Consider the following 55,202-nt stretch of genomic DNA (forward strand, 5'->3'; position numbering starts at 1 on the left):
TCGAGCGGGTGGGCGGCGCCGGTCTGGGCCCCGTCAGGGGGGACGGGTGGCGGATGTCGGGCTGGCCCACGTCAGGGTCCAGCGGGTGGCGCGCGCCGGCCCGGGCCCCGTCAGGGGCGCGGGGAACTGCGCGACCAGCCCACCCCGACCGAAGGTCCACCACCGGCCGCGGCCCGTACGGCGAGCGGAACCGACCACCGTCCCGGAGCCGACAACCGACCCCGGACGGACCACCGGCATGGAGCCGACCACCGGCATGGTGGACGCCGACCACCCACCCGGAGGAGGCAAGGCCCCCGGGGGCCGGCCCGAGTCGAGGGACTACGCCCCCCACCCCGCCTGCCGCCCCCCGACCCGCTCCGCGGCAACCCGCTCCTGCCACCCGGACCGCCGATACGCGCCGACCGGGTCGGGATCCAGACCGAGCTCCGCCCGGACCTCGGCAAGCAGCGGCCGCACGTCGGTGTTGTACGCGTCCATGATCACCGCGTTGGCCTCCAGCACGTCCCCCGACCGCTGGGCCTCACCGAGCGCGGACCTGTCGACGAGCAGGGCCTTCGCCGTGGCCTCCTGGACGTTCATCACCGAGCGGATGATCGCCGGGATCTTGGCCTCGATGTTGTGGCACTGGTCGAGCATGAAGGCGACCTCGGGCACGAAACCGCCGCCCCGGATCACCTCGTACATGATCCGGAAGAGCTGGAAGGGATCGGCGGCGCCCACCATCAGGTCGTCGTCCGCGTAGAAGCGCGAGTTGAAGTCGAAACCGCCGAGCTTCCCCTCCCGCAGCAGCGTGGCGACGATGAACTCGATGTTGGTGCCCGGCGCGTGGTGCCCGGTGTCGACGACGACCTGCGCCTTGGGGCCGAGCTTGAGGCAGTGCGCGTACGCGGTGCCCCAGTCCGGGACGTCGGTGCTGTAGAAGGCCGGCTCGAAGAACTTGTACTCCAGCAGCATCCGCTGGTCGTCGCCGAGCCGCTCGTAGACCTTCGCCAGGCCCTCGGCGAGCCGGTCCTGGCGCTCGCGGAGATCGTCCTGCCCCGGATAGTTCGTGCCGTCCGCGAACCACAGCTTCAGGTCCTTGGAGCCCGTCGCGTCCATGATGTCGACGCACTCCAGCAGATGGTCGACCGCCTTGCGTCGCACCGCGGCGTCGGGATGGCAGATGCTGCCGAGCTTGTAGTCGTCGTCCTGGAAGGTGTTGGAGTTGATCGCGCCCAGCCGCACGCCGCGGTCCTCGGCGTGCTTCGCGAGGGCGGCGTAGTCGTCGACCCGGTCCCAGGGGATGTGCAACGCGACGGTCGGGGCGGCACCGGTGAACTCGTGCACCTTCGCGGCGTCGTCCAGCTTCTCGCGCGGGTCGCGCGGCACTCCTGGCTGCGCGAACACCTTGAAGCGGGTTCCCGAGTTCCCGTACGCCCATGACGGCGTCTCTACTGCCTGGGTCTTGAGGGCGGCCTTCACGGCGGCGAGCTCGGTCACTTCAGGGCTCCTGTGACTTCGGGTGCGACTTCGGTTCTGAACGGCGTTGTCTGAAACGATTCAGAACGCCGAAGCTATGAGCACCCCGAAGGGCTGTCAACCCCTCCGGCCGAGACTGCTTTCCGTGACTTGGTCGTGACCTCTGGGTATCGAGAATTTCGGCCCGGACCCATTGACGTGACCTGGGTGACCTGCCTAACGTCCCGGCAACCTAGTTGAAACCTTTCACGACGTCGTGAGGCCTCCCCGCCCGCGTCGTTGAGGAGCCCACATGACCCACCGGTCCGACTCGGGTCCGGCCCCCGTGCTGGCGCTCAGGGACATATCGAAGTCCTTCGGCGCCGTACGCGCCCTGCGGGACGTGTCCCTGGAACTCTTCCCCGGCGAGGTGCACGCTCTCGCCGGCGAGAACGGCGCGGGCAAGTCGACCCTCATCAAGACGCTCGCCGGCGTGCACCGACCGGACGCCGGTCAGGTGCTGCTGGACGGGGAACCCACCGTCTTCCACGGTCCCGCCGACGCCCGCGACGCGGGCATCGCCGTGATCTACCAGGAACCCACGCTCTTCCCCGACCTGTCGATCGCCGAGAACATCTTCATGGGCCGTCAGCCGCGGCGCGCCCTCGGCCGTATCGACCACAAGGCGACCCGCGCCGCCACGCTGGCCCTGATGAAGCGCCTCGGTGTCGAACTCGACCCCGACCGCCCCGCCCGGGGCCTGTCAATCGCCGACCAGCAGATCGTCGAGATCGCCAAGGCGCTCTCCTTCGACGCCCGGGTCCTCATCATGGACGAGCCGACCGCCGCCCTCACCGGCAGCGAGGTGGCCCGCCTGTTCGGCGTCGTGCGCACCCTGCGCGAGCAGGGCTCGGCGGTCCTCTTCATCTCGCACCGGCTGGAGGAGATCTTCCGGATCTGCCGGCGCGTCACGACCCTGCGCGACGGGGCCTGGATCTCCAGTGAGCCGCTGGACGGCATGACCGAGGACGACCTCGTACGCCGTATGGTCGGCCGGGACCTCGACGAGCTCTACCCCAAGCAGGACGTCGAGGCGGGTGAAGTCGCCCTGAGCGTACGGCGGCTGACCCGTGAGGGCGTCTTCACCGACGTCTCCTTCGACGTCCGGCGCGGCGAGATCGTCGGTCTCGCGGGACTCGTCGGCGCCGGACGCACCGAGGTCGCCCGCGCCGTCTTCGGCGTCGACCGCTGGGACGCCGGCGAGGTGGAGGTCGACGGCAGGGGACTGACGAACGGCGCCCCGTCCACGGCGATGGCCGCCGGGCTCGCCCTGGTCCCCGAGGACCGGCGCGAGCAGGGCCTCGTGATGGACATGTCGATCGAGCGCAACATCGGCCTCACCGGCCTGCGTTCGACCAGCAGGGCCGGACTGATGGACCGCAGCGCCGAGCGCAGCCGGTCCCTGGACTGGGCCGTCAGGCTCCAGGTCAAGTACGCGCGGATCGCGGACGCAGTCGGCACCCTGTCCGGCGGCAACCAGCAGAAGGTCGTCCTCGCCAAGTGGCTCGCCACCGGCCCCAAGGTGCTCATCGTCGACGAGCCCACCCGCGGCATCGACGTCGGCACGAAGGCCGAGGTCCACCGCCTGCTGTCACAGCTCGCCGCCGACGGGGTCGCCGTCCTGATGATCTCCTCCGACCTGCCCGAGATCCTCGGCATGGCCGACCGCGTGCTCGTGATGCACGAGGGCCGGCTCACCGCCGAGATCCCGCGCTCCGAAGCCACCGAGGAAACCGTGATGGCCGCAGCCACCGGGAGGGCCGCCGCATGACGGTGACCGCGACCGACCCCGCGCCCGCCGCCGACGTGCCCAGGTCCAGCGGCACCCGGCTGGTCGACCGCGTCTTCAAGATGCGCGAACTGGCCATCCTGGCCGTGTTCCTGGTGATGATCGCCGTCACCCAGACGGGCAACAGCGAGTTCCTTTCCGAACAGGGCATCAAGGACCTGCTCCTCAACGCGACGATCCTCGTGCTCGTCGCCACCGGCCAGTCGCTGGTCGTGATCACCCGCAACGTCGACCTGTCCGTCGGCTCCACCCTCGGCATCAGCGCCTTCGCGGCCGGCACCTACCTCCAGGGCGGCGGCGACCCCGTCGTCGCGATCGCCCTCGCGGTGCTGCTCGGGATCGGCTGCGGACTGGTGAACGGGCTGCTCGTCAGCCTCGGCCAGGTGCCCGCGCTCGTCGTCACCCTCGGCACGCTCTACATCATCCGCGGCATCGACTCCATCTGGGTCGGCTCCCGGCAGATCACCGCGGCGAGCCTGCCCGACGGGTTCATCGACTTCGGCTCCGGCGGCATCTCGGCGGTGCCCTACCTCGCGCTGATCGCGCTGGCGGTGCTGATCGCCACCGCGTACTACCTCAAGCACTTCGGCGGCGGGCGCGAGCTGTACGCGCTCGGCTCCAACCCGGAGGCGGCCCGCCTCGCCGGCATCCCCGTCCGCAAGCGGATCCTCGCCGCGTACACCTTCTGCGGCGCCCTCGCGGGACTCGCCGGCGCCCTGTACCTGGCTCGGTTCGGCAACGTGGACTCCGGCACCGGCAACGGCTACGAACTCACCGTCGTCAGCGCCGTCGTGGTCGGCGGCGTCGTCTTCACCGGCGGCTCCGGCAGCGTCTACGGAGCCGCGCTCGGCGCCCTGCTGCTCACCTCCATCAACAGCGTGCTGCCCGCCCTCGGCGTCAGCTCGGTCTGGGTGCTCGCCATCAACGGCGTCCTGCTCATCCTCGCCATCGCCGTCGACCGGGTCGTCGCGCTGCGCGTGGCCACCGCACTGAAGAAGAGGAACGCCCGCCATGGCTGACCCGTCCCTCGCGCGCGCGCCCCGCTGGTCCGCCCTGAAAAGGTGGGACTCGGCCGTCGGTGCCCTCCTCCTCGTCGTCCTGCTGTTCTCGTTCGGGTTCGTCGACGGCTTCGGCAATGCCCTCAACCTGTCGTTCCTCATCGGCAACACCCTGCCCATCGCACTGGTCGCGCTGCCGATGACCCTGCTCGTGGTGGCCGGCGAGATCGACCTCTCCGTCGCCTCCACCGCCGGCCTGTCCGGCGCCGTGATGGGCGCCCTGTGGAACCAGGGCATGACGATCGAGGCGATCATCCCGCTCTGCCTGCTGCTCGGCGTGGTCTGCGGCCTGGTCAACGGACTGCTCGTGACCCGGCTCGGACTGCCCTCCCTCGCCGTCACCATCGGCACCCTCGCCGCCTACCGGGGCATCGCACAGATCGTGCTCGGCTCCGACGCGGTGACCGACTTCCCCACCCAGTACCTGGACTTCGCCGCCGGACGCATCGGGGACACCTTCATCCCGTACGCCCTCCTGCCCTTCCTGGTGCTGCTCGCGATCGCGGTGGTCGTGCTGCACGCCACCCCGTTCGGGCGCTCGCTGTTCGCGGTCGGCGCCAACGAGGAGGCCGCGCGCTTCGCCGGCATCCGCGTCCGCCGGCACAAGCTGCTGCTGTTCGTCGCGACCGGCCTCATGGCCTCGCTCACCGGCGTCTTCTGGGCCCTGCACTACGCCAGCGCCCGCTACGACAACGCCACCGGGCTCGAACTCTCCGTCGTCGCCGCCGTCCTGCTCGGCGGCATCGACTTCGACGGCGGCAAGGGCACGCTCGGCGGCGCGATCGCGGGAGTCTTCCTGCTCGGCGCGCTGCAGAACGTGATGAGTCTCCAGGACGTCTCCGCCCAGTCGCAGATCGTCGTCACCGGTGTCCTGCTCGTCCTGTCCGTGCTCGGCCCGCGGGTCGCACGGCAGATCTCCGTCGCGAGGGCGGGGCGCAGAGCCGCCGCCACCTCGACCCCGGCCTCGTAACCCCGTACCCCGCGTACCTTCCGCAAAGGATCTCCGCCATGCGCAAGTCATCGATCCGCCGTACCTGCGCGGCCCTCGCCGCCGTCACCTCCCTGGCCCTCGCGGCCACCGCCTGCGGCGGCACCACCAAGGACGACGTCAAGGACGACGGCGGCGCCGCCGCCCCGGCCGGCAAGGCGGACCCGAACGCCGCCACCAAGAAGGGCCTGACGGTCGGCTTCCTGCCCAAGCAGGTCAACAACCCCTACTTCACCTCAGCCGACAAGGGCGGCGAGAAGGCGCTCCAGGAGCTGGGCTCCAGCTACAAGGAGGTCGGCCCGAGCAGCGCCACCGACACCTCCGGCCAGGTGTCGTACGTCAACACGCTCACCCAGCAGCAGGTCGACGCGATGGCCGTCTCCGCACAGGACCCCGGCGCCCTGTGCACGGCGCTCAAGCAGGCCATGAAGAACAAGATCAAGGTCGTCACCTACGACTCGGACACCAAGGCCGACTGCCGCAACGCCTTCGTCTCGCAGGCCAGCGCCGAGGACCTCGGCCGCACCGAGGTGCAGCTGCTCGCCGAACAGATCGGCTACAAGGGCGAGATCGCGATCCTGTCGGCCGCGCAGACCGCGACGAACCAGAACCTCTGGATCGACTTCATGAAGGACGAGCTGAAGGACCCGAAGTACAAGGACATCAAGCTGGTCAAGGTCGCCTACGGCAACGACGACGCGCAGCAGTCCTTCCAGCAGACCCAGGGCCTGCTCCAGGAGCACCCGAAGCTGGCCGGGATCATCTCCCCGACCACCGTCGGCATCAAGGCCGCCGCCCAGTACCTGTCCGGCTCGAAGTACAAGGGCAAGGTCAAGCTGACCGGCCTCGGCACCCCCAACGACATGCGCAAGTACGTCAAGAACGGCACCGTCGAGGCCTTCGAGCTGTGGGACCCGGCGAAGCTCGGCGAACTGGCCGCGCGCACCGCGGTCGCGCTGTCCTCGGGGCAGATCACCGGCAAGGAGGGCGAGACCTTCAAGGCCGGCGACATGGGCTCGTACACCATCGGCAAGGACGGCGTGATCAGCCTCGGTAAGCCCACCGTCTTCGACAAGAAGAACATCGACCAGTTCAACTTCTAGTCGGCGGAGGGTTCTCGATGCAACGGGTGTGCTTTCTGCTGAAGGTCCGTGCGGACCGCCTCGACGAGTACCGCGAGCGGCACGCCGCCGTCTGGCCCGAGATGCGCGAGGCGCTCTCGGCCACCGGCTGGCACAACTACTCGCTCTTCCTGCGGGAGGACGGCCTGCTGGTCGGCTACCTGGAGACCGAGGACTTCGCCGCTGCACAGGCCGGCATGGAGGCCACCGACGTCAACGCCCGCTGGCAGGCGGAGATGGCGCCGCTCTTCGAATCGCTGGACGGCGCCCGACCCGACGAAGCAATGAGGCCCCTGAGCGAGGTGTTCCACCTCGCCTGACCTCGCGCGGCCGCTCACGACGGGCGGCCGCGCGCCCGTCCGCACCTCGACCCGCCCCACCCGTGCCGACCCAGGAGTCCCGGACATGAGAAGACGCACCCCGACGGCGACCGCCCCGGTGGGCGCGGCGCCGCACGGGCGGCGGACCGGACACGCCGGACGAGGTCCTGGTGGCCGGGACGCGCGTCCCGGGGGACGGGACCCGATCGACCGCGCACCCGGAGCGGTCCGCCGGCACCACCCCCCGCGCGCCGCGGGTCCCCGGCTTCCGGCTCCCCGCACGACCACGGATCCCGCCCCGCCCGCGGGTAATGTGAGCCCCTGCCCGCCGCTTCTCGTCCCTCTGGAGGTCCCTGCCTGATGGCCCAGTCGGTGGGTATCAAGGACGTCGCCCGAGTCGCCGGGGTCTCGGTGGGCACGGTCTCCAACGTCATCAACCGCCCGGACACGGTCGCCTCCGAGACCCGGGCCCGCGTCCAGTCCGCCATAGAGCGGCTCGGCTACGTCCGCAGCGAGTCCGCGCGCCAGCTCCGGGCCGGGCGCAGCCGGATCATGGGCCTGCTCGTCCTCGACATGGGCAACCCGTTCTTCGTGGACGTGGCGCGCGGCGCGGAGCGCGCCGCCCGCGAGGCCGGGCTCGGCGTCATGGTCTGCAACAGCGCGCAGAGCGCCGGCGAGGAGGCGGACTACCTGTCGCTCTTCGCCGAGCAGCGGGTGCGCGGCGTCCTGCTGACGCCCGCCGACGCGACGGGCCGCAACATCGCGGCGTTCCGCAGGCACGGCATCCCGTTCGTGCTCGTCGACCGGGTGGCCGAGGGCACCACGGAGTGCTCGGTGTCGGTCGACGACGTGGCGGGCGGCGCCCTGGCCGTCCGGCATCTCGTCGACGCCGGCCACCGCTCCATCGCCTATGTGAGCGGACCGCCCGGCCTCAACCAGGTCAGGGACCGCCGGGAGGGCGCCCTGAACGCGCTCGCGGAGGCGGGACTCGCCCCCGGCCTGCTGCGCGAACTGCCCACCGAACGGCTCGACGTGGCCGCGGGGCGGGACGCCGGCGCGCGCCTCCTCGGGCTCGCCGAGCGCCCGACCGCCGTGTTCTGCGCCAACGACCTGCTCGCGCTCGGTGTCCTTCAGGCCATGTTCGCGGCCGGCGTCGGTGTCCCCGACGACCTCGCGATCGTCGGCTACGACGACATCGAGTTCGCGGCGGCCGCCGCCGTCCCGCTCACCTCCGTACGCCAGCCGGCCGTGACCATGGGCGCCCTCGCCGCGGAACTCCTCCTGGAGGAGACCGAGGCGGAGACCGCGCCCACCCCGCACGAGCACCGCCGGGTCGTCCTCCAGCCGGAACTGGTGGTGCGCAGCTCCAGCCTCGCCGGGCGCTGACCCGCCGTTCAGTCCCGGCCGTCGGCCGCGCTGAGCGGCCGGTCAGTAGCGGTTTCCCGATCCCCGGTCTCGGCCGACGGCCGAACGTGTGCTCAACTGGGACGCGGCCTGGAATCCGTACGTCTCGGGAGCCCTGTTGACCACCAGTTACCGTCAGCCCGGTGTCGTCCTCACCGACCGGCACTTCACCGTGCCGCTCGACCACGACCACCCGGCGGGAGAGAGCATCGAGCTCTTCGCCCGCGAGGTCGTCGCCAGTGAGCGGGCGGAGCAGCGGCTCCCCTGGCTCGTCTACCTCCAGGGTGGACCGGGCTTCGGCGCCAATCGCTTCGTCGGCAGGCAGGCCTGGCTCGGCCGGGCCCTCCAGGAGTACCGGGTGCTGCTCCTCGACCAGCGCGGCACCGGCCACTCCACCCCCGCGAACCGGCAGACGCTGCCGCTGCGCGGCGGACCCCGCGAGCAGGCCGACTACCTCACGCACTTCCGGGCGGACTCCATCGTCCGCGACTGCGAGGCCATCCGGCCCGCCCTCACCGGCGGCGAGCCCTGGACCGTGCTCGGCCAGAGCTTCGGCGGCTTCTGCACCGTGAACTACCTGTCCACCGCGCCCGAGGGACTGAGCGCCGCGCTCATCACCGGCGGACTGCCCTCGCTCGACGGCCACGCGGACGACGTCTACCGGGCCGCCTACCCGCGCATCGAGCGCAAGGTCGCCGCGCACTACGCCCGCTACCCGCAGGACGTCGAGCGGGCCCGGCGGATCGCCGAGCACCTGATCCGGCACGAGCCGGTCCTGCCCGGCGGCTACCGGCTCACCGTCGAGGCCTTCCAGTCCCTCGGCATCCTGCTCGGCGGGGGAGACGGCAGCCACCGCCTGCACTACCTCCTGGAGCACGCCTTCGTCCGCACCGCACAGGGTCCGGCCCTCTCGGACGCGTTCCAGGAGGAGGTCCAGAGCCTGCTCTCGTACGCGGGACACCCCCTGTACGCCCTCGTCCACGAGGCGGTCTACGCCCAGGACGACCGCCCCACCGCCTGGTCCGCGGAGCGCGTGCGCGCCGAGTTCCCGCAGTTCGACGCGGCGAAGGCGCTCACGGAGGACGGCCCGCTGCTGTTCACCGGCGAGTCCGTGCACCCCTGGATGTTCGACATCGACCCGGCGCTGCGCCCGCTGCGCGAGACCGCCGAGGAACTGGCGTCGCGCCGGGACTGGAAGCCCCTGTACGACCCGGCCCGGCTCGCGGTGAACGAGGTGCCGGTCGCCGCCGCCGTCTACCACGACGACATGTACGTCGACACCGGCCACTCCCTGCGTACGGCGCGTGCCGTGCGGGGGCTGCGCACGTGGGTGACCGACGAGTTCGAGCACGACGGGGTGCGGGCGGGCGGCCCCCGGGTGCTGGACCGGCTGCTGGCCCTGAGCCGCGACGAGGTCTGACCGGAGCCGTCCTGTCTCCGGGGTGCTCCCGGTCGCCCGCCCGGATGCGCGGCCGGGTGCCCGGGACCATCCTGGAGACATGTCCGGACGGGCCCCTGTGGTGGTGCATCCGCCGAACGGCACCGGCGGTCGCCGGGTGACGGCACGCGGCGAGATCCTCGGCCTGGCGTTCTCCGACGAGGACGTCGTCGAGTTCCTCAGCCGCGCCGGTCTGCCCGACGCCGAGGATCTGCTCGACGATCCCGCGTGGGTGAAATGGCGCGGTGCGGACGCGCACCACTACCAGGCGGCATAGCGAGAACGCCCCCCCGGGCCGGCCTCTTCGACACAGCGCCGGCCGGTCCCTCCGCCGTGCCCCGACGGAATGCCGGGAGGCGGCGCGGGGGAGCGGACGACGAACGGCGCCACGGATGGCGACGCCCGACCGCAAGCGCGGGAGCGCAGGTCAGTAGGCTTACGGGCATGCGGGAGAACGACGAGACGACCGAGGAACGGCGCTCCGGACTGCGGGCCGACTGCGGCCGGTGCTTCGGGCTGTGCTGCGTCGCCCTGCCCTTCTCCCGCTCGGCGGACTTCGCGGCCGACAAGGACGCGGGCGAACCCTGTACGAACCTGCGGACGGACTTCGGCTGCGGCATCCACACCCGGCTGCGGGAGTCGGGCTTCACCGGCTGCACGGTCTACGACTGTTTCGGCGCCGGCCAGCACGTCTCGCAGGTCACCTTCGGCGGGCGGGACTGGCGCTCGGGACCGCCCGAGCGGACCCGCCTGATGTTCGAGGTGTTCCCCGTCGTACGGCAGCTGCACGAACTGCTCCGCTACCTGGACGAGGCGCTGTCCCTGCCGGCCGCCCGCCCGGTCCACCCCGACCTGCGCCGGATGCTCGGCGAGACCGAGCGGCTCACCCGGCTCGGCCCGGACGAGCTGCGGGGCCTCGACGTGGGAGCACACCGGCAGCGGGTCGACGTGCTCCTGCTGCGGACGAGTGACCTCGTGCGCGCGGGCGCCGGCGGGGGACGGAAGAAGAACCGGCGGGGCGCCGACCTCATGGGTGCCCGCCTGCGGGGCGCCGACCTCAGGGGCGCCTGTCTGCGCGGCGCCTACCTCATCGCCGCCGACCTCACCGGTGCCGACCTGCGTACGGCGGACCTGATCGGCGCCGACCTGCGCGACGCCGATCTCTCGGACGCCGACCTGACGGGCGCGTTCTTCCTGACGCAGCCCCAGGTCGACGCGGCCCGGGGCAGCGCCGGCACGAAGCTGCCGGAGTCAGTCACCCGTCCCGGACACTGGGCAGCGCAGGGCTGAGGGCCCGGCCGCGGCGGGGGAGCGGCGCGCGAGGCGCAGCCGCAGACCGTCGGGCATCAGCGTGAGCCGCTCGGCCACCCGCAGCCGGTAGCCCGGCTCGGGAAGCAGCTCGTAGCGGCGCAGCAGCAGTCCGAGGACCAACGTCGCCTCGTGCAGGGCGAACTGGCGCCCGATACAGGCCCGCGCGCCGGTGCCGAACGGCTTGAAGGTGTGCGCGGGGCGGGCGCGTACCGCCTTCGCGTCGAAGCGGTCGGGGTCGAACCGTTCGGCGTCCGCACCCCACACCTCCGGGTCGCGGTGCAGCATCGCCGTCAGCACCAGGGCCCACGCGCCCTGCCGCATCGGGTGGACGCCGCCCAGCACCGTGTCCTGCCGGGCCTCACGCGCGAAGGCGGGCGCCGTCGGCCACAGCCGCAGTGCCTCGTCGAGCACCCGGCGGACGTAGCGGAGCCGTGCCACCTGGTCGTAGGCGGGCCGCTCGGTGTCGCCCCAGACGCGGTCCACCTCCGCGCGGGCGCGGGCGGCGACGTCGGGGTGTTCGGCGAGGTAGTGCAGCGCGAAGGAGAGGGCGCCCGAGGTCGTCTCGTGGCCCGCGATCAGGAAGGTGATCACCTGGCGGCGGACGTTCTCCGGCGACAGCCGCTCGCCGGTCGCCGGGTGGGCCGTCTCCAGCATGCGGTCCAGCAGGTCGCCGTCGCCGCTCGCGGTGCGGCGGGCCGCCACGACGGCGTCCACCGTCCGGTTCAGGTAGGCCATGTCGGCCTCGTTGCGGCGGCTCGCGCGGCGCAGGACCAGCGGGGCCAGGGGCGCGGGGACGACGTTGCGCCGCTGCGCGTGGGTCAGGGCGCCCACCATCGCGTCCACGAAGGGGTGCGGCCGGGAGCGCTCGAAGGAGCCGAAGTCGTGCCCGAAGCCGGTGCGGGAGATCGTCTCCAGGGTCAGCTTGGTCATGTCGCCCGGGACGTCCACGCCGTGCCCGGCCGCCGCCTGCCGGTCCCACCGGTCGGTCAGGCGCTCGGCCACGGCGAGCATCATCGGGTGGTAGCCCTCCATGGCCTCCCGGCTGAAGCCCGGGGCCAGCACGTCGTGCGCGAGCTGCCAGTTCGGTTCGTGGTTGTACGCCGTGAACAGTCCGTCGCCGGCCACCGGGCGGAGATTGGCGACGCCGAGGCCCACGTGCTTGGCGAACCGCGACTCGTCGGCCAGCTCGGCGGCGAGCCGGGCGCCCCCGACGAAGACGATCTCGTTGCCGAACGCCTTGCGGCGGAAGACGGGCCCGAGCCGGCGTCCGAAGCGCAGCGAGTCCTGGACGGGCGTCCGCACGTTCGCACCCACCACGTCCCCGATCAGCGGGACCCGCAGCGGGGGGTGCGGAATCCGGTGGAGCTCGGGCCAGCCCAGCTCGGCGCTGCGGAACCCCTTGGGCAGCGCGGCCCCTGTCGTCTGCGCCATCGCGCCATCTCCCTTGCGTCCACGCCGGGTTGGGCCCGGCGGCGCCCTGTTGTACGTGAGTTCAACAGCGGCCGCCAGTCTGGTCCCGTTGTTGAACCGGCGTCAAGTAAGGTGCGGGCATGGCCGGGAACCAGGGGGAGCGGACGGAGCGCACGCGCCGCCGTCTCAGTACCGAGGAGCGCCGGGAGCAGCTGCTGTCGGTCGGTGCGCGGCTGTTCTCGGAGAGCCCGTACGACGAGGTGTGGATCGAGCGGGTCGCCGAGATCGCCGGTGTCTCGCGCGGGCTGCTCTACCACTACTTCCCGACGAAGCGGGACTTCTTCGCGGCCGTCGTCGAGCGCGAGAGCGGGCGCATGCTGCGGATGACCGCGGCGGTGCCCGGCGTCCCGGTGCGCGAGCAGCTCTCCGCCGGCCTCGACACCTTCCTCGGCTACGTCGAGGAGCACGCGCACGGGTTCCGCGCCTTCCACCGTGCCGACGCCGCGGGCGACCAGTCCGTGCGGAAGGTCTACCAGCGCGCGCTGGCCGCGCAGGAGCGGCAGATCCTCCAGGCGCTCGCGGCGGACCCGGAGCGGGACGCCGCCGCCGAGGGCCCGGAGCTGCGGATCGCCGTGCGGGGGTGGCTGGCGTTCACCACGGCCGTGTGCCTGGAGTGGCTCCGGGACCCCGGGCTCTCCCGCGAGCAGGTGCGCGATCTGTGCGCGCGGGCCCTGCTGGGCGCGATCACTCCCTGATCCCGGCGCGCGACCCGCCGGACGTGGTTGGCGTGCACCCCGAACTCCGATAGGTTAGGCAAGGCTTACCTAAGGAGGTTTGGGATGGGTGTCCGTCACACCTGGGCGGCAGCGCCGTCCGCGGCCGAACGCGCCCGCTCGGTGCTTGCCACCGCATGGTCCTGCGCCGTGACCGCCGAGGGCGGCCGCGAGGAGTTCGTCGGCGCGCACACCGTCGCCGAGGACGGCCGGGTGCTCCTGCACGTGCCCGACGACAGCACGCTGGTCGCGGCCGCGATCTGCGCGCCGCGCGGCGAGCCGTCCGCGGTGCTGGAGTTCGCCGACGTCGCGCCCGTCCCGGTGCGCGACCGCATCCGCGCGAGGCTCTGGCTGGCCGGCTGGTTCGCCCTGGACGAGGGGCATCTGGCGTTCCAGCCCTCGCGCGCCGTCCTGCGGGAGGCCTCCGGGTCGGTCGTGGTGGACCTCGACGACCTGGCCGCCGCCCGGCCCGACCCCCTCGCGACGGCGGAGGCCAAGCTGCTCACCCACCTCGCCGACGCCCACCCGGACGCGGTCGAGCGGCTGACCCGGCTCGTGGAGCCCGACAGCCTGCACGGCGCCGTCCGCGTGCGGCCGCTCGCCGTCGACCGGCACGGGCTGACCCTGCGCATCGAGCGGGCGCGCGGCAACGGCGACGTGCGCCTGCCCTTCCACGCCCCGGCCGACGACCTCGGGCGGCTCACGGAGCGCATGCACGTCCTGCTCGCCCAGGCGAGTGCCGCAGCCTGCCCCCGGGCGCTACAGCGGCAGCGCACAGACGGCGACCGGTGAGGCGAACGGCTCGCCCGCCCGCCGCAGTTCACCACTGGCGCGGTCGACCCGGAAGACGCTGACCGTGCCCGACTTCTGGTTCGCCGCGAACAGCAGGCGCTGGTCCGGGGAGAAGGCGATCTGGCGCGGGAAGTCGCCGCCCACCGGCACCGTGCCGAGGAGGCGCAGCCGGGCGCCGTCCTTCTCGACCGCGTACCGGGTCAGGCTGTCGTGTCCGCGGTTGGCGAGGTAGGCGTACGACCCGTCCGAGGTGACCAGGATCTGCGCGGGATAGCTCGTGCCCGCTCCGGTCCCGGTCGGCTGGGGGTCGCCCGGCGTCAGGCGTCCGGTGGCCGGCTCGTACGCGCAGACCGTGACGGTGTTGTCGACCTCGTTCGCCAGATAGGCGAAGCGGCCGCCCGGGTGGAAGGTCAGATGGCGCGGGCCCGCGCCCGGCCGGGTCCGCGCCCGCGAGACCTCCGTCAGTGTGCCCGCGGACTCGTCCAGGCGGTACGTGTACACGGTGTCGGTGCCCAGGTCGACGGCGAGCACATGGCCGCCGTCGGGACTCGTGAGGACCTGGTGGGCGTGCGGGCCCTCCTGGCCGGGGCCGGGGGCGGGCCGGGAGTGCGTCACGAGGTCCGTGCGCTCGCCGAGGGCGCCCGAGTCGCCGATCGGATGCACGGCGACGCTCCCCGAGCCGTAGTTGGCGCTGAGCAGCCAGCGTCCGCCCGGGTGCACGGACAGGTGGCAGGGACCGGAGCCGCCGGTGCCACGGGTGCCGAGGACCCTGTTCCCCGCGAGCCGTACGGCCGTCACCCCGCCGTCCGGCCGCTCGTCCACGGCGTACAGCGTGCGTCCGTCCGGGTGTACCGCCAGATAGGACGGATCGCCGACGCCCGTGATCGTCCCGGTCCCCGAGATCCGGCCGGTCGACGCGTCGTACGTGGCCAGGCCGATGCCCCTGCCGCCGCCCTCCACCGAGGTGTACGTGCCGATGAACAGCGGCCGGGGGCCGGCGGAACGGGCGGGCGGCGCGGCGGAGTCCGGAGCCGGCCGCGGCGGTCCCGAAGGTGCCGCGGGGGCGGCCTCGCCCGACGCGGAGCCGGTGGGCGCGACCGGGGCCGGGATCGCCGTCACGGCGGCGGCCGCCGTGAACGTCCCGACGAACCGGCGCCTGCTCCACCTTCCGCCGCCCGGACCGCGCTCCGGCTCTCCATCACTGCTCATGCCTGCACCTCGGGTGTCGGTCGCCTCGGCTGTGACAGCCACCTTGACGCGACCCACCCGCCCCGTGCAAGAAAGACAACGGCCGTTGCGGTGACCGCAACGGCCGTCCGCCGCTCACCAGTCGCCGTCCCCCACCGGCTCGCCCGGCGCGTCCCCGAGGGGTTTCACCTGGTGGGGCGAGGGCTGCTGCCACGGCTCGTGGTCGTCGCCCAGCCACTCGCCGACCGGCTTCACCCCGCCCAGGGTGTCCGGGGGAGCGGTGTCCGTGGCGTCCTGGTCGTAGTAGTCGAACCACGGCAGGCCCGCGCGGGTGTACGCCGCCCGGTCGACCGGCGACGGGGGCGGTGCCTCGCCGGTGATGCGCCGCCACTCCGGGGGCGTCACCAGGTGCACGAACACGCGACCGGACGGTTCCTCCGCCCAACTGCCCGCCGGCCGGTCGTCCCGGTAGACCTCCTGGCGCATCGAACCGCCGACCCCCAGCCCCATGGCGGCGGCCCGCCGCGGGGGACCGCCCGCCGGAGCGCCGCCGGGAGCGGGCGGCGGGGCCGCGGCCATCGGGGCCGCCGGCATCGCCCCGTACGCCTGGAGCGGCGGCGCGGCCGTCCGCGCCTGCTCGGCCCGCACACGCTGCTCCTCGCGCCACTCGGCCAGCCGCAGCGCGTTCAGCGGGAAGGACTGGAGCTGCACGCCGCCCCACACCTCCTCGCCGGTCACCTGGCCCTCGACGGTGGCACCGAGGCCGAGGGGCACCGCCACGAACTGGCGGACCGTCCCCTTACCGGAATTGATCCCGTCCAGCCACGGCTGCCGCGGGAGCACGACGTAGTTCTGCGGGTCCCGGTGCAGCCGGGCACTCCACGGGCGGCCCGAGATCGCGCACACCTTGCCCACTCCGACCTGGAGGGCGGCCGGCTCCTGCGAACCCCCGAAACTCAGCCACATGGCCTCGCGCAGATAGACCGGCAGCATCACCCCGCCGCGAGTCCGCCAGGCCTCGGGCACCGAGTCCGCGTAGTCCTCGACCCGCCGTACCGGGAACTCGCCGAGGCCGGGCGGCAGTGCGTGCGTGCCCGTCTCGGGCAGCCGCAGCGTCCTCATGAACCGGACGCGCACCCCTCCGGGCAGCAGCAGGGTATTACCGTCGATCCGCGCGGTGCCTTCGGGCATCCGGACGCTCCCCTCGTCGCGCTGGTGCCACGCTCCGGCGTGGCACCTCGTCAGCTAGAACGCTTCGCGGGGGAGCGGCGGTTCCGCCACGGGAGGGCGAGGTGTCCGTGCTTGCGGCGCAGCCGGCGCACGCGCTGCTGGAGGCGGGCCAGGCGCGGCCAGCGCTCGCGCTGCTCCCGTGTGCAGCGGTCCAGCTCCTCCAGGAGCCGGCGGGAGCGGTGCTCCATGTCGAGTTCGTCGAGGATGCGGTTGACCTCGGTCAGCACGGCACCGTGCAACTGCCACAGCCGCGCGTCGCGCTGGACGCCCTCCAGCAACAGCTGGGCCAGCTTGTCGCGGGTGGCGGCGGCCCTGGCGAGTTCCGCGCCGAGCCGCGTCTCGGCGGACTCGGCGCTCTGGCTGACGTGGGTGGTCACCAGGACCGAGAAGCTCACCACGGCATCGCCCACTTCGGACAGGAGCTCCTCAAGTGCCGCCCCCACCTGCGGATCGAACAGCGGCTCGGGCTCGTGTTCCTTGGCCAGGTCGGTGAAGCTGCGCGCGAGCACCCGCAGGACGACCGTGCAGATCTCCAGCGTGTCGAGGCCGGTGCGGAGCACGACCCGGTGCAGCAGCCCCTCGCGGACGCGCGGGTTGAGCTTGAGGCTGTCCTCGGCCTGGCGCAGCGCCCCGTCCACCTCGGCGATGTCGTGGTCGAGCCGGCGCGCCTCGTGCAGTCGCGCGGCCGCTTGTGCAAACGCGGTGCGTCCCGCGGCCTCCTCGCCGAGGCGCAGCATCAGCTGCCGCATCCGGCGCGCCAGGTCCCCGATGGACTCACCGGCCGCGTCCGTCCAGACCGGCGGGGCGAACAGCAGGTTGCACGCGAGGCCCACCACCGCGCCGATCACCGTCTCCAGGACACGGGCCCAGGCGTAGTCGCCCACCTTGGTGACGCCGAGGACCAGCATGGCGCTGATCGCCACCTCGGGCACGAACTCGCTGACCCGTACCAGGTGCCCGACGGCGAGCGAGGCGATGATGAGCAGCGCCAGACTCCACCAGGTCAGACCCACCAGCACGCTGAAGCCGATGGCGACGATGACGCCGGCGACGACCGAGTTCACCCGCCGCAGGCTGGTGGTGATCGTGCCGTACAGGGTCACCTGGACGACCAGCAGGGCGGTCAGCGGAGCGGTGAGCGGAGCGGCCTCGGGGCTGAGCCGAACGGCCACCACGTACGCGATCGTCGCCGCCAGAGTCGATCTCAGGGCCTGCACGACCGCGGGCTCCCGCCGTCGCCTCACGATCCGTGTGACGGATGTCGTCCACTCCCCACGTGCCACTCGCATCCTTGCGCTGTTCCCCTTTCACAGGTGCAACGAACGTTTTGTTCCGTACTCATTGAGGACCGTAACTGTCCGCAAGTGTGCCTAAGTTGTTCTCGAAGGGCGAAGTGAGGTGTCGAGCGAGGGAAGGGGACCGGAATGGTCGGCACAGAGGGCGTCGAGCTGTTGTCGCGGGCGCACACCTACCTGAGCGAGGTGGTGGCGGCCGTACCGGAGCAGGCCTGGGGGGCGCGGACGCCCTGCAGCGAGTGGACCGTACGTCAGGTAGTGAATCACGCGCGTCTCGATCAGCAGGCTTACGGCGCTGTCGTCACCGGCCACGGGTTGCCGGAGTCGGACCCCTTCCAGCCCGCCGACGCGCTGCACGGTGACGCCTCGGCCGAGCTGGACGCGGTACTGGCGGGCGTGCGGGACGTCTACGACGGGCTGGCGGGTGACGGCGCGCAGGTGCCGACCCCGCTGGGGCCGCTGCCCTTCCCGCTCGCCGCGGCGGCGGCCGCGATGGACGCGGCGGTGCACGCCTGGGACGTCGCCGTGGCGACGGGCCAGGACGCGCCGCTGGCCGAGGATGTCGCCGAGGGGATCTGGCCGGTCGCGACCGCGCTCGTCGACCGGCTCCGCGACGCGTACGGCGTCTTCGCCCCGGCGCGCGAGCCCGCGGCGGACGAGGGGCGGGCCGCGGCCCTGCTGGCGTTCCTGGGCCGGGACCCGCACTGGACGCCCGCCGCGTCCTGAGCCGCCCGCGCCGGGACCCGGGCGGTCAGCCGGAGAGCTTCGCCAGGAAGGCGGACAGGTTGCCCACGGTCCGGGCGATCTGCTCCTCCAGGGTGAGGCTCTCCTCGAAGCGGCCCCCCGGCTCCGGGGCCTTCTTCCCCCGCACGTAGAGCGAGCAGGCGAGGTCGGTGCACATGTAGATCCCGACCGAGTTGCCGTCGCGGCCCGCCGCGCCCGCCTTGCGCGCGGTCATCAGGGAGACGCCGCTGCCCGGGTGCGTGGTCAGGCAGAGCGAGCACATGCTCCGGTGCAGGAGCCCCCGCCGGGACGAGGGGAAGCGCAGCGTCACGCCGGTGAGCCGGCCCGCGTGCTCGGTGACGAGGTAGCTGCGGTCGGGTGCCCCGGGATCTCGCCAGCCCAGGAAGTCCAGGTGCTCCCAGGGGCGCTCGTCCAGGTCCCGGGGCACCGCCAGGCGCTTCGCCTCGCCCTTCGAGCAGTTGATGAACGACGTGCGGATGTCCTGCTCGGTGAGCGGTCTCACGGGGGCTCCTGAGGTGTGCGTACGACTACGAGAAAAACCTAGGATGACTAGGTTCACACCTAAGCTACATAGCGACCCGGCCGACGGGCGAATGGATTTCCCGCAGGAGGAGGCGAAACGAAACGGCGGTCGCCGCCCCCGCGCCGTGCGCGGGGGCGGCGACCGCCGTCGGTGTCAGGCCGCGTTCCGACGCAGGCCCCCGTGGCTGCGGATGATGTCCGCGTACCGGTGCCCGGTGCCCTTCACGGTCCGCTTCTGCGTCTTGTAGTCGACGTGCACGAGACCGAAGCGCTTGTCGTAGCCGTAGGCCCACTCGAAGTTGTCCAGGAGGGACCAGGCGAAGTACCCGGCCAGCGGCGCGCCCTGGCGGACCGCCGAGGCGCAGGCCGCGAGGTGCTGCTCCAGGTACTCCGTGCGCTCCGGGTCGTGGACGGTCCCGTCGGGCCGTACGACGTCCGGGTAGGCGGAGCCGTTCTCGGTGACGTACAGCTTGCGGGCTCCGTACTCGTTCGTGAGGCGCAGCAGCAGGCTCTCGATGCCCGCCGCGTCGATCTCCCAGTCCATGGCGGTGCGGCGGACGCCGAGCCGGCGGACCGTGCGGACGCGGGGGGCCGGCCCGGCGGGGTCGTCGGCGACCGCGGACGGGAAGTAGTAGTTCAGGCCCAGCCAGTCCAGCGGCTGCGCCATCGTCTCCAGGTCGCCCTGCTGCTCGGGGAGTTCGACCCCGTAGACCTCGCGCATGTCCGCGGGGAAGCCGCGGCCGTGGACGGGGTCCAGCCACCAGCGGTTGGTGTGCCCGTCCAGCCGGTGGGCCGCGGCGATGTCCTCGGGGCGGTCGGTGGCGGGCTCGACGCTGGAGAGGTTGTTGACGATGCCGACCTGGGCGCCGGGGGAGGCCGCGCGGATCGCCTGGGTGGCGAGGCCGTGGCCGAGGAGCAGGTGGTAGGAGGCGCGTACCGCGGCCGTGAGGTCCGTCCAGCCGGGAGCCATCCGGCCCTCCAGGTGGCCGATCCACGCCGAGCACAGCGGCTCGTTGAGGGTGGTCCAGTGCTGGACGCGGTCGCCGAGGCGCTCGGCGACGACCGAGGCGTACGCGGCGAAGTGGTGCGCGGTGTCGCGCTCCGGCCAGCCGCCGCGGTCCTGGAGCACCTGCGGCAGGTCCCAGTGGTAGAGGGTGACGGACGGCGTGATGCCCGCCTCCAGGAGGGCGTCGATCAGCCCGTCGTAGAAGTCCAGCCCCTTGGCGTTGACCGGGCCGTCGCCGCCCGGCACCACGCGCGGCCAGGCGATCGACAACCGGTAGGCGTTGGTGCCCAGTTGCCGCATCAGCCCGATGTCCTCGCGCCAGCGGTGGTAGTGGTCGCAGGCGAGGTCCCCGTCGTCGCCGTTGTCGATCTTGCCGGGGGTGTGCGAGAAGGTGTCCCAGATCGAGGGGGAGCGGCCGTCCTCGGCGACGGCGCCCTCGATCTGGTAGGCCGACGTGGCCGTGCCCCACAGGAAGTCATCGGGGAAGGCGGCGAGGTCGATGGTCACGGAGGTCCTTTCGGGAGGGGGAGAGCCGGTCACTTGACGGCTCCCGCGGTGAGCCCGGCGACGAGGTAGCGCTGCAGGAGCAGGAACCCGGCGACCACGGGGACGCTGACGACGAGCGAGGCGGCCATGACCTGGTTCCAGTACACGTCGTTCTGGGTGGCGTAGCCCTGCAGGCCGACGGCCAGGGTGCGGGTCTCGTCGCTGGTCATGACCGAGGCGAAGAGCACCTCGCCCCACGCGGTCATGAAGGCGTACACGGCGACGGCGACGATGCCGGGGATGGCGGCCGGCACGACCACCCGGAACAGCGCGCCGAGCGGCCCGCAGCCGTCCACCATGGCCGCCTCGTCCAGATCGCGCGGCACCGAGTCGAAGTACCCGATCAGCATCCAGATCGAGAACGGCAGCGAGAAGGTGAGATACGTGAGGATGAGGCCGCCGCGCGAGCCGAACAGCGCGATGCCCGTGGCGTTGCCGATGTTCACGTACAGCAGGAAGAGCGGCAGCAGGAACAGGATGCCCGGGAACATCTGGGTGGACAGCACGGTGACGGTGAACACCCGCTTGCCCGCGAAGCGGTAGCGGCTCACCGCGTACGCGGCGAACACCGCGATCGTCACCGAGCAGACCGTCGCCGCGCCCGCCACGATCAGCGAGTTCACGAAATACCTGGCGAGCGGGACCGTCGACCAGATGTCGATGTACGGCCGGATCGTGAGCCCGCTCGGCAGCCAGCGGAACTTGCCCGACACGTCCTCCAGCGGCTTCAGCGAGCTGGAGAGCATGACGTACACCGGCAGCAGGACGAAGCCGGTGAGCAGGGTGAGGAAGATCCGGCGCGACCAGAGGAAGGAGCGCGGGGCCGCCATCGGCGACCGGGGTGCGCGGACGGTGTCAGACATCGGCGGTCTTCCTTCCCCGGGAGGTCACCACGAGGTAGACGGCCGTCACGACGAGCAGGAAGAGCAGCAGCAGTACGGACATCGCCGATCCGGTGCCGAAGTTCCAGGTCACGAACGACGACTGGTAGATGTGGATCGAGATGAGGTCCGCGGCCTCGGGTGCCGCCTTGCCGAACAGCACGTACGGCGTGTTGAAGTCGTTGAACGTCCACAGGAACAGCACCAGCACGAGCACCTGGTTGACCGGCTGGAGCGAGGGCAGCGTGATCCGGCGGATCTGCTGCCAGATGCCGGCGCCGTCGATCGAGGCGGCCTCGTACAGCTCCTTGGGGATGTTCTGCAGGCCCGCCATCACGATGAGGAAGGCGAACGGCCAGCCCTTCCAGACCGAGACGGTCAGCAGCGCGTAGAAGCTGTTGTCGCCGATCAGCCAGAAGGACGGTTTGTCGGTGAGCCCGAGCTGGTCGTGCAGCACGTGGTTCACCAGGCCGTTGTCGTGCTGGAACATGAACGCCCAGGTGATGGTGGCCGCGTAGACGGGCAGGGCGTACGGGATCAGGAAGATCGCCCGCAGCAGCCCGCGTCCGCGGAACGTCTCCTGGAGGTACACCGCGGCCGTCGTGCCGATCAGCCAGCACAGGCCGACGGACAGCAGCGTGAAGGCGCACGTCACCCAGAACGAGTGCAGCAGCGACTGCCCGAGGGGCGCGTCGAAGTCCACCGACAGGCGGTAGTTGTCCAGGCCCGTCCAGGGCGCGGTGCCCCAGTCGCGGATGTAGAACTGGGTGAGCTCCTTGAAGCTCATGAGGATGCCGATCACCATCGGCACCAGGTGGACCAGGAGTTCGAGCAGCAGCGCGGGGAGCAGCAGCAGGTACGGGAGCCCGATACGGCGGATCCGCCCGGTGCGGCGCGGGCCGCGCGCCGCACCGGGGGAGTCCTTGCGTACCGCCCGCTCCCCGGCTTCGGGGGCAGCGGTCACGGTCATGGAGCACTCGCTTCTGCAGTCACGGTCACCGAGGGCGGCCGACCGCCCCCGTCGTACGTCGCGGTCATCGAGACGCTCACTTCTTCGGCATCTGCTGCTGGGCCTTGGCGAGCTTGGCCTTCACCGAGGCGGTGGTCACCGCCCGTCCCGCCGCCGCGTCCGCGAAGAGCTCCTTGACGGCCGTGCCCACGGCCGTCTCGAACTGCGACTCGTCGGCGACCTGCGGCAGCGGCGCCGCGCTCTTGGCGAGCGTGTCCTTGATCACCGCGAGGGCCGGGGTGTTGAACGCCGGGTCCGCCTGCGCCGCCTTGACCGGCGGGATCGATCCGTACGTCTTGTTGAGGATCTTCTGCTCGCCGTCGCTGGTCATGAACTTCACGAACTTGGTGGCGCCGTCGATGTTCTTGGTGTTCTTGAAGACGGCCATGTTGATGCCGGCGACCATCGAGTTGGTGGCCGTCCCGGTGCCCGGGGTGCCGGACTGGACCGGGACGGGAGCGACGCCCCACTCGTCGTCGCTCATGCCGTGCGCCTTGAAGGTGGCCGAGGCGGTCTGCCACAGCACCATCGCGGTCTTGTCCTTGGCGAAGTCCTGGAGGGACTGGTTCTGCGCGTACTCGGCGTTGCCGGGCGCGACGATCTTGTCCTTCGCCATCAGGTCGACATACTGCTTGACGGCCGCGACGGCACCGTCCGAGGTGAAGTCGGGCTTGCCCTCGGCGTCGAAGAAGTCGGCGCCGTGCTGCTTGGCGAGGACGAAGACCTGGTGGATGTTGTTGGAGAGGTTCGAACCCTCGGCGCCCAGCGCCCACTTGTCGTTCTTGGATATCTTCTTGCCGTCGGCGACCATCTCGTCCCACGTCGCCGGCGGCTTGGAGATGCCCGCGTCGGCGAACATCTTCTTGTTGTAGTAGAGGGCGTACGCCATCGAGTACAGCGGGACCGCGGCCGGGTCGGCGGTGGACGCGCCCGCGGAGCCGAGCGCCGAGTCGACGAAGCGGTCCTTGCCGCCGATCTTGTCGAAGTTCTTGTCGTCCCAGGGCAGCAGGGCGCCCGTCGCCTGGAGCGAGGCGGACCAGGTGTTGCCGATGTTGAGCACGTCCGGCCCCTGACCGGAGGTCGTCGCCGCCAGGATGCGGTTGAGCAGGTCGGACCAGGGCACGACCTCCAGCTTCACCTTGATCCCGGTCTGCTTCTCGAACTTCTTCAGTTCGGGCGTGAGGATCTTCTTGTCCGCCTCCACGCTGGGCCCCTGGTTGGAGGCCCAGTAGGTGAGCGTCTTCGGCGAGTCGTTGGACCCGCCCCCGCCCGTCGACGAGCCGCCGCCACAGGCGGTCACGGCGGTCAGCATGGAGACGGTGACCGCACCGGCGGCCGCGGCTCGGAATCTGCGCATGGCTCTGGTGTCCCTTTCCGGAGAACCAGCCGTGAGGGGGCCGGGCGTGCGTTCACTTCCCGAACGACCCTCATGGCTTAATTTAGGACGTGAGTTAAGACCCGGAAGAAAGTCGCGTCAAGCCTTCGCGCAGGGGTATCTTGCAGGTCGGGCGGACCGGAAGGGACCCACATGGCGGGGCGGAACGGGCGAACAGTGCGTGACCTGCGGCGGGGCAATCGCACCGCCGTGTTGCAACGGTTGTATTTCGACGGGCCGATGAGCCGCTACGAACTGGGCCCGGCCACCGGACTGAGTTCCGGCTCCATCAGCAACGTGGTCGCCGAGCTCCTCGCCGACGGGCTGGTCGAGGAGGCCGGCAGCGTCGACTCGGACGGCGGCCGCCCGCGCACCCTGCTGCGCGTCGCGCCCGCAAGCGGCCACATGATCGGCGTCGACGTCGGCGAGACCCGCGTCCGCGTCGAGCTCTTCGACCTCACCCTCACCGAACTCGCCCGCACCGAGCGGCCCTTGGAGCAGCAGGGATACGACGTCGACGTCATCGTCGGGCACATCTGCGACGGCATCGCCGAGGTCCTGGCCGCGGCGGACCTCGCCCCGGAACGCCTCCTCGGCGTCGGTGTCGGCGTCCCCGGCATCGTCGCCCGCACCGCCGAGCGCGGCGCCGTCGTGCACGGTCAGACCATCGGCTGGGACGCCGTCCCGATCGAGTCCCTGCTCCGCTCGGCCTGCCAACTCCCCGACTCCGTCCCGTACTTCACGGACAACGGTGCCAAGACCCTCGGCCAGGCCGAGATGTGGTTCGGCGCCGGACGCGGCGCCCGCAACGCGGCCGTCGTCCTCTTCGGCTCCGGCGTCGGCGCCTGCCTGGTCACCGAGGAGGTCGAGCACGGCCGGGCCGTGGAGTGGGGGCACCTGACCGTACGGGTCCGCGGGCGCCGCTGCCGCTGCGGCGCCCTGGGCTGCCTGGAGGCCTACGCCGGCGCCGAGGCGCTGCTCGACCGCTGGCGCGAGGAGGGCGGACGGCCCCCCGAGGGCGTCGACGAGGAGACCGCCCTGACCGCCATGCTCGCCGCCGCCTACCCGGCCGGCGAGGAGGCCCCCGACTCCGTGGCGCTCGCCGTCCTGGAGGAGACCGCCGAATACCTGGGCGCCGGCCTCTCCGACCTGATCAACCTCTTCCAGCCCGAGCGCATCCTCATCGGCGGCTGGGCCGGCCTCCAGCTCGGCTCCCGCTTCCTGCCCGCCGTCCGGCGCTACGCCGCCTCCTACGCCCTGCGCTACCCGGCCCAGCACGTCACCATCGACCTGGGACGGCTGGGCCCGGACGCCGTCACGGTCGGCGCGGCCATCCTGCCGCTCGCCGACTTCTTCGCCCGCGGCGGCCGGCGTGCCGAGACCGTGAGCGAGGGGCGCTCACCCGCCTGGCGCACCGCGCTGGAGGAGCGCGCCCCGCACTGATCCTCGGCACGGGGTTTCGCCGGGGAGCGGTGCGGTACCCGCGCCTCGCCGACGGGTGGCCCCTCAGCGTGTGCGGGCCGCGCCGACCTGCCGAAGAATGGAGAGCGCTGTGACCGATCACCGGATGGAGGGTCCCGGCGAGACCGGCGATCCGATCCCGCGCGACCTGCCCGACCAGCAGGTCCAGGAGGGTGAGGACCCCTGGGACGTCGCTCCGTTCGCCCAGGAGGCGGACGACGAGGACGAGTCCGGCTCCGACGTGCCCGACACCGACGAGGCGGGCACCGGCAGACAGGGCGGCGACCGCTCGGACACCGTCCACCCCGAGCACCCCGGTCCCGAAGAGTCCTCCGCCTGACCCCGACAGGGAGCGTCCATGGGTGTGTCCGACCGGCTGCGCCGCTGGCCCGTCTACCGTCAGCTCACCGGAGAGGACCGCCTGGCCCGGGGGTCCGCCGCGACCTCGCCGCACACGGAGCAGCTGCGACCGCGCACCGACACGGCCGACCGGGTGACCCGGTCGATCTGCCCGTACTGCGCGGTCGGCTGCGGCCAGCAGGTGTACGTCAAGGACGACAAGGTCGTCCAGATCGAGGGCGACCCCGACTCGCCCGTCAGCCGCGGCCGCCTGTGCCCCAAGGGCTCCGCGACCCTCCAGCTCACCACCGGCTCCGCCCGCCGCCACCAGGTGCTCTACCGGCGCCCGTACGGCACCGGGTGGGAGCCGCTCGACCTCGACACGGCGATGGACATGGTCGCCGAGCGGGTCGTGCGCACCCGGCGCGACACCTGGGAGTGGGAGCACGAGGGGATGCGCACCGCCCGCACCATGGGCATCGCCAGCCTCGGCGGCGCGACGCTGGACAACGAGGAGAACTACCTCATCAAGAAGCTGCTGACCGGCCTCGGCGTGGTGCAGGTGGAGAACCAGGCCCGGGTCTGCCACAGCTCCACCGTCGCCGGACTCGGCACCTCCTTCGGACGCGGTGGCGCCACCACCTTCATGCAGGACCTCCAGCACTCGGACTGCATCGTCATCCAGGGCTCCAACTTCGCCGAGGCCCACCCCGTCGGCTTCCAGTGGGTCATGGAGGCCAAGAAGCGCGGCGCCCGCGTCATCCACGTCGACCCGCGCTACACCCGCACCAGCGCCCTGGCCGACCTGCACGTCCCGATCCGCGCAGGCACCGACATCGCCTTCCTCGGCGGGATCATCAACCACGTCCTCACCGAGGGCAAGGACTTCCGCGAGTACGTCCTCAACTACACCAACGCCTCCTTCCTGGTCCGCGAGGACTTCCGCGACACCGAGGACCTGGACGGGGTGTTCTCCGGACTCGACGAGACCGAGCGGCACTACGACCCGCGCACCTGGCAGTACGAGGGCATCGACGTCCAGCAGCCCACCGGCGAGGTCGACGAGCAGTACGAGGAGCGGGTCGGGACGCTCGGCGGCTCCGAGACCCACGGCTCCGGCGGCGCCCGCACCGGCCCCCGCCCGCCGCGCGACGAGACGCTGCAACACCCGCGCTGCGTCTACCAGATCCTCAAACGGCACTACGCCCGCTACACCCCCGAGATGGTCGAGGAGATCACCGGCGTACCCCGCGACACCTTCCTGCGGGTCTGCGAGGACCTGACGTCCAACTCCGGCCGCGACCGCACCAGCGCCTTCTGCTACGCCGTCGGCTGGACCCAGCACTCGGTCGGCGCCCAGTACATCCGCGCCGCGAGCATCCTCCAGCTGCTGCTCGGCAACATCGGGCGCCCCGGCGGCGGCATCCAGGCCCTGCGCGGCCACGCCTCCATCCAGGGTTCCAGCGACATCCCGACGCTCTACAACCTGCTGCCGGGCTACCTGCCCATGCCGCACGCCCACGCCCACATCGACCTCGACTCCTTCGTCGCCGCCAGCCGGACCGACAAGGGCTTCTGGGGCGACATGCGGGCCTACTTCGTCAGCCTCCTCAAGGCGTACTACGGCGACGCGGCCACCCCCGAGAACGACTTCTGCTTCGACCACCTGCCGCGCCTCACCGGCTCCCACTCCACGTACGAGACGGTCATGGCGCAGCTCGACGGCACCTGCAAGGGCTACTTCCTGATGGGGGAGAACCCGGCGGTGGGCTCCGCGAACACCCGCCTGCAGCGCCTCGGCATGGCGAAGCTCGACTGGCTGGTGGTCCGTGACTTCTCCCTCATCGAGTCGGCGACCTGGTGGCAGGACGGCCCCGAGATCGAGAGCGGCGAGCTGCGCACCGAGGACATCGGCACCGAGGTGTTCTTCTTCCCGGCCGCCGCGCACACCGAGAAGGCGGGCTCCTTCACCAACACCAACCGCTGGGTCCAGTGGCACCACCCCGCCGTCGAACCCGAGGGTGACGCGCGCAGCGACCTGTGGTTCATGTACCACCTGGGCCGCCGGGTCAGGGAGAAGCTGGCCGGCTCCACCGACCCGATGGACCGTCCCGTCCTCGACCTCACCTGGGACTACCCGGTGACCGGCCCGCTGGACGAACCCGTCGCCGACGCCGTCCTCGCCGAGATCAACGGCCACGCCGCGGACGGTAGTCCGCTCGGCGCGTACACCGAGCTGAAGGACGACGGCTCGACGCGGTGCGGCTGCTGGATCTACTGCGGTGTCTACGCCGAGGGCGTCAACCAGGCCGCCCGCCGGAAGCCCGGGCGCGAGCAGGACTGGGTCGCCGCCGAATGGGCCTGGGCCTGGCCCGCCAACCGCCGCATCCTTTATAACCGCGCCTCCGCCGCCCCCGACGGCACCCCGTGGAGCGAGCGCAAGGCCCACGTCTGGTGGGACCCGGAGGCCGGCCGGTGGACCGGCCGCGACGTCCCGGACTTCGTGCCCGACCGCGCCCCGGACTTCGTGCCCGACGAGGACGCCACCGGGCCCGACGCGCTGCGCGGCGACGACCCGTTCATCATGCAGGCCGACGGCAAGGGCTGGCTCTACACGCCCGCCGGCCTGGAGGACGGGCCGCTGCCCACCCACTACGAGCCGCAGGACTCGCCGTTCACCAACGCCCTGTACCCGTCGACCCCGCGCTCCCCGGTGCGCCAGCTGCTGCCCCGCGAGGGCAACCGCTACCACCCGAGCGGCGACGAACCGGGCGCGGACGTCTACCCGTACATCGTCACCACCCACCGGCTGACCGAGCACTTCACCGCGGGCGGCATGAGCCGCTGGTCGCCCTATCTTTCCGAGCTGCAACCGGAGTTCTTCTGCGAGGTCTCCCCGGAGCTCGCCGCCGAACGCGGACTGGAGCACGGCGGCTGGGCCACCGTCGTCACCGCGCGCAACGCCATCGAGGCGCGCGTGATGGTCACCGAGCGGATCCGCCCCCTGAAGGTGCAGGGCCGCACCGTCCACCAGATCGGGCTGCCCTTCCACTGGGGCCCCAACGGCGTGGCCACCGGAGACGCGGCCAACGAGCTGGTCGCCATCGCGCTCGACCCCAACGCTCACATCCAGGAGGACAAGGCGCTGACCGCCGACATCCGTCCCGGCCGCCGCCCGCGCGGCCCTGAACTGCCGCGCCTGGTCGCCGAGTACCGCCGGCGCGCGGGCATCACCGAGACCACCGGAACGGAGGCCCGCGCATGAGCGGCGAACGGGTCGGCTTCTTCACCGACACCTCCGTCTGCATCGGCTGCAAGGCGTGCGAGGTGGCCTGCAAGGAGTGGAACGCGATCCCGGAGGACGGCCTGACCCTCTCCGGTATGTCGTACGACAACACGCAGGCGCTCGGCGCGTCGACCTGGCGGCACGTGGCGTTCGTCGAGCAGCCGCGCCGGACCGCACCGGCCGAGCCGCCCCGCCCGGACGGCCGGACCGAACTCCCGCTCGCGCAGCCGGAGTCGGCTCCGGCATCCGCCTCCGAGGGCGACGGCATGCGCTGGCTGATGTCCTCGGACGTGTGCAAGCACTGCACCCACGCCGCGTGCCTGGACGTGTGCCCCACGGGCGCCCTGTTCCGCACCGAGTTCGGCACCGTCGTCGTCCAGCAGGACGTGTGCAACGGCTGCGGCTACTGCGTACCCGCCTGTCCGTACGGCGTCATCGAGCAACGCCCGGACGACGGGCGGGCGTTCAAGTGCACCATGTGCTACGACCGGCTCGGCGCGGGCGGCGAACCCGCCTGTGCCAAGGCCTGCCCCACCGAGTCCATCCAGTTCGGTCCCCTGGACGAACTGCGCGAGCGGGCCGCGCTGCGGGTCGACCAGCTGCACGAGGCGGGCGTCGCCGACGCCCGCCTCTACGGACACGACCCGGAGGACGGGGTGGGCGGCGACGGCGCGTTCTTCCTGCTCCTGGACCGGCCCGAGGTGTACGGGCTGCCCCCGGACCCGGTCGTCACCACCCGGGACCTGCCCGCGATGTGGAAGCACGCGGGCGCCGCCGCCCTGTCCCTGCTGGGCGGGATCGCGCTGTCGTTCGCCGTGACCGGGAAGGGACGCCGATGACCAGTTCCGGCTCCGCCGAGACGCGGGAACAGGAACCGGGACGGCGGCGCCGACGCGGCCGCCGCGGGGAGCAACTGATGGTCCCGCGCGCCGAGTTCGAGTCCTACTACGGCCGTCCCGTCATCAAGGCACCGTCCTGGGAGCCGCGGGACATCGCCGGGTACTTCTTCCTCGGCGGGCTCGCCGGGGCCGGGTCGGTGCTCGCGGCCGGCGCCCAGCTGACCGGGCGCACCACCACGGCGACCGCGCTGAAGGTCTCCTCCCTCGCAGCGGTCTCGCTCTCCGCGGCGGCCCTCGTCCACGACCTGGGGCGGCCGGACCGCTTCGTCAACATGCTGCGGGTCTTCAAACCGACCTCCCCGATGAGCGTCGGCTCCTGGCTGCTGTCCGCGTACGGACCCGCCGCGGGGGCGGCCGCGGCCTGCGCCGTGACGGGTCGGATGCCGCGGACCGGGGCCGCCGCGACCGGCGCCGCCGCCCTGCTCGGGCCTGCCGTCGCCGCCTACACCGCCGTCCTCGCGGCGGACACGGCCGTACCGGCCTGGCACGGCGCCCACCGCGAACTGCCGTACCTCTTCGTGTCCTCCGCGACGGCGGCCGCCGCCGGCATGGCCCTCGTCGTCGCCCCCGCCCGGGAGACGGCGCCCGCCCGCTGCGCCGCGGTGCTCGCGGCGCTCGGCGAGACCGCGGCGACCCGGGCCGCGGAGAAGCGGCTCGGCATGGTCGCGGAGACCTACCGGGAGGGCAGGGCGGGCACGCTGCTGCGGGCCGCGCGTGCCCTCACCGTGGGCGGGGCGCTCGGCGGCGCCCTCCTCGGCGGCCGTTCCCGGGGCGCCGCCGCGGTGGGCGGACTCGCCCTCCTCGCCGGATCGGTCTGCACCCGCTTCGGCGTCTTCGCGGCGGGCGTCGCCTCGGCCGAGGACCCGAAGTACACGGTCCTACCGCAGCGGGAACGGGCGGACCGCCGGGCGTAGTTCCGTCCCGTCCGGAGCCGGCCGACCTGCCCGTGGGCCATGGCCGGGCCGGAACGGCGGCCACGGCCTGTTCGCCACCCACGCCGCCCGGCTCACCGCGGATCTGCGGGAGTTCGCCTCCCGCTGAACGCGGTCGGGGCTCACGCGAACGCGTCGACCCCGGTCAGCTCCGCGGACAGCCGCCACAGCCGCGCGGCCTGCTCGGGGTCCGTCGCGTGCGCGCACACGCCGGTGCGCGTGCCGTCCGCGGGAGCGGGCTCGGCGATGTCGCAGTCCTCCAGGTACACCCCGCCCATCCCGGCGAGCTGCGGCGAGGTCGCCGCCCACACCTGGGTGGCCGCGCCCTGTTCGGGCGTCTTGAAGCCCTGCGGGTTCAGCGGGGTGCCGTTCTCGTCGATCCAGCCGCGCTGGACCATCTCCTCCTTGGGGAGGTGGCGCTGGAGCGGGGTGAGGATGCCGCCGGGGTGGAGCGAGAAGGCCCGTACGCCCGTGTCCCGGCCGAGCCGGTCGAGGTGCACGGCGAACAGGGCGTTCGCCGTCTTGGCCTGGCCGTACGCCTCCCACTTGTCGTAGCCCTCCCGCCAGTTCACGTCGTCCCAGCGGATGCCGGAGTAGTGGTGGCCGGCGGAGGAGACGGACACCACGCGGGCGCCGCCGGGCGCGATGGCCGGCCAGAGCCTGTTGACGAGGGCGTAGTGACCCAGGTGGTTGGTCGCGAACTGCGCCTCCCAGCCGGGACCCACCCGCGTCTCGGGGCAGGCCATGATCGCGGCGCTGTCGACGACGATGTCGAGCGGGCGGCCCGAGGCGAGGAACCGCTCGGCGAAGCCGCGCACGCTGTCCTGGTCCCCGAGGTCGAGTTCGTCGACCTCAACGCCGTCGAGTCCGGCCAGCGCCTCCCGTGCCACGGACACCCGCCGGGCGGGCACGACCACGCGGGCGCCCGCCTTCACGAGCGCCCGGGTCGTCTCCAGGCCGAGGCCGGAGTAGCCGCCCGTGACGAGCGCGAGCTTGCCGCCCAGGTCGATGCCGTGCAGGACGTCGTCGGCGGTGCTCGTGGTGCCGAAGCCCGAGCCGATCTTGTGCTGTGCAGTGCTCATGCCCAGCACGCTACGAATTGGAGCGCACTCCAAGTCAAGCGGACACGGCCGCCCGGTCGACCTCGCTCCGGCGGGCGTCCTCGGCCGGACACAGAAGTGCCCCGACCGGACGGGGGGATCACGGTCGGGGCGGTCCTGATGTGGGCACGCATGGCGGTCGCCTCTCGGCGAGACGCTCCACAGGGCTTCAGCCGGACTGATCGTCCCTGTGGGCAATAGGTGAGGCCCGGGGACACTGTCCCATCCGCACCCACGGTTTGTTCAACGGGCGACTACCTGTCGGTGTTCCCCGGGATGGGGGCATTCGCGGTGATCTGCGTCACCGCGGGGTTCGGGCTCCCGGCACCCGTGCCGAGCCGCTCCGGCGCGAGCACAAAGCCGAGTGAACGGGCTCATATAGGCTGCTCGTTCTGTCTGTGTCATCCGCACTGATCTGGGGAGTTCCCTGTGTCCGTAGCGAGCGCCGCACCCGAGGCGACCGTTCCCCCCACCGACGACACCTCCGCCGAGGAGCACTTCTGGGACGAGGGAGCCGCCTCCGACGAGGGCGCCCCGGCCGGCTCCGTGCCCGCGCCCGCCGCTCCGGGAGACGCTCCGGACGAGGCGCCGGCGGGCCCCGTGGACGAGCGCGTCTCGCTCGACGCGCGGGAGTTCGGCGTCTACGCCCGCACCGGCGGCTGGACCTTCGCCCTGAAGGTGGCGCGCAGCGTGCGCCCCGGCGGGCAGGCGGCGGGGGAGACCCCGAAGATCTCCGCGAAGGAGTTCGCCGGACTCGCCGGGTGCTCCCCGGAACGGGTCATGCGCTACTACAAGGCCTGGGACCGGGCGGCCGACGACGGTCTCGTCCCGCACTTCGAGGTGCTCGCCCCGGGCGAGGACGTCGACCTGCCGGACTCGGACGCCTGGCTGTCGTACTACTCCTCCCGCTCCAGCTCCGCGTCCGAGCGCGGGACCGCCATCACGGCGGCGGCCGAGGCCGAGGGCATCCGGCCGACCAAGGCCCTGGAGGTCGCCGAGAACCCCACCGCGCTGCGGGCCGCGATCCTCGCCGACCCCTCCACCGCCCAGGCCGCGCGGACGGCGCTGCTCGACCGGCTGAAGGAGGACCCGGCGCTGCAGACGGAGCTGGCCCGGGACATCGCCCGCACCGACGACCTCAAGAAGGCGGTGGCCACCGAGACCCGCGCCGCCGACCGGATCGGCTACGTCCGCCAGATCGTGGAGAACGGGCAGGTCAAGACGCCGGCCGGGCAGACCATCGACGCCCCGGCCGAGCTGCGCGCGGAGGCGGAGCGGCACCTGTCCCTCATCGACGAGCTGGACGAGGACGAGGAGGCGGGGCAGTGGGCCGCCGAGGCGTACGACACCGTCAAGAACCTCGTCGTGCAGACCGTCGAGGCCGACCCCGAGCTGCGGGTCCAGGAGCGCCGTACGAAGTTCTACAGCAGTCTCCAGCGGGCGACGAAGGTCTTCGAGGAGCTGACCTTCGACGATGTCGACGACATCGACGACATCTACGAGGACGACATGCTCCAGCGCCTGGAGGAGCTCCAGGAGGCCATCGGCGCCTGCATCTCCAACCTCCGCAGGGCGGCCGGGCCCGCCTCCTGACCGGGCGGGGAGGAGCGGTTCGGCGCGTGTTCCAGGCCTCCGGAACACGCGCCGCGCGTCAGGCGCCGGGCGCCAGCGGGGTGTCCGACAGCCGTTCGAGCAGATGGGCAGGGTCGCGGTAGACGCTGCCCGCCCCGGCCTCCTCCAGGTCGGCGCGCGGGATACCGCCGCACAGGACACCCACCGTGGTCACCCCGGCCCGGGTGCCCGCGCGCATGTCCCACACGGTGTCGCCCACGAACACCGCCCGCTCGGGCGGCACCCCGGCCAGCTCCAGGGCGTGCTCGACCGGCTCCGGGGCCGGCTTGCCCTGCTCCACGTCGTCGGCGCTGGCCGTCGCCTTGATGGCGTCGTCGGCGTCGATGGCCCGGCGCAGGGCGCCCAGCTCGGCACCGCTCGCCGAGGTGGCCAGGACGACGGTCCAGCCGTCGTCCGCGAGGCGCCGCAGCAGCCGCCCGGCGTCCCGCAGGGGCGGCAGCCGGTCGAAGTACGTGCCGTAGAGCGCCTTGTGGGCCTGGCTGAGCGTCTCGTCCTGGTCGGGATCGCGGTCGTCGCCGAGCAGGTGGGCGATCAGGTCGTCCGACCCCAGCCCCACCGCCCGGTGGATGGCATGCATCGGCACCTGGTGCCCGGCCTGCCGGAAGGCCTCCCACCAGGTCGTCACGTGCAGGTGATTGGTGTCGACGAGAGTCCCGTCGACGTCGAACACGGCAGCCCGTTCCATCAGATGTGATCTCCTCTCGCGTCGCTCGGGTACCACGTCACGGGCCCGCCACGCGTCGCGGAGCCGTCCGGTTCCGGGTCCAGGCCAGCAGCTCGTGGGCCGTCCAGGTGGTGATGACCCGCTCGGCGGGCACCCCGCACTCCTCGGCGCGGGCGCAGCCGTGGATCTGCCAGTCCAGCTGGCCCGGTGCGTGCGCGTCGGTGTCGACGGAGAACAGCACGCCCGCGTCGACCGCCCGGCGCAGCAGCCGGCGGGGCGGGTCGAGCCGCTCGGGTCGGCTGTTGATCTCCACGGCGGTCCCGGCCTCGGCGCAGGCGGCGAAGACCTCGTCGGCGTCGAACTCGGACTCGGGCCGCCCCCTCCCGGTGACCAGCCGCCCCGTGCAGTGCCCGAGGACGTCCGCGTGCGGATCACGTACGGCGGCCACCATGCGGCGCGTCATCGCGCGGGCGTCCATGCGCAGCTTCGAGTGCACGGAGACCACCACCACGTCGAGCCGCTCCAGCAGCTCGGGTTCCTGGTCGAGGGAGCCGTCGTCGAGGATGTCGCACTCGATGCCGGTGAGCAGCCGGAACGGCGCCCACGTCCGGTTGAGCTCCGCCACCACGTCCAGCTGCTCGCGCAGCCGCTCCGGGGACAGGCCCCTCGCCACGGTGAGCCGCGGGGAGTGGTCCGTGAGCACCGCCCACTCGTGCCCGAGACGGGCCGCGGCCCGCCCCATCTCCTCGATCGGGCTGCCGCCGTCCGACCAGTCCGAGTGCAGATGGCAGTCTCCGCGCAGCAGTGCCCGCAGTTCCTCGCCGCCTCGGGCGAGCGGGACCTCGGCCTCGCCCTCCAGCTTCTCCAGGTAGCCGGGCACCTGCCCGGCCAGTGCCTCACGGGCCACCTGCGCGGTCTTCGGGCCGACCCCTTTCAGGGACTCCAGCGTCCCCGCCGCCGCCCGCTCCCGGAGCTCGTCCGCGGGCAGCGCGCCCAGCACGCCGGCCGCGGTCCGGAACGCGCGCACGCGGTACGTGGGCTCCTGGGCCCGCTCCAGCAGGAACGCGATCCGGTCCAGCGCCTCGACGGGGTCCATCGCCACCTCCTGTCTCCAGCCTTGCCCAGCGGCCGCCGGAGCGCACGGCGGCTCCGCTCGCCCGGCCGGGTGAACGGGACGCAAGGCGCCCCGCCGCGCTCACCCGGCTGGGCGAACACGGACGCCCCGGCCCTCCCGCGCCGTACGGGCCGGGGCAGCCACAGGCGCCTCAGCCGTTCTCAACCGTCCCGGGAGAACCGTCTTACGCTCTAGACATGACCGAAATCGCGAGCCCCCACATCTCCACCCCGCGGATCATGGTGCTCGGGGTGCAGCCGGGCAGGCCGCCGTTCCGCATCGTCGAGATCGACGGCGAAGTGGTCGGCGAGGCCAGGGCCGTGACCGACGTCCTGGTGGTCGCGGCGGCCTACGGCATCACGGTCCACGACCTGGACGACCCGGACGTCGTCCGCTGGGTCGGCGGCGACAAGCTCACCTGGACCCTGCACTAGAGACCGCCCGGCCCTCGCGCCGGGAACGGGAAGAGGGTCCGGCCGGGGCGACCCCCGCCGGACCCCTCAGCCGCCCGCCGGGCGGTCCGTGCCTCAGCTCACCGTCCACTTCTGGTTGGCGTTGCCGGAGCAGGTCCAGATCTGCAGCCGGGTGCCGTTGGCGGAGTTGTTGCCGGTGACGTCCAGGCACTTGTCGGCCTGGGGATTGACGATGTCGCGGGCCGCCGTCACCACCCACTTCTGGTTCGGGCTGCCGCCGCAGTCCCACAGCTGGACGACCGAACCGTCCGCCGTGCCGTTGTCCTTGACGTCCAGGCACTTGCCCAGCGCGCGGATCGTGCCGTCCGGGGACACCGTCCACTTCTGGGCGGCGGTGCCGTTGCAGTCGTAGAGCTGTACGGGGGTGCCGTTGGCCGAGCTGGCCCCGGCCACGTCCACGCACTTGCCGGCCAGCCCCGTGATCGGGCCCGCGGTGCCGGCCGAGTCGCTGGTGGTCACCTTGACCTCGTCCACGACGAGTTGCTTCGGGAAGGTGGTGGATCCGTCGGGGTCGCCCGGCCAGTAGCCGCCCACCGCGAGGTTCAGGATCAGGAAGAACGGCTTGTTGAACACCCAGGTCTTGCCGCCCAGGTCGGCCGGGGTGCGCCGCTGGTAGACCGTGCCGTCGACCGACCAGGTGATGGAGTCGGGCGCCCAGTCCACCGCGAAGGTGTGGAAGGCGTCCGCGAAGACCTGGCCGCCCGGGAGGGTGTAGCCGGCCCCGATGCCGCCCGAGCCCGAGTAGCCCGGGCCGTGGATCGTGCCGTGCACGGTCGAGGGCTCGAAGCCCACGTTCTCCATGACGTCTATCTCGCCCGAGTTGGGCCAGCCGACCTGCCCGATGTCACTGCCCAGCATCCAGAACGCCGGCCACATGCCCTGCCCGCGCGGGATCTTCATCCGCGCCTCGACGTGGCCGTACGTGCTGGTGAACTTGCCCGAGGTGTTGAGCCGGGCCGAGGTGTACTCGCAACGGCCGTACCAGCACTGGTAGTTGCCCGGGTTCTCCTTGCGGGCCGTGATGACCAGGTGCCCCTGGCCGTCCAGGGCCGCGTTGTTGCTGCCCGAGGTGTAGTACTGGCGCTCGTGGTTGTTGACGTTGTCGCCGGTCTCGATCTGCCACTTCGAGGAGTCGACGGCCGATCCGGCGGGCCCGTCGAAGGTGTCCGAGAACGTCACGGCCGCCGCCTGAGGTCCCGCGTGCGCGGGGACCACGGCGGCGGAGGCGACGAACACGGCGGACACCGCGGCGAGCAGACATCGGCGGAGCAGGCGCGGGGAGTCCATGACTCTCCCTTCTGTACGGCTACCCGTGCGGCGGGTGTGCCGATAGGTGTGGGGGGTGCATGCTTCGCCTCTTGATTTAAGAAGTGAGGTAAGGGGGTGTCAAGACTTTGGTACGGACCACCTCGGGGGAGTCCGCGCGTCAGTCACGGCGACGACGACGCGGGTGCACCGCCCGCCCGAGCCGGCGGCCCAGCAGCAGGTAACCCACCAGCGCCCCGGTGGTGTTGAGGATGACGTCGTCGATGTCGAAGGCGCGCCCGGTGATGAACGCCCCCTGCACCACCTCGACCAGGAGCATCACCACGGCGGTCAGGAGCACCACGCGCAGCAGACCCCGGGTCTTGGGGGCGAGCATGGGAAGCAGCACCCCGAACGGCACGCCCAGCAGCAGGTTTCCGCCGACCTGCTTCACCGCGTCACGCAGGGCCGGCTGGGAGAGATATGCCTCCAGAGAGCGGCCCGGGTGCAGGTTGTTGTGGGTCAGCGCCTCCGAGGCCGGCGACGGCTCCAGGGTCAGCCGCGCGAGCACGGCCGCGAAGCCCACCATCGCCGCGAAGGCCAGCAGCATGACCAGCAGCCGCAAGGGGAGGGGAAGTCCGCGCCGCTCCCGCGGCGCCGGCTCCGGCGGCGGTGCCGGCGTTCGCCTGCCGGACTTGGCTGTTCGCGTGGTGCGCATGCCCCACAGTCCCGACGCCGTACGTGCCATTCCGTCCTCCCGGTTTCAACTGCTCTACGGATGAGCGCGGTTACCCGCGATACGGCGGTGGATGCCCGGTCGGAGGCAGCCGCGAGCGCGGGTTCGACGAGGTGGCCGTGAGCCGTGGGCGCCACGGCCGCGATTCCCTCCCTCGCCGTCTGCCCGCTTTCCCCCGCCTCACCGGGCCGCCGTGCGTAGGACCGGGAAACCGCCGGATAAGGCACGGGAACGCGACGGGGCCCGGCGGGATGCGTACCCGCCGGGCCCCGTCCGGTCTCCGGACGACGGGTCCTACCCGTTGCCGGCCTTCGCGTAGTCCTGCGCCATACCGCCCGCGAAGTCGTAGAGGATCACCTGTTCGTCGCCCACCACCCAGGCGTCGTGCCCCGGCGGACAGACGAAGACGTCACCGGGGCCGACCTCGCCCTCGGCGCCGTCGTCCATGAGCAGCCGCATCCGGCCCTGGACCACGTAGCCGTTGTGGTGGATCATGCAGCTCTCCGTGCCCGCGATCGGACCGACGGACTCGGACCAGCGCCAGCCGGGCTCGAAGGTCCCCACGGCGAAGTCCAGCCCGCTGAGGTGGACCGCTTCGAGGTGCCCGCGGGGGAAATCGCGCCGCTCGTCCGGCTTGTCGACCGTCTTGACCTCAAGCATGACGGCTCCCTTCCACCGGGTCGTGCCCGATGCCTGCCGGGGGCCGGTGCTCGTCTCCTCCGCGGCGTTCTCCGGCCGACGCCCACGTCAACCGGACCCCTCATCTCCATGCTCCGCCCGTTCCGGGAAGACTGCCATCCGGGGGAGCGGCAGTCCCCCGGGGCGTCGCGGTCCCGCACGGTCAGGCGGTGCCGTAGGTGACCTTCACCTCCTTGAAGCCGAGCGAGCCCAGCAGTCCCTTGAGCATGCTCGTGGTGTTCTCCTCGGCGCGCACGGTGAGTTCGCTGTCGTCGGCGGCCTCGCCGATGTGCTTGACCGCGAGCTTCTGCACGGCGCGTTCGCTGTTGGGGTTGTCCGAGAAGAGGTCGCCGAGCCGGTCCAGGAGGCCGCGCTGCTTGGAGACGGCGTAGGAGTGGTCGGCGTCGAGCGCGGGCTTGCCGAGCGCCGCGTGCGGCAGGTGGAGCGTGGCCGACGTGCGGTCGTCGTTGACGGACACGTCCTTCTCGTCCAGCCGGCCGAGGTCGACGTAGGCGTCCACGGTGCCCGCGCCGACGTACAGGGTGCGGGTGCCGCGGATCGCGTCGGGCAGGAGCTTGGCGTCCTTCTCCAGGTCCACGACGACCTGGAAGTTGCCGGACGCGGCCTCGTACCGGCTCATGTCCTGGATGGACTTCAGGAGCGCGGGACCCGACCGGTCGTGCGTCTCCTCGCCGAACATGTCACGCAGCCCGGGAAGCACGCTGAGCCGCAGTCCGGCGAACAGCACCACGAGCACCAGGACGAGGGCGACGAGCGCCTTGATCCAGCCGGGCAGCTGCCTTTTGCCCCGGTCCTCGGACGTCGTCGAGCCGGGCGTCTGCTTGGTGGACGTCGTCATGTCGACAGCCCTCCTTTCTCTACGCCGTGTGCCCGCCAAATCCCCCGGCACAACGCCCGGTTGGCCGAATCCTCGCGGCCCGCCCGGAGGATCACGAAAGTGGGCCGGCGTCCGCCGGGGCACGGTTCCGGCCGCCGACGGCGGTTCAGGCGAGCGCCGGGGCTGTGCCGCGCCCGGAACCACGAACAGCCCCTGCCCGGGCGTGGGTCGCGAAGACACCGCCCCGCCGGTCCGGCGCCGCGGCGCGGCTGATAGACAAAGATTCCCGATGGTCCCGCCCGCCCCGCAGAACCCGCGGAAGGTCTCCTCAGCGCACATGCCCGTCACCGTCACCCGCGACCTGCCCTACACCACTCCCGTGAACGGCCGCCGGCAACTCCTGGACGTCTACCGACCCGACCTCGACGCGCCGGTCTCCGCCGCCCTGCTCTGGCACGGCAGCGGCACGGACGAGAAGGACACGCTGGCCGCCCTGGCCGAGGAGGCGGCGGGCAACGGACTGCTGGTCCTCGTCCCCGACTGGAACCCCGCGGCCCCCGACCGCGGCCGCTCCCACCTCCTCGCCTCCCTCGACTGGCTGCGCGACCGGGCCGGGCGTCTCGGCGGGGACCCGGACCGCACGGTGCTGGCCGGCTGGTCCGCCGGGGCGGGCGCGGCCGTCGGTGTCGCCCTGCGCGCGGGGTCCGACCACTGGCGCCCCTGCGCGGTGGTCGGCGTCGCGGGACGCTACGACGTCGCGGCCCGCAGTACGGGCACGGTGCCCCTCGCCGACGCGGAGGACCTTCCGGCCTCCCCGACGCCCGTCCACCTGGTGCACGGCACCGGGGACACCGACGTACCCGGCCACCACTCGCGCCGCCTCCTGGACGCGCTGCGCGACCAGGGCCGGCCCGCCAGCCTCACGGAACCCGCCACCGACCACGCGGGCGTGGTCATGGCGGAGTACGACCCCGTGCTGGGCCGCTGCCGGCGCTCCCGCGCCGAACACGCGGTCCGGGCCGGACAGCAGACGGCCCGCATCCTCGCGCAGGCCGCGGCCTCGGGCTGCTGACACACCGGCCGCCCGCGCGCGCCGCCGTGCCGGCGTGCCCGCGTGCCGGCGTGCCCGCGTGCCGCCGTGTCCGCCCGCGCGTACCGCCCTTGACCGCCCGGTCCGCCGCCCGCTCTCTGTCCCTTCCACCCGTCCGGTACGCCGGTCGTCCGGCCCCCACCTCCGCTCCGGTACACCGCTCGTCCGGTCCGCGCCGTCCGTGCCGCCGGTACGGTCCGCCGCCCCGTCCGTCCGGCCGCCTCCGCTCCGGTACGCCGGTCGTCCGGCTCGCCCCCGCCCGTCCGGCACGCCACTCATCCGGCCCGCCCCGCCCGTCCGGTGTGCCGCTCCGGCCGTCCACCGTCGGCGCCGGGGGAGAGGCGGCCGTCAGGGGCGGTCTTCCCTGCCCGTAGCATGTGCCGCGCAGTCCGGATCTGATCTTGGAGGAGCGGATCGTGCGTGACATCGCGGTTTTCAGCGGCAGTGCCCATCCCGAGCTGGCGGCCGAGGTCTGCGCGCACCTGGGCGTACCGCTCAGCCCGGCCCGGATCAGCCGTTTCGCCAACGACTGCCTGGAGGCGCAGCTGCAGGCCAACTGCCGTGAGCGGGACGTGTTCCTGGTGCAGCCGCTGGTGGCGCCGGTCCAGGAGAACCTGGTCGAGCTGCTGCTGATGTGCGACGCGGCGCGGGGCGCCTCCGCCGGGCGGATCACGGTCGTCATGCCGCACTACGCCTACGCCCGCTCGGACAAGAAGGACGCGCCGCGCATCTCGATCGGCGGGCGGCTGGTGGCCGACCTGCTGGTGGCGGCCGGGGCGAGCCGGGTCCTCGCGATGACCCTGCACTCGCCCCAGGTGCACGGCTTCTTCTCCGTGCCGGTGGACCACCTGCACGCCCTGCGGGAGCTTGCCGCGCACTTCCAGGGGAACGACCTCTCGATGACGACGGTCGTCTCACCGGACCTCGGCAACGCCAAGGAGGCCGCCGCGTTCGCGCGGATGCTGGGCGCGCGGGTGGCCGCCGGTGCCAAGCAGCGGTTCGCGGACGACCGGGTGAGCATCAGCTCCGTGATCGGCGACGTGAGCGGGCGGGACGTCATCGTCCTGGACGACGAGATCGCCAAGGGCAGTACGGTCCTGGAGCTGCTGGAGCGACTGCGCGAGCTGGGCCCGCGCTCCATCCGGGTCGCCTGCACGCACGGCCTGTTCGCCGCGGGCGCCCTCAAGCGGCTGAGCGAGCAGCCCGACGTGCTGGAGATCGTCTGCACGAACACCGTGCCGATCGCCCCCGAGGAGCGCACGGACAAGCTGCGGATCCTGTCCATCGCCCCGGCCCTGGCCGAGGCGGTCCGGCGGATCCACAACGGAGAGTCGGTCAGCGCCCTGTTCGACCCGCCCGAGACCGCGTAGGCGCGGGGACGCCGGTCGGCAGGCCGTGGCTCGGCGTACGCCGGCCCGGCCGCGTCAGTCCGGGCAGGTGGGAAGCGGCCGTCCGGTCCGTCCGGAGCCCGGTGAGGACCCGGCCGCCGCCTCGGTGCGGCCGACCGCCTCGGCCAGGGACGCCGCCGGCGGCAGCACCCGGGCGAGGCCGGTGACCCGGATGATCCGCAGCGTCAGCGGGTGGGTGCACACCAGCCGCAGTTCGCCGCCCCGGGAGACGACGCGGTGCCTGGCGCGGTACAGCAGGCGCAGCCCGGAGCAGTCGAAGAACTGGACGGGGCGCAGGTCGATCACGATCGAGGCGTCGGGACGGCCGGTCTCCGCGTCCATCAGCGGGACGAGGTCGAGCGCCGCGCTGATGTCGATCTCGCCGTGGAGCTCCAGCACGGTGTGGCCCCGGTACCGGCGGATCCGCAGCTGCCGGGTGAGGGGTGCAGGTTCCTGCCGCACGACGACATCGCCTCCAACCGGCCGCCGGCCCGCTGCTGGTCGCGGGCCCCGAAGTCACCGGGGCCGGGGTGACGACATCTGCGAGCGTAGACACGACACCTGGACACCCGGGGCTGCAAAACCGTTCCTTGCTCTGCAAGTTACCCCCGTTGGAGTGAATTCCAGCATGTTCGATTGACATATGTCTTGTCTTGGATCATCGCGGCGCGTCTTGAGCGGTTGGGGTGGAACGGCGGACTCCGGGGTGACGGGTTCGACGGGTCGGCTCGGTCGCCACGGCGCGGGCGCGGCCCGGCCCGGCTCGTGTCCATCCGAGCCGGGCCGGGCCGTGAGTTCCGCGATCGGGCGCTACGGGAGCGTCAGCACGAGCTTGCCCGTTCGTGCGGCCGGTGTCGCCGAGCGCGTGCGCCTTGGCCGCCTCGGCGAGCGGGAACGATCCCGCGATCGTGGCGCGCAGCTTGCCCTCCTCCACCAGCCCCGCGATCGCGTTCATGCCGGCGTGGTCGGCCTCGACGAGCATCTCCACCGCCCGGACGCCCAGCTTCTCGGCCTCCTCGATGAAGTCGGTCGCCCCGCTCGGCAGGATCGAGACGAGGAGGCCGCCCGGGCGCAGCACGCGCAGCGAGCGGAACCGGTAGTCGCCGCCGATCGTGTCCAGGACGACGTCCACGTCACGGACGGTCTCCGCGAAGTCGGTCTCCCGGTAGTCGATCGGCTCGTCGACCCCCAGCTCGCGCAGGAAGTCGTGCTTGGCCGCGCTGGCGGTGCCGATCACGTGGGCGCCGCGCGCCTTGGCGATCTGCACGGCGAGATGGCCGACCCCGCCCGCGGCCGCGTGGATCAGCACCCGCTGTCCGGGCCGCACGTCGGCGGTGTCGACGAGGACCTGCCAGGCGGTCAGTGCCGCGAGCGGGAGGGCGCCCGCCTGCTCGTGGTCGACGGAGGCGGGCTTGCGGGCGAAGGCGCGGGCCGGCGCGGTGACGTACTCGGCGTGCGAGCCGGCACCGAACGGGTAGGGCAGCATCCCGAAGACCTCGTCCCCGGGCTTGAAGACGGCGACGCCGAGACCGACCGCCTCGACCACGCCGGAGACGTCCCAGCCGAGGACGAAGGGGGGCTCCTTGAGGAACCCGCCGGTCGCGCGGTGCTTCCAGTCGGTGGGGTTGACCCCGGCGGCCCGCACCCGCACCAGCACCTCGCTGGGTCCGGGGGAGGGCCGCTCCACCACTACTTCCTCCAGGACCTCGGGGCCGCCGAGGACGGTCTGACGAATGGCTCGCATCGTGTTCGCAGTACTCATGGGCACCAGCCTGCCGAAAGCGGCCGGCCGAGGAAATGGCAAGATTGCCAATGTTCGCTAGAATCGTGCCATGGACCATGTGGAGCGAGTCGTGGTGCTGGCGCTCGAGGGGATCTACCCCTTCGAACTCGGCATCCCCAGCCGGATCTTCGGTGCGGCGGACGGCAGATACGAAGTGCTGACGTGCAGCGTCGACGGACGTCCGGTGCGCACCAACGCCGACTTCTCGGTGACCGTCGAGCACGGCCCCGAGGTGCTCGGCACGGCCGACACCGTGGTGATCCCGCCGATCACGCCCTCGTACGTCACCTCGCTGCTGTCCGACGAGATCGCGGCGGCCCTCGCGCACATCCGGCCCGACGCCCGCATCGTCTCGATCTGCACCGGTGCCTTCGTGCTGGCGGCCGCCGGACTGCTCGACGGGCGCCCGGCCACCACGCACTGGCAGCTCGCCGAGCACTTCCGCGCCATGTTCCCGAAGGTGGACCTCGATCCCGACGTGCTGTTCGTCGACGACGGCTCCGTCCTCACCTCGGCGGGCGCCGCGTCCGGCGTGGACGTCTGCCTGCACCTGATCCGCAAGGACCACGGGAGCGAGCTGGCCAACAAGGTGGCGCGGCGCTGCGTGGTGCCGCCCTGGCGCGACGGGGGCCAGGCGCAGTACATCGAGCAGCCGGTCCCGGAACCCTCGGCCGCCGGCACGGCCGCTACCCGGCACTGGGCGCTCGAACACCTCGGTGAACCGCTGACGCTCGCCGATCTCGCGGGCCACGCCCGGATGAGCCTGCGCACCTTCGCCCGCCGCTTCAACGAGGAGGTGGGCATGAGCCCCGGCCGCTGGCTCATCCAGCAGCGCGTCGCCCGCGCCCGTCATCTGCTGGAGTCCAGCGACCTGTCGGTGGACCAGATCGCCGGTGAGGTGGGATTCGCGACCGGCGCCTCGCTGCGGCAGCACCTCCACGCCGCGATCGGGGTCTCGCCCCAGGCGTACCGGCGCACGTTCCAGACCGTGCACTAGGAGTGCCCAAGCGGTGCTCCCGGCCGCCGTGCGCTTCACCCACCGCGGGCGGGACCGGCGCGCGCCCGCGACCCTCAACGGCTCCGGTGCAGGGCGACCAGCAACTGCCAGACCTGGTGGGCGATCTCGTCCGTGCCTGCCTCGATGAGGCCGTGCAGCCAGTCGGCGAGCACCCCGGCGAAGGTGGCCGCCACGGCGGAGGCGACGAGCGGGGCGTCGGGGGCGCCGGCGAGTTCACGCTCCGCGAGGCTGCGGGCGCGCAGGTCACGGTGCAGGACGTGGCCGAGCGGGCCGCCGCCGCCCGGGGTGAGCAGCGTGCGGTACAGGGCGGCGTGCGGGGCGAGGCCGCCGAAGAACGCGAGCAGGGCGGGCGGGGCCGACACCGGGTCCGGCCGCCCGCGCCAGGCGTGCAGCGCGTCCACGGCGTCCCGTACGACATCGGCGCAGGCGTCGACCGCCAGCGCCTCCAGGTCGGCGTAGTGCACGTAGAACGTGGCCCGGCCGACCCCGGCCGTCCGGGTCAGCGCCGCCACGCCCACCTCTGACAGCGGGCGCCGGGCGCACTCGTCGAGCAGTGCCCGGCGCAGCCTGGCCCGGGTCCGGGCGGCACGCGGGTCCTGCGGCGCCGGGTCGCCCCGGCCGGTCCCGCCGTCCGCCGGCGGCATGCCTTCGTGCGGGTCCCGGCGGCGTGCCGGTGTCACCCGGCGACCAGCACGGCGGCGAGGGCCAGGGCGCCCGGCAGTGCCTGGGCGACGAGGATGCGGCGATTCGCGGTGGCCGCCCCGAACACCCCGGCGACCACGACGCACACGAGGAAGAACACCTGGACGCGGAACCCGGTGGGGTCGGCGGCGACCAGGCCCCACACCAGCCCGGCGGCCAGAAAACCGTTGTAGAGGCCCTGGTTGGCGGCCAGTGGAGCGGTGGCCCGGGCCATGTCCGGATCGAAGCCGTGCAGCCCCCGGCCCGGCTCGCGCTCCCACAGGAACATCTCCAGGACCAGGATGTACACGTGCAGCGCGGCCACCAAGCCGACCAGCACGTTCGCGACCGTTTGCATCGTCTGTGGACTCCCCGTTCAGGATGACTTCATGGACAGGTGTCCACTATAGCTGGACAGGTGTCCAGGAAACACCTCGGCGTACGGGCTGCCGGTCGTCACGGGCGCAGGCGCGCGAAGGCGTGGGTTGTCCGGTGGGCAGCAGGTAGCGATGCTGCGGTTTTCCTTGATCGGAGGGGGAGTTGACGTGTCGGGCAGTCTCGCGCCCAGCGAGTGGAGCCGGAACGAGCGGAGCATGTGGGCCGCCTTCCGCCGGGGGGAGTGGTATGCGGACGGCGGAGAGGTACGGGCGGCGGCCGTCCGCAGGCTGCTGATCGCCCCGCCGCCGCCCGAGCCCGGACACCTGGCCCGCCTCCGGCTGCGCGATGTGCGCGTGACCGGCCGGCTCGACCTGGCCGAAGCCGTCGTCGGAGGGACCCTGCGCCTGCACAACTGCCGTTTCACGCAGGCCCCTTGCCTCGACGGCGCCTCGCTGGGCGCACTGGAGATGCGCGGCTGCTCCCTGCCCGGCCTGTCCGCCGTCGGCCTGACGACCGGCTGGAAATGCGAGATCAGCGGCTGCCGGGTGGAAGGCCCGACCGACCTGTACGGCGCCTCGATCGGCGGCACCCTGCACCTGGAGGGCAGCCACCTGACCGGACGCGGCGAGCGGCGTGGCGAGAGCGCCCTCCAACTCCTGTGCGCCACCGTGGGCGGCGACATCCAGGCCGGCACCGGGCTGCGCGTCGACGGCTGCGCCGACCTGCGCGACACCTCCGTACGCGGCAGCGTCGTGCTCACCCGCGCCCTGCTCGGCAACCCCGCCGGGACCGTGCTCAAGGCGAACCGGCTGCACATTGGCGGTGACCTGAACGGCCGGGGCGGTCTGGTCGCCGAGGGCATCGTGGACCTGTGCGACGCGCGGGTGGGCGGCGGCGTGCTCTTCGAGGGCGCCTCACTCGGCGCCGGGCACGAAACCGCGCTGCGGGCCCACGGCATAGACGTGGGCGCCGAGTTCAACTGCTGCGACGGCTTCACCGCACGCGGCAGACTCGCCCTCAGCAACATCACCGTCCGCAGCAAGGTGTCCTTCGCGGACGCCCGTATCGACGTACCGGCCGGCCGCCCCGCCCTCACCAGCCGCCGCTCCACCGCCTCCGAACTCACCCTGGGCCTCGCCCCGCCCGCGCGGGGCACCGTCGACCTCAGCCACACCCGGGTCACCGTGCTGCGCGGCACCCCCGACGGCTGGCCCGAGGGGGTGCGCATGGAGGGCGTGGTGTACGAGAGCCTGCTGCCCCAACTCCCCGCCCGGGGGCGGCTTCCGCTGCTGGCGCGCGACCCCCTGGGCTTCACCCCCCAGCCCTACGAGCAGCTCGCCTCCGTGTACCGGCAACACGGGCACGACGCCGACGCCCGTACGGTGCAGCTGGCCAAGCAGACCCGGCTGCGCGCCACCCTGCCCTGGCCGGGCCGGGTGTGGAGCCGGCTCCAGGACGTGACGGTCGGATACGGCTACCGGCCTATGCGCGCGGTGTGGTGGCTGGCCGCGATCATGGTCAGCGGCACCCTGCTGTTCTCCCGGTGGCCGCCCCAGCCCCTCGACCCGGGCCGGCCACCCCGCTTCCAGCCCGCCGTCTACACCCTGGACCTGCTCCTGCCGCTCGTGGACTTCGGGCAGGAACGGGCGTTCAGTCCGGACGGCGCGCTCCAGTGGCCGGCCGTGCTGCTGATCTGCCTGGGCTGGCTGCTCGCCACCACGGCCGCCGCCGGCGCCAACCGGATCCTGCGCCGCGCGTGAGCCCCGCCCGTCAGTCCCGCGCGGCCGGCGTCGACACCCTCAGGCGTCCGGGGACGCGAAGACCCGCTCACCGCCGACGTACGTCAGCGCCACCCGGGCCTCGGCGATCGCCTCCGGCGGCCCGGCGAGCGGGTCGCGGTCCAGCACCACCAGATCGGCGAGAGCCCCGGCCCGCACGCTCCCCGTGTCGTCCAGGTGGTTGGCGTACGCCGACCCCGCGGTGTACGCCGTGAACGCGGCCGTCGGCGTCAGGCGCTCGCCCGGCAGGAAGACCGGCCCGGACGCACCCGGCAGCACGCGGTTGACGGCGACGTGAATGCCCTGGAGCGGATCGGGGCTGCTGACCGGCCAGTCGCTGCCGGCGGCGAGCCGCGCCCCGGCCCGCAACAGCGAGCCGAACGGGTACTGCCGGGCCGCCCGCTCGGGGCCGAGGAAGGGGATGGTCAGCTCGTCCATCTGCGGTTCGTGGGCGGCCCACAGCGGCTGCACGGTGGCCGTCGCGCCGAGGCGTGCGAAGCGCGGCACGTCGTCCGGATGCACGACCTGGAGGTGCGCCAGGTGCGGGCGGGTACCCGTGTCCCCGTTGGCCCGGCGGGCCGCTTCCACGGCGTCCAGCGCGTCGCGTACCGCCCGGTCGCCCAGCGCGTGGAAGTGGCACTGGAAGCCGAGCGCGTCCAACTCGGTCACGTAGGACGGCAGTCGGGCCGCGTCGATGAAGCTGGTGCCGTGATTGGCGGTGGCGCAGCCGCACTTGTCCAAGTAGGGGCCGAGCAGTGCCGCGGTGCCCGTCTCGGCGACCCCGTCGAGCATCAGCTTCACGGTGGAGGCGCGGAACCGGCCGTGACTCAAGGCCGCCCGCCGTTCGACGAGTTCGGGGATCTGCTCGGCGCCGCGCTCGCGGTCCCACCACAGGGAGCCGACCACGCGCGCGGTCAGTGAACCGTCGCGGGCCGCCGTCAGATAGGCGTCCGCCGGATCGTCCATACCGAGGAACGAGCCGACCAGGGCGTCCTGCCACGCGGTGATCCCGAACGCGTGCAGGGTCCGCTGGGCGTGCAGCAGCGCCGCGAGCCGGTCCGCCGCGGTGGCCTCCGGGGCGAGCCGGCCGACGTACTGCATGGCCCCCTCCTGGAGCATGCCGGTGGGTTCGCCGGCCGCGTCCCGCTCGAACCGTCCGTCGGCCGGGTCGGCGGTGTCGCGGGTGACGCCCGCGAGCTCCAGCGCCCTGCTGTTGGCCCAGGCGCCGTGGTGATCCCGGTTCGGCAGGTACACGGGCCGGTCCGGGACGACGGCGTCGAGCAGCTGCCTGGTCGGCGTGCCGCCCTCGAACGCCTCCATGGACCAGCCGCCGCCGGTGATCCACTCCCGGTCGGGATGCGTGTCGGCGTAGGCACGGACGGCGGCGAGGGTGTCCTTGGCGGTGGTCGTGCCGGTGAGGTCGCACCGGGTGGACTCCAGTCCCGCCGGGACCGGATGGACGTGGGCGTCCTGGAAGCCGGGCAGCAGCAGCCTGCCCGCCAGGTCGACGACCTCGGTCCCGTGCCCCCGCAGCCCGGCGAGTTCCGCGCCCCCGACGGCGGTGATCCGGTCGCCGGTCACCGCGACGGCGCTCGCCCGGCCGCCGCCGGGGGTGAAGACGGGGCCGCCGATGAAGATGATGTCAGCTCGCATGGTCCTGATTCCTTGGGTCGAGGGCGCGAGGCCGCGGGGCCTCCGGCGCCGGTGCCGTGACCGGTGCGGGACCCCGCGGCCCGGGAACGGCCCGGTGACGGCCCATGCAACTGCCCGGCCCCGCAACAGGTCAACGGTGTTGACATAAGGTGCGCGTACGCCGGTCGACGGCGCCCGTCCGTCCCCGTACGGCCGCCGTCAGGAGGAGCCGATGACCGACCGCCTCGTCCCGCCCGCCGCCAGGCGGCGCAGGCGCCCCACCAAGTCGGGTGTCGTCCTGTCCGAGGAACTCATCGTCGAGACCGCGCTGCGGCTCCTCGGTGAGCACGGCGCCGACGCCCTCACCGTCCGCCGGCTCGGCCGCGCCCTCGGCGCCGATCCCAGCGCCCTGTACCGCTACTTCCGGGACACGGACGACCTGCTGCTCGCGATCGCCGACGAGCTGATCGGCCGCAGCATGCGAACCTGGCGGCCCTGCGGGGACTGGCGCGCCGACCTGCGCGACCTCGGACTGCGGATGCACGCGGGAGCGCTCGCGCATCCCCAGGCTGCGGTGCTGAGCGCGTACCGGGTGACCGGGCGCGTCCACGAGATCCAGGCCGTCGAGACGATCCTGGGCGTCCTGCGCGGGGCCGGCTTCCCGGACGCCGAGGCCGTGCGCGTCTACCACGCCTTCGTCGACCAGGCGCTGGCCTTCGGCGCGCTCGACGCGGGAAGCGCCGCCCTCCCGGCGCCCGCGCGACAGGCGGATGTCGGAGTGTGGCGGCGGACGTACGCCAGGCTGCCCTCCGGCACCCACCCGCACATCGCCGCGACCGCGGGGCACCTGGTCGCCGCCATGCGGCGCAGCGCCTACCCGACCGCGCTCGACCTGCTCCTCGCCGCCGTCGCGGCGCGCCTCGCCGAGATCACGGGCTGAGAGCGGCCTCGACTCCCTTCCCGTGAACGGGACTTGTCGGCGGTGCGGACGCGCGTACAGACCTGACGAAGTGTCAATACATGTACCGGGCAAGGTCGTCGGTGCCCGACTGATTCCGTCGGGCGGGGGGTACCCGGGGAGCGTATGGCAGCAGGTGGCACCGCCGCCCGCGCCCCGACCGTACGGAGGAAGCATGGCACTGGTAGTGACAGGCGTCGTGGTGCTGGACTGTGCCGAGCCGGAGAAGCTCGCCACCTTCTACAAGGAACTGCTGGACGCCGAGGAGACGGACGCGACCGCGAACCGGGTGGAGATCAAGGCCCCCGACGGGCTGCGGCTGGCCTTCCGCCGCGATGTGATGGCGACGCCGCCGAGCTGGCCGCGCCCCGAGAACTCGCTCCAGGCCCACCTGGACTTCCACGTCGACGACCTCGACGAGGCGGAGCGCCGGGTCGTGGGCCTCGGCGGGCGTCCGCTGGAGACGAAGGACGCCTCCGGTCCGTACGAGGAGCGCGGCTACAGCGATCCGGCCGGGCACTCCTTCACCCTGCGGCTCGTCCCGGCCACGGCCCCCAAGCAGGGCTGAGCGCCGGCGGCGGTCCGAGGACCGCCGCCGGACGGCACCGGCACCGGAGTGCCGGATGCCCGTGCGCCGCTCCGGCTCAGTCCCGGCCGGTCTTGTCGTCGGTCGGCCAGACGCCCGTGGAGCGCTCGATGGCCTTCGCGCCCGTGCGGTCCACCGCGCTGCGGACGACGGCGAAGATGGCGCCCTGCACCGCGGCGGCGAGCAGCACCTCGCCCCAGCCGCGGTCCTTGTCGAGGGCGTCCGGCGCGTTGTCCTCGTGGCGGATCGCCTTCCAGGTGGTCTGGAACGCCTTGCCCGCCAGCGCACCTCCCGCCCAGCCGAGCACGAACCCGACGGGCTTGTAGGCGAGGGGGAGCGTTTTCTTCTTCGTCTTCTTCGACATGTGGTTCTCCTTGTTGCCTTCGGCCGGCCTCCGGGGTGTCGCCGGACACTTGGCGTGTGTCCCTATCCGCGGCGAATACGCAGGCCGGGGTCGGTCGACGCGGTCTTCGGTGATCAGGGCCGCCCCTGTACGGGCACCTCCTCACCCTCGGGCACCGGTCCCGGCGGCGTCCCGTCGCCGAACGGCCGGCCGCCGAGTTCCGCGCGGTGATGCGGTGTCAGCCAGCCCGCCGGATCCGGGCCCAGCGGCACGATCCCGGTCGGATTGATGCCGGTGTGGACCTGGTGGTAGTGCCGTTTGACGTGGTCGAAGTCGACCGTGTCGCCGAACCCGGGCGTCTGGTACAGATCGCGGGCGTACGCCCACAGCACCCGGTCCTCGGCGAGCTTCCAGCGGTTGCACTTGAAGTGGCCGTGGTAGACCGCGTCGAAGCGGACCAGCGTCGTGAACAGCCGGATGTCCGCCTCGGTGATCGTGTCCCCGACGAGGTAGCGCCGTTCGGCCAGCCGCCGTGACAGCCACTCCAGCCGCCGGAAGACACCCGCGCACGCCTCCTCGTACCGCTCCTGCCGGTTCGCGAATCCCGCCCGGTACACCCCGTTGTTCACGTCGTCGTAGACGCCCGCCATGACCTCGTCGATCTCGTCGCGCAGCTTCGCCGGATACAGGTCCGGCGCCCCCTCGCGGTGCAGGTCCGTCCACTCGGTGGCGAAGTCCAGGGTGAGCCGCCGGTAGTCGTTGGTGACCAGCCTGCCGCTGGGCACGTCCACGAGCGCGGGCACGCTCACCCCGCCCGGATGGTCCTTCTCCCGGGCCTCGTAGGCCTCCTTCAGGAAGCGGATGCCGAGGACGGGGTCGCGGCCGTCCGGGTCCAGCGTGAACCGCCAGCTCCGGTCGTCCTGGATCGGGTCCACGACGGCGAGGGACACGGCGTCCTCCAGCCCGAGGAGGCGCCGTGAGACCAGCGCGCGGCTCGCCCAGGGGCACGCCCGGCTCGCGACCAGCCGGTAGCGTCCGGCCTCGACGGGCCAGCCGTCCCGTCCGTCGGCGGTGACGCGGTCCGTGAAGTGGCTGCCGGAGCGCTTGAACTCCTTCTTGCCGTAGTCGGCGTTCGACCCGTCCTCGCCCATCACGCCTCTCCTCTCCGCCCGCCGCCGTCCGCGTGAGCCCTCGGTGGAGGGGTTCCCCGATTTCCGCCGACGCCACTGTGTGAGCGGGCCGGGCTCGGGCATCCGGGGCCTGTGGCCAACGACTCGACGCAACAACCGACCAGCTCCGACCGCAAGACGCGCATCACCGTCCTGGTGGCGCTCGGCGCCAATCTCCTGATCGCCGTCGCCAAGGCGGTGGGTGGTCTGGTCTCCGGTTCGCCCGCGCTCCTCTCCGAGGCGGCGCACTCCGTCGCCGACAGCCTGAACGAGGTCTTCCTGCTCGCGGCCCTGCGGCGCAGCCGGCGCCCCGCGGACCGGCGCCACCCGTTCGGGTACGGCAAGGAGCGCTTCTTCTGGTCCCTGCTCGCGGCCGTCGGGATCTTCGTGATGGGCGGCTGCTTCTCCGTCTTCCAGGGCGTCGAGGCACTCAGGAACGGAGCCGAGGAGTCGTTCTCCGGCTATGTGACGGGCCTGGTGGTCCTCGGCGTGGCCCTGCTGGCGGAGGGCGCCTCCCTGGTGCGGGCGCTGCACCAGGTGCACAAGCAGGGCGGCGGGCTGCGCGACCCCGCCCTGCGGACGGTCGTCGCCGAGGACGGCACCGCGGTGCTCGGTGTGACGTTCGCGATCATCGGCATGGTGCTCCACATGGTGACCGGCCAGGTCGTGTGGGAGGCCGCCGCCTCGCTGGCCATCGGGGCGCTGCTCGTCTGCGTCGCCTACTGGCTGGGCCGGGACGCGCGCGCCCAGCTCGTCGGGGAGGCCGCCGACGAGGAACTCAGCGACCGGATCCGCGCCGTGCTGGACGCCCAGCCCGAGATCGACAGCGTGGAGGCGCTCCTCACCATGAAGATGGGCCTGGACTCCACCCTGGTGGCCGCCCGCGTCGACCTGGTCCCCGGGCTCGACAGCGAGGAGGTGGAGGACGTCGCCGTCCGCATCAAGCGCTCCGTCGCCCGGCTGGTGCCGGAGGCCGACCAGATATTCCTCGACGTGACGGACGCGCGGGCCGCCCGGGAGGCCGCGGGCCGGAGCGCGACGGAAAGCCCCGCCGCGACGGGGGAGCGCGGCGGGGCCTGACGTCCGGGTGCCCCCGGAGGCGGCGGATCATGCGGCGCCGGTCCCGCACGCCCGCGCGGGCCGTACGACACCGGCGGTGACCCGTGCGGACCGGCGCCCGTACGGGTCACTCCCGTGCGGCCGTCCGGCTCAGTCGGTCGGCTCCAGCACGAACAGCGGGATGGCGCGGTCGGTCTGCTTCTGGTAGTCCGCGTACGGCGGATAGGCGGCGACCGCGCGCTCCCACCAGACCGCCTTCTCCTCGCCCGTGACCTCACGCGCGGTCAGATCGTGGAGGGCGGGGCCGTCCTGCAGCGACACGCGCGGGTCGGCCTTCAGGTTGTGGTACCAGACCGGGTGCTTGGGCGCGCCGCCCTGGGACGCGACCACCGCGTAGCGCCCGTCGTGCTCCACCCGCATCAGCGGGGTCTTGCGGATCTTGCCGCTCTTGGCGCCCCGGGTGGTGAGGATGATGACGGGAAGGCCCGTGTTCCCGAGGGTCGTCCCCTTGGTGCCGCCGGAACTCTCGTACAACTCCACCTGGTCGCGCACCCATTGCTCCGGGCTGGGTTCGTACTCACCCTCAAGAGGCATGTCTTCCGTCCCATCGTCGCGTTGTACTGGTGTCGTCCAGTCAAGATTCAACACCGGTTCGCGCGCAAATCAACCAGGCCCCTACCTCGGGGGTAACCGACGGTGTCGGCCGGACGGGGCACGGTGGACCCGTCGTCACGCCGCCGCAGCCCCGGTCGGAACCGGTAGAGATGAGGGAGTCCCGCCATGTCCGCAGCCAACGGCCGAACCCCCGCCACGCGCACCGTCGTCGAGGAACTGCTGCGCCGGATCGGCGAGGGGGACCCGGAGCGGATCGCCGGGCTGTACGCCGAACGGGGTGACTGGAAGCTGAGCTGGCCCGAGGACGAGCACGGGCGGTCCGCGACCCCCTGGATCCGCCACCGCTCCACGCGCGCCGACGCCGCCGCCCACTACCGCGAGCTGGCCGCGCACCACAGGCCCGGCGCGGCGGCCACCGCGATCGAGCGCGTCCTCGTCGACGGCGGGGACGCGGTCGTGCTCGGCGAGATCCGCCAGACGGCGGCGGCCACCGGACGGGAGTACCGGGCCAGGTTCGCCCTGCATCTCACCGTCGAGGACGGGCTGGTCACCCGGCACCACGTGTACGAGGACAGCCTCTCCGTGGCCCGCGCCTTCGAGCCGGCCCGGCCCGCCGGTCACGCCCCCGGACGCCCCTGAGCCCGGCCGGGGACGCGTCGCCGGCACGGGACCGGGGCGGGTCCGGGCGGCGTCGGCGCGACGCGCCGTCCGGATCATGTCCCATTGCTCTCTGGTGGGCGCCGGTTCCGCCGTGTAGCGTCGCTGCCAGATGTCGTGGTTCGCCGTACCTGCCCGCGCTCCGGCGCGGGCGCTTTGCTGTGCGGTCGACCAGGTCGATCACCTCTGGGGCCCGCGCGGTGCGGGTCCCGATCTCAACCGGAGGGCACAGCATGGCCAGCGGAACCGTCAAGTGGTTCAACGCCGAAAAGGGCTTCGGCTTCATCGCGCAGGACGGCGGCGGACCGGACGTCTTCGCGCACTACTCCAACATCAACGCGAGCGGCTTCCGTGAGCTCCAGGAAGGCCAGGCGGTGACCTTCGACGTCACCCAGGGCCAGAAGGGCCCGCAGGCGGAGAACATCACCCCCGCCTGACCCCTGACCGAACCGGTCCCGGCCCTCGGGCCGGGCCGGTTCGACCCGGTCCCGGGGCGGCCGCTGCCGCCCGGCGCGGGACCGCCCGCACGGTACGGGTTCAGCCAGATCGCGTGGCAGGTACATCTGGCCGAACTTCGCGTGGCTCTGTAGATGCCCTGGGCATCTAATGATGATCGGCAAGAGCGAACCGTCGCTTGCGAGGTCACTCATGACAGAACCCGTCGCCTTCCCCCAGGACCGCACCTGCCCCTACCACCCGCCCGCCGCCTACGAGCCGTTGCGCGAGGCGGGGCCCCTGTCGCGGATATCGCTGTACGACGGCCGTGACGTCTGGTTCGTCACCGGCCACACCGAGGCGCGTGAACTGCTCGCCGACCCGCGCCTGTCGTCCGACCGCACCCTGCCCGCGTTCCCCGCGCCGACGGAGCGGTTCGCCGCCTCCCGCACGCGCCGCGTCGCCCTGCTCGGCGTCGACGACCCCGAACACCGCACGCAGCGCCGCATGCTGGTGCCGCGCTTCACCCTCAAGC

At 72.6% G+C, this 55,202-nt stretch carries 53 protein-coding genes and 1 pseudogene (1 of these 54 running past the window's edge); 29 read left to right on the forward strand and 25 right to left on the reverse strand.

Annotated features, from left to right (window positions below; translation table 11 throughout):
- Positions 1-321: 321 nt before the first annotated feature.
- Positions 322-1,482, reverse strand: coding sequence for an L-rhamnose isomerase (gene rhaI, locus ACZ4VA_RS31605; RefSeq protein ID WP_356165461.1), 1,161 nt, complete (start codon positions 1,480-1,482; stop codon positions 322-324).
- Between the two features lie 271 nt (positions 1,483-1,753).
- Between rhaI and ACZ4VA_RS31610 the strand changes: the two genes are divergently transcribed.
- The 9 genes from ACZ4VA_RS31610 to ACZ4VA_RS31650 all read left to right on the forward strand — a co-directional run bounded on the left by ACZ4VA_RS31610 (position 1,754) and on the right by ACZ4VA_RS31650 (position 10,908).
- Positions 1,754-3,271, forward strand: coding sequence for a sugar ABC transporter ATP-binding protein (locus ACZ4VA_RS31610; protein WP_355788836.1), 1,518 nt, complete (start codon positions 1,754-1,756; stop codon positions 3,269-3,271).
- Positions 3,268-4,308 (forward strand): ABC transporter permease, encoded by a 1,041-nt coding sequence (locus ACZ4VA_RS31615; RefSeq protein WP_355788833.1) that lies wholly within the window; start codon positions 3,268-3,270, stop codon positions 4,306-4,308. The genes ACZ4VA_RS31610 and ACZ4VA_RS31615 overlap by 4 nt, the downstream gene beginning before the upstream one ends.
- The gene (locus ACZ4VA_RS31620; RefSeq protein ID WP_356165465.1) at positions 4,301-5,317 is read left to right on the forward strand and encodes an ABC transporter permease; all 1,017 of its coding nucleotides are present in this window, start codon (positions 4,301-4,303) and stop codon (positions 5,315-5,317) included. The genes ACZ4VA_RS31615 and ACZ4VA_RS31620 overlap by 8 nt, the downstream gene beginning before the upstream one ends.
- A 38-nt stretch (positions 5,318-5,355) precedes the next feature.
- Positions 5,356-6,438: a rhamnose ABC transporter substrate-binding protein gene (rhaS, locus tag ACZ4VA_RS31625; RefSeq protein ID WP_356241533.1), complete on the forward strand. Its 1,083-nt coding sequence runs from the start codon at positions 5,356-5,358 to the stop codon at positions 6,436-6,438.
- Between the two features lie 17 nt (positions 6,439-6,455).
- A complete protein-coding gene (locus ACZ4VA_RS31630; protein WP_355788272.1) occupies positions 6,456-6,776 on the forward strand; it encodes an L-rhamnose mutarotase in 321 nt (106 codons plus the stop codon).
- Between the two features lie 360 nt (positions 6,777-7,136).
- A complete protein-coding gene (locus ACZ4VA_RS31635; RefSeq protein WP_355788270.1) occupies positions 7,137-8,162 on the forward strand; it encodes a LacI family DNA-binding transcriptional regulator in 1,026 nt (341 codons plus the stop codon).
- Between the two features lie 136 nt (positions 8,163-8,298).
- Positions 8,299-9,600 carry an alpha/beta fold hydrolase gene (locus ACZ4VA_RS31640; protein WP_356165474.1) on the forward strand — a complete coding sequence of 434 codons (1,302 nt, stop codon included), beginning with the start codon at positions 8,299-8,301 and terminating at the stop codon, positions 9,598-9,600.
- Between the two features lie 79 nt (positions 9,601-9,679).
- Positions 9,680-9,895 (forward strand): hypothetical protein, encoded by a 216-nt coding sequence (locus ACZ4VA_RS31645; RefSeq protein ID WP_355788269.1) that lies wholly within the window; start codon positions 9,680-9,682, stop codon positions 9,893-9,895.
- A gap of 167 nt (positions 9,896-10,062) precedes the next feature.
- Positions 10,063-10,908: a pentapeptide repeat-containing protein gene (locus ACZ4VA_RS31650; protein ID WP_356165477.1), complete on the forward strand. Its 846-nt coding sequence runs from the start codon at positions 10,063-10,065 to the stop codon at positions 10,906-10,908.
- Here ACZ4VA_RS31650 and ACZ4VA_RS31655 read toward each other — a convergent pair.
- Positions 10,870-12,360 carry a cytochrome P450 gene (locus ACZ4VA_RS31655; protein ID WP_356165480.1) on the reverse strand — a complete coding sequence of 497 codons (1,491 nt, stop codon included), beginning with the start codon at positions 12,358-12,360 and terminating at the stop codon, positions 10,870-10,872. The two genes, ACZ4VA_RS31650 and ACZ4VA_RS31655, sit on opposite strands and share 39 nt — an antisense overlap.
- 119 nt (positions 12,361-12,479) lie before the next feature.
- On the opposite strand from ACZ4VA_RS31655, the gene ACZ4VA_RS31660 reads away from it, so the two are divergent.
- Together ACZ4VA_RS31660 and ACZ4VA_RS31665 are read left to right on the forward strand one after the other, a co-directional pair.
- Positions 12,480-13,094, forward strand: a complete 615-nt coding sequence (locus ACZ4VA_RS31660) for a TetR/AcrR family transcriptional regulator (protein ID WP_356165483.1) — start codon at positions 12,480-12,482, stop codon at positions 13,092-13,094.
- Between the two features lie 84 nt (positions 13,095-13,178).
- Entirely contained in the window at positions 13,179-13,904 is a 726-nt protein-coding gene (locus ACZ4VA_RS31665) for a DUF2470 domain-containing protein (protein ID WP_355794056.1), read from the forward strand.
- Here ACZ4VA_RS31665 and ACZ4VA_RS31670 read toward each other — a convergent pair.
- From ACZ4VA_RS31670 to ACZ4VA_RS31680, 3 genes are all read right to left on the reverse strand, one after another.
- On the reverse strand, positions 13,872-15,113 hold the full coding sequence (locus tag ACZ4VA_RS31670; RefSeq protein WP_389391285.1) for a lactonase family protein: 1,242 nt from the start codon (positions 15,111-15,113) through the stop codon (positions 13,872-13,874). The genes ACZ4VA_RS31665 and ACZ4VA_RS31670 overlap by 33 nt on opposite strands.
- Before the next feature lie 114 nt (positions 15,114-15,227).
- Entirely contained in the window at positions 15,228-16,283 is a 1,056-nt protein-coding gene (locus tag ACZ4VA_RS31675) for a hypothetical protein (protein WP_452920742.1), read from the reverse strand.
- 50 nt (positions 16,284-16,333) lie between these two features.
- A complete protein-coding gene (locus ACZ4VA_RS31680; RefSeq protein ID WP_355794312.1) occupies positions 16,334-17,611 on the reverse strand; it encodes an FUSC family protein in 1,278 nt (425 codons plus the stop codon).
- A 135-nt stretch (positions 17,612-17,746) separates the two neighbouring features.
- Between ACZ4VA_RS31680 and ACZ4VA_RS31685 the strand changes: the two genes are divergently transcribed.
- Positions 17,747-18,343 carry a TIGR03086 family metal-binding protein gene (locus ACZ4VA_RS31685; protein ID WP_356241527.1) on the forward strand — a complete coding sequence of 199 codons (597 nt, stop codon included), beginning with the start codon at positions 17,747-17,749 and terminating at the stop codon, positions 18,341-18,343.
- A 25-nt stretch (positions 18,344-18,368) separates the two neighbouring features.
- Here ACZ4VA_RS31685 and ACZ4VA_RS31690 read toward each other — a convergent pair whose 3' ends face one another.
- The 5 genes from ACZ4VA_RS31690 to ACZ4VA_RS31710 form a co-directional block, all read right to left on the reverse strand.
- Positions 18,369-18,863: an FBP domain-containing protein gene (locus tag ACZ4VA_RS31690; protein WP_468083421.1), complete on the reverse strand. Its 495-nt coding sequence runs from the start codon at positions 18,861-18,863 to the stop codon at positions 18,369-18,371.
- Between the two features lie 174 nt (positions 18,864-19,037).
- Complete coding sequence (locus tag ACZ4VA_RS31695) at positions 19,038-20,396, reverse strand: GH1 family beta-glucosidase (RefSeq protein ID WP_356241521.1); 1,359 nt, start codon at positions 20,394-20,396, stop codon at positions 19,038-19,040.
- Between the two features lie 29 nt (positions 20,397-20,425).
- Complete coding sequence (locus tag ACZ4VA_RS31700) at positions 20,426-21,298, reverse strand: carbohydrate ABC transporter permease (RefSeq protein WP_355783505.1); 873 nt, start codon at positions 21,296-21,298, stop codon at positions 20,426-20,428.
- The gene (locus tag ACZ4VA_RS31705; RefSeq protein WP_355783508.1) at positions 21,291-22,286 is read right to left on the reverse strand and encodes a carbohydrate ABC transporter permease; all 996 of its coding nucleotides are present in this window, start codon (positions 22,284-22,286) and stop codon (positions 21,291-21,293) included. The genes ACZ4VA_RS31700 and ACZ4VA_RS31705 overlap by 8 nt, the downstream gene beginning before the upstream one ends.
- Positions 22,287-22,362: 76 nt before the next feature.
- Positions 22,363-23,682 (reverse strand): ABC transporter substrate-binding protein, encoded by a 1,320-nt coding sequence (locus tag ACZ4VA_RS31710; protein ID WP_355783511.1) that lies wholly within the window; start codon positions 23,680-23,682, stop codon positions 22,363-22,365.
- Between the two features lie 171 nt (positions 23,683-23,853).
- Between ACZ4VA_RS31710 and ACZ4VA_RS31715 the strand changes: the two genes are divergently transcribed.
- The 5 genes from ACZ4VA_RS31715 (at position 23,854) to nrfD (ending at position 30,599) form a co-directional block, all read left to right on the forward strand.
- A complete protein-coding gene (locus tag ACZ4VA_RS31715) occupies positions 23,854-25,143 on the forward strand; it encodes an ROK family transcriptional regulator (protein ID WP_468083425.1) in 1,290 nt (429 codons plus the stop codon).
- 109 nt (positions 25,144-25,252) lie between these two features.
- Positions 25,253-25,501, forward strand: a complete 249-nt coding sequence (locus ACZ4VA_RS31720) for a hypothetical protein (RefSeq protein ID WP_356172633.1) — start codon at positions 25,253-25,255, stop codon at positions 25,499-25,501.
- A gap of 18 nt (positions 25,502-25,519) precedes the next feature.
- Positions 25,520-28,765 carry a formate dehydrogenase gene (fdh, locus tag ACZ4VA_RS31725; protein ID WP_356172636.1) on the forward strand — a complete coding sequence of 1,082 codons (3,246 nt, stop codon included), beginning with the start codon at positions 25,520-25,522 and terminating at the stop codon, positions 28,763-28,765.
- Entirely contained in the window at positions 28,762-29,625 is an 864-nt protein-coding gene (locus tag ACZ4VA_RS31730; protein ID WP_356172639.1) for a 4Fe-4S dicluster domain-containing protein, read from the forward strand. The genes fdh and ACZ4VA_RS31730 overlap by 4 nt, the downstream gene beginning before the upstream one ends.
- Positions 29,622-30,599: an NrfD/PsrC family molybdoenzyme membrane anchor subunit gene (gene nrfD / locus ACZ4VA_RS31735; RefSeq protein ID WP_356172642.1), complete on the forward strand. Its 978-nt coding sequence runs from the start codon at positions 29,622-29,624 to the stop codon at positions 30,597-30,599. Before ACZ4VA_RS31730 ends, nrfD begins: the two co-directional genes overlap by 4 nt.
- A gap of 140 nt (positions 30,600-30,739) precedes the next feature.
- Here the strand turns inward: nrfD and ACZ4VA_RS31740 are convergent, their stop codons facing one another.
- Positions 30,740-31,699 carry an SDR family NAD(P)-dependent oxidoreductase gene (locus tag ACZ4VA_RS31740; protein WP_468083428.1) on the reverse strand — a complete coding sequence of 320 codons (960 nt, stop codon included), beginning with the start codon at positions 31,697-31,699 and terminating at the stop codon, positions 30,740-30,742.
- Positions 31,700-32,146: 447 nt separating this feature from the next.
- On the opposite strand from ACZ4VA_RS31740, the gene ACZ4VA_RS31745 reads away from it, so the two are divergent.
- Positions 32,147-33,310, forward strand: a complete 1,164-nt coding sequence (locus ACZ4VA_RS31745) for a hypothetical protein (RefSeq protein WP_468083430.1) — start codon at positions 32,147-32,149, stop codon at positions 33,308-33,310.
- A 58-nt stretch (positions 33,311-33,368) separates the two neighbouring features.
- Here ACZ4VA_RS31745 and ACZ4VA_RS31750 read toward each other — a convergent pair whose 3' ends face one another.
- Positions 33,369-34,034: an HAD family hydrolase gene (locus ACZ4VA_RS31750; protein ID WP_356172651.1), complete on the reverse strand. Its 666-nt coding sequence runs from the start codon at positions 34,032-34,034 to the stop codon at positions 33,369-33,371.
- A 37-nt stretch (positions 34,035-34,071) separates the two neighbouring features.
- Complete coding sequence (locus tag ACZ4VA_RS31755; RefSeq protein WP_468083432.1) at positions 34,072-35,109, reverse strand: PHP domain-containing protein; 1,038 nt, start codon at positions 35,107-35,109, stop codon at positions 34,072-34,074.
- Positions 35,110-35,324: 215 nt separating this feature from the next.
- Between ACZ4VA_RS31755 and ACZ4VA_RS31760 the strand changes: the two genes are divergently transcribed.
- Positions 35,325-35,561 carry a hypothetical protein gene (locus ACZ4VA_RS31760; protein WP_355792306.1) on the forward strand — a complete coding sequence of 79 codons (237 nt, stop codon included), beginning with the start codon at positions 35,325-35,327 and terminating at the stop codon, positions 35,559-35,561.
- Positions 35,562-35,654: 93 nt separating this feature from the next.
- Here the strand turns inward: ACZ4VA_RS31760 and ACZ4VA_RS31765 are convergent, their stop codons facing one another.
- The 4 genes from ACZ4VA_RS31765 to ACZ4VA_RS31780 form a co-directional block, all read right to left on the reverse strand.
- Positions 35,655-36,887 (reverse strand): ricin-type beta-trefoil lectin domain protein, encoded by a 1,233-nt coding sequence (locus ACZ4VA_RS31765; protein WP_468083434.1) that lies wholly within the window; start codon positions 36,885-36,887, stop codon positions 35,655-35,657.
- A 139-nt stretch (positions 36,888-37,026) separates the two neighbouring features.
- Positions 37,027-37,563, reverse strand: a complete 537-nt coding sequence (locus tag ACZ4VA_RS31770; RefSeq protein WP_388906002.1) for a VanZ family protein — start codon at positions 37,561-37,563, stop codon at positions 37,027-37,029.
- A 312-nt stretch (positions 37,564-37,875) separates the two neighbouring features.
- Positions 37,876-38,241, reverse strand: coding sequence for a cupin domain-containing protein (locus ACZ4VA_RS31775; RefSeq protein WP_356172658.1), 366 nt, complete (start codon positions 38,239-38,241; stop codon positions 37,876-37,878).
- Between the two features lie 181 nt (positions 38,242-38,422).
- Positions 38,423-39,118: a DUF4230 domain-containing protein gene (locus ACZ4VA_RS31780; RefSeq protein ID WP_389391277.1), complete on the reverse strand. Its 696-nt coding sequence runs from the start codon at positions 39,116-39,118 to the stop codon at positions 38,423-38,425.
- A gap of 316 nt (positions 39,119-39,434) precedes the next feature.
- On the opposite strand from ACZ4VA_RS31780, the gene ACZ4VA_RS31785 reads away from it, so the two are divergent.
- On the forward strand, positions 39,435-40,169 hold the full coding sequence (locus ACZ4VA_RS31785) for an alpha/beta hydrolase (protein ID WP_356172663.1): 735 nt from the start codon (positions 39,435-39,437) through the stop codon (positions 40,167-40,169).
- A gap of 434 nt (positions 40,170-40,603) precedes the next feature.
- Complete coding sequence (locus ACZ4VA_RS31790; RefSeq protein WP_355795971.1) at positions 40,604-41,557, forward strand: ribose-phosphate diphosphokinase; 954 nt, start codon at positions 40,604-40,606, stop codon at positions 41,555-41,557.
- Between the two features lie 54 nt (positions 41,558-41,611).
- Here ACZ4VA_RS31790 and ACZ4VA_RS31795 read toward each other — a convergent pair whose 3' ends face one another.
- Positions 41,612-42,037, reverse strand: a complete 426-nt coding sequence (locus ACZ4VA_RS31795; protein WP_356172667.1) for an anti-sigma factor antagonist — start codon at positions 42,035-42,037, stop codon at positions 41,612-41,614.
- Positions 42,038-42,385: 348 nt separating this feature from the next.
- Positions 42,386-43,337, reverse strand: a pseudogene (locus tag ACZ4VA_RS31800) (NADP-dependent oxidoreductase).
- A 70-nt stretch (positions 43,338-43,407) separates the two neighbouring features.
- Between ACZ4VA_RS31800 and ACZ4VA_RS31805 the strand changes: the two are divergent.
- Positions 43,408-44,355, forward strand: a complete 948-nt coding sequence (locus ACZ4VA_RS31805; RefSeq protein WP_355789934.1) for a GlxA family transcriptional regulator — start codon at positions 43,408-43,410, stop codon at positions 44,353-44,355.
- Between the two features lie 74 nt (positions 44,356-44,429).
- Here ACZ4VA_RS31805 and ACZ4VA_RS31810 read toward each other — a convergent pair whose 3' ends face one another.
- Positions 44,430-45,020, reverse strand: coding sequence for a TetR/AcrR family transcriptional regulator (locus ACZ4VA_RS31810; protein ID WP_356172671.1), 591 nt, complete (start codon positions 45,018-45,020; stop codon positions 44,430-44,432).
- Between the two features lie 32 nt (positions 45,021-45,052).
- Positions 45,053-45,415 carry a DUF1304 domain-containing protein gene (locus ACZ4VA_RS31815; RefSeq protein WP_355789937.1) on the reverse strand — a complete coding sequence of 121 codons (363 nt, stop codon included), beginning with the start codon at positions 45,413-45,415 and terminating at the stop codon, positions 45,053-45,055.
- A 187-nt stretch (positions 45,416-45,602) separates the two neighbouring features.
- Here ACZ4VA_RS31815 and ACZ4VA_RS31820 point away from each other — a divergent pair, with 187 nt between their 5' ends.
- Complete coding sequence (locus tag ACZ4VA_RS31820; protein ID WP_468083439.1) at positions 45,603-47,195, forward strand: membrane-associated oxidoreductase; 1,593 nt, start codon at positions 45,603-45,605, stop codon at positions 47,193-47,195.
- 39 nt (positions 47,196-47,234) lie between these two features.
- Here ACZ4VA_RS31820 and ACZ4VA_RS31825 read toward each other — a convergent pair whose 3' ends face one another.
- Complete coding sequence (locus ACZ4VA_RS31825) at positions 47,235-48,866, reverse strand: amidohydrolase (protein WP_468083441.1); 1,632 nt, start codon at positions 48,864-48,866, stop codon at positions 47,235-47,237.
- Positions 48,867-49,077: 211 nt separating this feature from the next.
- Between ACZ4VA_RS31825 and ACZ4VA_RS31830 the strand changes: the two genes are divergently transcribed.
- A complete protein-coding gene (locus tag ACZ4VA_RS31830; RefSeq protein ID WP_356172680.1) occupies positions 49,078-49,785 on the forward strand; it encodes a TetR/AcrR family transcriptional regulator in 708 nt (235 codons plus the stop codon).
- Between the two features lie 193 nt (positions 49,786-49,978).
- Positions 49,979-50,371: a VOC family protein gene (locus tag ACZ4VA_RS31835; RefSeq protein WP_355792594.1), complete on the forward strand. Its 393-nt coding sequence runs from the start codon at positions 49,979-49,981 to the stop codon at positions 50,369-50,371.
- A gap of 76 nt (positions 50,372-50,447) precedes the next feature.
- Here the strand turns inward: ACZ4VA_RS31835 and ACZ4VA_RS31840 are convergent, their stop codons facing one another.
- Both ACZ4VA_RS31840 and ACZ4VA_RS31845 read right to left on the reverse strand, forming a co-directional pair.
- The gene (locus tag ACZ4VA_RS31840) at positions 50,448-50,753 is read right to left on the reverse strand and encodes a DUF4235 domain-containing protein (protein ID WP_356172683.1); all 306 of its coding nucleotides are present in this window, start codon (positions 50,751-50,753) and stop codon (positions 50,448-50,450) included.
- Between the two features lie 113 nt (positions 50,754-50,866).
- Complete coding sequence (locus ACZ4VA_RS31845) at positions 50,867-51,883, reverse strand: glutathione S-transferase family protein (RefSeq protein WP_468083444.1); 1,017 nt, start codon at positions 51,881-51,883, stop codon at positions 50,867-50,869.
- A 111-nt stretch (positions 51,884-51,994) separates the two neighbouring features.
- Between ACZ4VA_RS31845 and ACZ4VA_RS31850 the strand changes: the two genes are divergently transcribed.
- Positions 51,995-52,981 (forward strand): cation diffusion facilitator family transporter, encoded by a 987-nt coding sequence (locus ACZ4VA_RS31850; RefSeq protein ID WP_356172689.1) that lies wholly within the window; start codon positions 51,995-51,997, stop codon positions 52,979-52,981.
- Positions 52,982-53,110: 129 nt separating this feature from the next.
- Here ACZ4VA_RS31850 and ACZ4VA_RS31855 read toward each other — a convergent pair whose 3' ends face one another.
- Positions 53,111-53,554 (reverse strand): nitroreductase family deazaflavin-dependent oxidoreductase, encoded by a 444-nt coding sequence (locus tag ACZ4VA_RS31855; RefSeq protein WP_355796117.1) that lies wholly within the window; start codon positions 53,552-53,554, stop codon positions 53,111-53,113.
- 186 nt (positions 53,555-53,740) lie between these two features.
- Here ACZ4VA_RS31855 and ACZ4VA_RS31860 point away from each other — a divergent pair, with 186 nt between their 5' ends.
- From ACZ4VA_RS31860 to ACZ4VA_RS31870, 3 genes are all read left to right on the forward strand, one after another.
- Positions 53,741-54,214, forward strand: a complete 474-nt coding sequence (locus ACZ4VA_RS31860) for a nuclear transport factor 2 family protein (RefSeq protein ID WP_356172692.1) — start codon at positions 53,741-53,743, stop codon at positions 54,212-54,214.
- 251 nt (positions 54,215-54,465) lie between these two features.
- A complete protein-coding gene (locus ACZ4VA_RS31865) occupies positions 54,466-54,669 on the forward strand; it encodes a cold-shock protein (RefSeq protein ID WP_004979083.1) in 204 nt (67 codons plus the stop codon).
- A gap of 211 nt (positions 54,670-54,880) precedes the next feature.
- Positions 54,881-55,202, forward strand: the start of a protein-coding gene (locus tag ACZ4VA_RS31870) for a cytochrome P450 (protein WP_356172695.1). Its footprint extends 866 nt past the window's final position; the window shows 322 of its 1,188 coding nt (coding positions 1-322); the start codon lies at positions 54,881-54,883; its stop codon lies off the right edge, out of view.

The sequence above is a fragment of the Streptomyces sp. NPDC028308 genome (assembly GCF_055565855.1).

Excerpts from the sequence above, each read along its gene's own strand:
- ACZ4VA_RS31610 (WP_355788836.1), top strand. The coding sequence starts at position 1,754 with ATGACCCACCGGTCCGACTCGGGTCCGGCCCCCGTGCTGGCGCTCAGG.
- ACZ4VA_RS31615 (WP_355788833.1), top strand. The coding sequence starts at position 3,268 with ATGACGGTGACCGCGACCGACCCCGCGCCCGCCGCCGACGTGCCCAGG.
- ACZ4VA_RS31620 (WP_356165465.1), top strand. The coding sequence starts at position 4,301 with ATGGCTGACCCGTCCCTCGCGCGCGCGCCCCGCTGGTCCGCCCTGAAA.
- rhaS (WP_356241533.1), top strand. The coding sequence starts at position 5,356 with ATGCGCAAGTCATCGATCCGCCGTACCTGCGCGGCCCTCGCCGCCGTC.
- ACZ4VA_RS31630 (WP_355788272.1), top strand. The coding sequence starts at position 6,456 with ATGCAACGGGTGTGCTTTCTGCTGAAGGTCCGTGCGGACCGCCTCGAC.
- ACZ4VA_RS31635 (WP_355788270.1), top strand. The coding sequence starts at position 7,137 with ATGGCCCAGTCGGTGGGTATCAAGGACGTCGCCCGAGTCGCCGGGGTC.
- ACZ4VA_RS31645 (WP_355788269.1), top strand. The coding sequence starts at position 9,680 with ATGTCCGGACGGGCCCCTGTGGTGGTGCATCCGCCGAACGGCACCGGC.
- ACZ4VA_RS31650 (WP_356165477.1), top strand. The coding sequence starts at position 10,063 with ATGCGGGAGAACGACGAGACGACCGAGGAACGGCGCTCCGGACTGCGG.
- ACZ4VA_RS31655 (WP_356165480.1), bottom strand. The coding sequence starts at position 12,360 with ATGGCGCAGACGACAGGGGCCGCGCTGCCCAAGGGGTTCCGCAGCGCC.
- ACZ4VA_RS31660 (WP_356165483.1), top strand. The coding sequence starts at position 12,480 with ATGGCCGGGAACCAGGGGGAGCGGACGGAGCGCACGCGCCGCCGTCTC.
- ACZ4VA_RS31665 (WP_355794056.1), top strand. The coding sequence starts at position 13,179 with ATGGGTGTCCGTCACACCTGGGCGGCAGCGCCGTCCGCGGCCGAACGC.
- ACZ4VA_RS31670 (WP_389391285.1), bottom strand. The coding sequence starts at position 15,113 with ATGAGCAGTGATGGAGAGCCGGAGCGCGGTCCGGGCGGCGGAAGGTGG.
- ACZ4VA_RS31675 (WP_452920742.1), bottom strand. The coding sequence starts at position 16,283 with ATGCCCGAAGGCACCGCGCGGATCGACGGTAATACCCTGCTGCTGCCC.
- ACZ4VA_RS31680 (WP_355794312.1), bottom strand. The coding sequence starts at position 17,611 with ATGCGAGTGGCACGTGGGGAGTGGACGACATCCGTCACACGGATCGTG.
- ACZ4VA_RS31685 (WP_356241527.1), top strand. The coding sequence starts at position 17,747 with ATGGTCGGCACAGAGGGCGTCGAGCTGTTGTCGCGGGCGCACACCTAC.
- ACZ4VA_RS31700 (WP_355783505.1), bottom strand. The coding sequence starts at position 21,298 with ATGTCTGACACCGTCCGCGCACCCCGGTCGCCGATGGCGGCCCCGCGC.
- ACZ4VA_RS31705 (WP_355783508.1), bottom strand. The coding sequence starts at position 22,286 with ATGACCGTGACCGCTGCCCCCGAAGCCGGGGAGCGGGCGGTACGCAAG.
- ACZ4VA_RS31710 (WP_355783511.1), bottom strand. The coding sequence starts at position 23,682 with ATGCGCAGATTCCGAGCCGCGGCCGCCGGTGCGGTCACCGTCTCCATG.
- ACZ4VA_RS31715 (WP_468083425.1), top strand. The coding sequence starts at position 23,854 with ATGGCGGGGCGGAACGGGCGAACAGTGCGTGACCTGCGGCGGGGCAAT.
- fdh (WP_356172636.1), top strand. The coding sequence starts at position 25,520 with ATGGGTGTGTCCGACCGGCTGCGCCGCTGGCCCGTCTACCGTCAGCTC.
- ACZ4VA_RS31730 (WP_356172639.1), top strand. The coding sequence starts at position 28,762 with ATGAGCGGCGAACGGGTCGGCTTCTTCACCGACACCTCCGTCTGCATC.
- nrfD (WP_356172642.1), top strand. The coding sequence starts at position 29,622 with ATGACCAGTTCCGGCTCCGCCGAGACGCGGGAACAGGAACCGGGACGG.
- ACZ4VA_RS31740 (WP_468083428.1), bottom strand. The coding sequence starts at position 31,699 with ATGAGCACTGCACAGCACAAGATCGGCTCGGGCTTCGGCACCACGAGC.
- ACZ4VA_RS31750 (WP_356172651.1), bottom strand. The coding sequence starts at position 34,034 with ATGGAACGGGCTGCCGTGTTCGACGTCGACGGGACTCTCGTCGACACC.
- ACZ4VA_RS31755 (WP_468083432.1), bottom strand. The coding sequence starts at position 35,109 with ATGGACCCCGTCGAGGCGCTGGACCGGATCGCGTTCCTGCTGGAGCGG.
- ACZ4VA_RS31760 (WP_355792306.1), top strand. The coding sequence starts at position 35,325 with ATGACCGAAATCGCGAGCCCCCACATCTCCACCCCGCGGATCATGGTG.
- ACZ4VA_RS31765 (WP_468083434.1), bottom strand. The coding sequence starts at position 36,887 with ATGGACTCCCCGCGCCTGCTCCGCCGATGTCTGCTCGCCGCGGTGTCC.
- ACZ4VA_RS31770 (WP_388906002.1), bottom strand. The coding sequence starts at position 37,563 with ATGCGCACCACGCGAACAGCCAAGTCCGGCAGGCGAACGCCGGCACCG.
- ACZ4VA_RS31775 (WP_356172658.1), bottom strand. The coding sequence starts at position 38,241 with ATGCTTGAGGTCAAGACGGTCGACAAGCCGGACGAGCGGCGCGATTTC.
- ACZ4VA_RS31780 (WP_389391277.1), bottom strand. The coding sequence starts at position 39,118 with ATGACGACGTCCACCAAGCAGACGCCCGGCTCGACGACGTCCGAGGAC.
- ACZ4VA_RS31785 (WP_356172663.1), top strand. The coding sequence starts at position 39,435 with ATGCCCGTCACCGTCACCCGCGACCTGCCCTACACCACTCCCGTGAAC.
- ACZ4VA_RS31805 (WP_355789934.1), top strand. The coding sequence starts at position 43,408 with ATGGACCATGTGGAGCGAGTCGTGGTGCTGGCGCTCGAGGGGATCTAC.
- ACZ4VA_RS31810 (WP_356172671.1), bottom strand. The coding sequence starts at position 45,020 with ATGCCGCCGGCGGACGGCGGGACCGGCCGGGGCGACCCGGCGCCGCAG.
- ACZ4VA_RS31815 (WP_355789937.1), bottom strand. The coding sequence starts at position 45,415 with ATGCAAACGGTCGCGAACGTGCTGGTCGGCTTGGTGGCCGCGCTGCAC.
- ACZ4VA_RS31825 (WP_468083441.1), bottom strand. The coding sequence starts at position 48,866 with ATGCGAGCTGACATCATCTTCATCGGCGGCCCCGTCTTCACCCCCGGC.
- ACZ4VA_RS31830 (WP_356172680.1), top strand. The coding sequence starts at position 49,078 with ATGACCGACCGCCTCGTCCCGCCCGCCGCCAGGCGGCGCAGGCGCCCC.
- ACZ4VA_RS31835 (WP_355792594.1), top strand. The coding sequence starts at position 49,979 with ATGGCACTGGTAGTGACAGGCGTCGTGGTGCTGGACTGTGCCGAGCCG.
- ACZ4VA_RS31840 (WP_356172683.1), bottom strand. The coding sequence starts at position 50,753 with ATGTCGAAGAAGACGAAGAAGAAAACGCTCCCCCTCGCCTACAAGCCC.
- ACZ4VA_RS31845 (WP_468083444.1), bottom strand. The coding sequence starts at position 51,883 with ATGGGCGAGGACGGGTCGAACGCCGACTACGGCAAGAAGGAGTTCAAG.
- ACZ4VA_RS31855 (WP_355796117.1), bottom strand. The coding sequence starts at position 53,554 with ATGCCTCTTGAGGGTGAGTACGAACCCAGCCCGGAGCAATGGGTGCGC.
- ACZ4VA_RS31860 (WP_356172692.1), top strand. The coding sequence starts at position 53,741 with ATGTCCGCAGCCAACGGCCGAACCCCCGCCACGCGCACCGTCGTCGAG.
- ACZ4VA_RS31865 (WP_004979083.1), top strand. The coding sequence starts at position 54,466 with ATGGCCAGCGGAACCGTCAAGTGGTTCAACGCCGAAAAGGGCTTCGGC.